Raw genomic sequence first — 57,671 nt, forward strand, 5'->3', positions numbered from 1 at the left:
ATCGTCATTTTCATGACTTATGGGACACCCCCATCTTGTTTTTTTCAGGAACAATGATAACAAGAGTTCACACATGCAAATACAATTATTCAAATAAAATATACATGTTCCGTATGCGGGAACATATTGGCATCGGATCTGGTCTGTTGGAATCTGCAGAAACCTTGATTTGACGGGCTTTATGACAATTGGCTTCCGATCTGCTAGGCTGCTTTATGATGGTTTCTGTTGATGTTTTACATCAATTTTACATCAACAACCAATCCTCATTATCACAAGTGAAGCAGATAGGCAACTGTTCAATCGACAATTTAATCCTCACGATGGAGTTTCACACGATGAATTTATGCGACTTTTGAAGGCACACAGAATTCCGGTCGCCGTTCCCCTTCCCCAATTGTCTGCTCATTGTGACCAATTGTATCCGGTGCGAGCGTGGTCAACCATTGGGCATTCCGGAAGGGCCCAAAATCACCGGTGATCTCACCACCGCGATAGCAGTACATCGGTTATCGATAATTAATCGTGAAATTCAAATCTGGTATCAGTTTCGATACAAGAGCATAAAAGAGCAGGTCGCCCTGAAGGATTATTAAGTTTGGGGTGACTTGCTCTTTTATTGTCGTTATACCGCTGTTTCAAAAATTTTCTTTTGAGCATTGAGATATCGTTGTAGATTAAGAATTGTGCCATCTGATTTTTGTGAATTAAGTTCATCTTCTGTAAGCTCGATAGAATTGTCTTTCGCCAGTTTTTCTGTATACTCAAAAATTCGATGTACAAGAACATCTAAATCCTCAGTTGAGAGCTGAATACTGATTTTCACATAGTCTTTATGTTCCTTCAATTTTTCTAAGCAAGTCATCATATCATTTATCAAATCTACACTAAGATTACCTTTACGGATTCCGTTTATATAGGTCTTCAATGATACTCTAAATTTTGTTATTACTTCTGGCTCGTGATTTTTTATTTTTTTGTAAATGCCATATCCTGTAGCGGCTATACCAGTGCTAATTCCTAAAATAATGAGAGCCTTTTTATTGTTTTTTGCGAACTGAATTGCTTTAACACCTAAGCCCTGAGCCTGTTGAGCAACATTCCTACGAACTGGCTTGAGATGCATTACTATTTGGCCCTTTTTTGGCCCTGTTGCATAACGGATAACACTTCCGATTCTTCTGTAGTCTCCTGCGAGAATTTTCGTCAAGATACATCTGGCAAATAATAAGCGTCTTGTACTATTCCCATCTCATACCCCTCCTCTCAACCCTTTCAGTCTATTTTACTCTATGTTTAATACTCTGTTGATTTATGTCCAGAATAAGGCCACACTTTCAAAAGGCGGCGAACATAATACTATCGTTCCTCCGATAACTTGATTCAATATTTCTCTTTTTGTTCAATGAGAAACAAGTTGCCGATTAAATGTCGGCAGCTGTCTTGCTGTTGGGCTATCATTCCTCGTTATAGGAGGTGTTCACACGGTTGGACCAATGATGCAACACAATGAAGAGTTCAAGAAGAGAGCCGTAAAGTACGTTCAAGTACGGTCATACAGATTGGTGAGGAGCTGGGAGTTTCCGCGATAAGCTGTATCGGTTAGTATCTTGCTTTGTTAAACATCACTGAAACAACTCCATTTGAATCCTCTCTCCACCAATCCTGTCCATTGATTCCGGAGCATGATCACGGAAGTAAGCTTGTTGAACCTGCTGCTGGGCATCGACGATTTGCTTGCCTCCTCCGCCAGCCGCTGCACGCAAGCGACAGCTATACACAATAGGAAAATAGTCCTGAAGGAATTTACCTTCCACATGCGCGGTTAAAGCGATCATTTGGAAACCTAATTGCTCGGCGATATAGAAAACAGGGCTGAGGACATGGTCACTCGATGCCTTGCCGAACGGATTGTCCAGAATGACCGCACGGTGACGCTTCATCTGACTATGAATATGCTGGCGCTTTTCGGCCACATAATTCAGAATCCCAAGGAACAAGGTCATGTTCTTGCTCCACTTCTCTCCGCCTGACCAGCGGTTAGATTCCTCCCATGAATAAGTAGCCCCCGTCACCTGTTGGTCGTTATTCACCTTACGGCAACTGATACGAATAGCCGCACCCTGCTGGAATACCTTCTGCAGCAATTGCTTAGCATCCAACCACTTCTCTAAATCCTTTCGAATGGCAGCCGATTGCTCAGTTCCATCCACATCCCGATACTTGACGTGCTCCAGCTGCGAGATGATCCATTCGATATAGCTGCGAATTCGCTCCTTGCCCTCCTGCTCCTCCCAATCTGGAACATGAAAAACATAAATCTCCTTATTACCGTTGTCGGTTCGAACCCGGGTCCTCTTGGGCAACTCACGAAGCTCTTGTGCAATCTGCCTTAAGTGGGCTTGCATATGCGTGATAAACTGCTGAAGCTTCTGATCCTCCGTCTGCATTCGCAGCTCAGCGATTTGATTGGCCTTCAGAATACTTGCTCCCATCATCGCCTCGAACTCCTGCAGTTCCGCATAATTGTCCTTTACTTCTACGCCGCGCTCGGCCATCTCCCGCAGCTTTACATCATGAACCTGCCGCTGACAAAATTCCCGGAATCGCTGACGCCTAGAAGCAACTTGCTCCCGCTCCTTCCTGATAGTATCCCGCTGCTGTTCCAAACGCCTAATCACGTCCTGACTACCGACCTCTAGACGGTATGCAATCTCTTGCATAGACTCCACATCCGAATCAGACAGCTTTAGAAGAGGATCATCCAGCTTATGCACCCGGACATAGCTGTTCCACAGTTGCATCACTCGGCGCATCTCGTTCAATCTTCGTTCCACAACATGATGAAGTCGATCAAGTTCTTTACGGACTTCATCCTGTTGCCTTCGTTCGTTGGCTTGCCTCTCGCGCACGCGGCTGAGCGGCTCCAAGAACAACACTAACCGCTCGTTATCAAATTCCTTCGCATACTGCTCCTGTTGGAGGCGGAGCTTAACCTCCTGTTCGGTAAATTCGCGTTCCTTCCGACTCCATACCTCACGGACAAACTGAACCTTCTTCTCCAGTGTACGAAGCTCTGCCAAAGCAGTCTTTAGCTTTGACTCTACATACAGCGGAAGCTCCAGTTCCGTATCTAGACCGTCATGTTCAGCCGTCAGGCGATCCATTTGCCGAGAAGCCTCCGTCTGTCTGTCCCGTTGATATCCGAGTGCTGTCTCCAGCTCAGACCGCTCCTTCATAATGTGGTGCCGCTGTAGATAAATTCCCTTACGTTCTTCTCGTAGCTGTACGAGCGATTCCTCCGTGAGTAACGGCAAACAATCCTGAACCGCTTGATACAACTCATCCGCTCGAAGTAGTTGTAGTTTCCCCTGAAAATCAGCACGGTGACCCTCTTGCAGCTTCTGCTTCTGTTTAAGTACCTCCAAACGCTCATTCCATCTGTTCAATAATCGTTCGGCTTTGTTAAGAGCCTCCCGAACTAACTGCAAATCCTCCACGATCCTCGCTAATTTCTCGGAAAGATGCATGTAGAGCTGCCCTTGCTCCAGCTGATACTCTACATGCTGCTGGCGTTGAGCAAGCAATTGTTGGGCCTCCCCCAGCCTATCCTTCTTTTTATCCAGCTGCTGAAACTCCTGCTCGATAGCTGTAAGCTTCTGCTCCAGGCTCTTAAGTACATCCAGTCGATCGGCATAGGCCTGTTCTCGCTCATGAACGACCGTCAAGGAATAGTCACGGAAGAATCCTTCCGCAAGCTTCTGTACATCTCGCCAAGCCTCAAGTTGACTTTCCTTCTCCCGTCTGTTCTCCTCGGCAGCCTTCGCCTCCCGGACGATCTCCTGCTTCCATTCCTTGAACCTGTCCATATTATGAAGGGTTGTCCAATGGGCCGGTTCCACCCAAGCTCCATCCACCTCCGTAACGACTCCGCTCACCGGACTGCCGCTCACTAATGCCTTCGCTTCCTGTGTCGACAGGATGCGGATCGGATATTGCAGTTGATCCGATGCCTCGGCAAGTTTGCGCACAAGAAGCGGCTTCTCCTGAGAAGTCGTCACAAGCGTCACAGCCCATAACAGCTTGTCATCGGACGAATCCGGGACGACTGAAACATATTGTATCCCAGTCTCCAGAAGCGAGAATTGGTTGCTCCATAGCTCGGCTAATCTAGCGACTTGAGGATCTGCGAAAAACTGCTCCTGCTCTTCATAATCATCCACGTACCGGAATGCCAGCCGTTCCTTGTGCAGCAGTAGCTGCTTCTGCTTCATTCTGAGCACTAACCCGTCCGCCAACTTCTCACGAATCGAATCCATCTTGTCATGTACAGAAGCCATCCGCTCCCAAGAGGGATGCAAATTCGTCAAAGCCATCTTTAACTTTTGATGCTCCTGCTCGTAGCGATCCCGCCAAGCTTGATGCTCAGTCAACTCCTGTTTGATTCTGAGTTGATCTGAGGACACAGCTTTTCTTTCTTGTTGCAGCTCACCTTTGTTACGATCTAGCTCCTGCAACGCCCTCGTTTGCTCCAACCCCTGCTGCTCAAATTGCTGCTGTTCAGAGAACCACACAGGCATCTGCCGCTCTACGGTTTGCGAGGACAGCTGGGACAAGATTCTTCGTGCAATCCCACTTTGCTGCTCTTGTATCATCTGAATCTGTGTGTCCAAGTCTCTAACCCGAAGCAACTGCACCTCTCGCTCCTTAACAGCGGCATCCCGTTCGCGAATACTGTCATTTCTCTGATCCGACAACGCATCGAGTCCTCTCTGCACCTCCTGCATAAGTTCAGACAGACGCTTTTCTTCCCGGTCAAAATATGCTTTGAGTTTACGACCGCTAAGCTCCCACGCCTGCTGAAGCTCCTCCTCATCTTGCGACTGGGCCACCTTAGCCAGCTCCTGCTGCAGATAAGCAATCCGCTGCTCCGCTTCCCGAAGCTTCTCACGTTGCTCCGCATATTCTAGAGAGCGGTAGTAACGTGCCGCGGCTAATTCTTGTTCCTCCAGTTGCTCTTTTTCAGCTCCAATTGACTGCAGTTCAGTCTCCAATACCCCTGCCTTCAGTCTCTCGTCTGCGATTGTAAGGGCTACCTCCCTTTTACGCCAATCCTTGAACTTCTGCTCCCATTCCTCCAACTGTGTTTGAAGCCGAGTCTGCTCTGCCTGCTGCTCCTGCTCTACGTTCATCGCCACATGGAGATATGCCTTGGCTTCCTTCCTCAGCGATTCGTACTGGAGCCGCTCTCGATGAAGCTTCTCGTATCCGGCTACATACTTGTGCAACTCCGCAAGAATACGCCGATTTTCCTCAATTTTTTCCTTCAGCTCTTTATACTGCTTGAAGCCCTCCCGCTGCACCTGGAACAAATCTGCAAAAGCACCCTGCTTGAAACCTTCCATCGATTCTTCTATCGTCGGTATAAGCAGCCGGTCTACCAATTGGGATGAAGTTTTACATTCATCGAAAAACGCCTCAACCCCACCTTCGCTGGAATTGACCTTTACAATCGCCTCCCATTCCGACTGGATGATATGAAAATGTTCTTCGATATATTGATGAAACCCGGAAATGGTATCAAAGGTTTTGGCCACTAGTGGATATTTCGACTGCATCGATTGATAATACTCCTGAATCTCGCCTTTCTCCGTTACCCTGAGCTTCCCGCCGCCCATCTCTTTCGTAAAAGGTAGAAGTCCCAGCCGATGGTCGTCATTTTCGGAATACTCATACACGTAACGCAACGAGTCCAGTCCGGTCGCGCTCATAAATAAACTCACGCATGTAACCGCGTATCTGCGCCGGGGTTTATCCGCCAATATCCACTCAATCGCCACATGGGCCGGACCATTCTCAAGTGAGAGCGTATCCTTCATTTTCCGTCCCGCTACCTCACTGTGAGGCAACACGGCCTGAATCGCGGTTTGAATGAATACCGTCTTCCCGCCCCCGTTCTCCAGAACAATCGCTCCGTTATGACCGTCAAAATAAAAAGTAGAATCATTGTAGCGCTTGGCTCCGCCCTCATAGACCACATTCGTAAATCGGATTTTCGATATGACAGGCATCGGATTAAGTCTCCTCCTTTCGTTTGGGCTCAAGACCATATAAAAATTCCAAAATGCCACGATTATATTCTCTTTCCATAAAATAGCGTTGCACGATCATTTTTGTTTTCTCAGTCAAATCCAATTCATCGGGTCCAACCTGCTTGACTAGCTCCTGATCGAGCATGAATCTCCGGACCATATCAAGAAAGCTTACCCGGCTGATGGTAGCACCGCTCTGCCGCTTGGCCGTCTCCTTAACATCATCCATCGCATCCCACTTTTCAATAATGTCTACCCAATGGTAGGAGTACTCTTGACTAAGTGCCTTTAATTCTTCTGCTGAATGCTCCTTTAGCCCGTTGATCCGTTGCTGAACCAAATCCATCCATTCTTCCATCTGAAGAAAATTCCTCGTCGCTTCCGTAGTCTGATAACTATCGTAAAACGCACCGATTAACACAATAATGGCCACATACATCAAGTACAAATCAGCATTCACCGCATTGCCGCGCAGATACATCCGCTTAAGTGATTCATTCGTAATATGGAAAGGAGACAGCCTAGCTAGCGGAACCAGCATCAAGCGGTCACCCGCTCCCATCACGACGCAGTCCACTTCAGCGGCAAACTGATCCAAAAGTCCGCGGACGTGGTCGTCCGCCTCCACCTGTAGCAGACTTTCCTTATCGGCAACTCCGCTTCTGGCCAACTGTGCGTAGATGCTGAAAGCCTTTATAACCTCATCACCGGTGTAATTCATCCTGATCCCCTCCCAACCGAATGATAAGTTCTTGAATGGAATACCGCTCATTGCCCCTAAGAATGCCCTCCGTCTCCTGAACCGTCAGCGTTCTCCCCTGCAGTTGAGATCGGATCGCCTCATAGAGACTTTGGTCTGATTCGTCGGCTTCCTCTTCAACCAAAACCGGTCGAATCGGGCTGCGTTGATGCAAAATAATCCAACAATCGTAGAAATCTCGTTCCTTCTTGAGATCAGCAGCTTCGTCCTGATCCAAATACGCTATAAATTCACTCAAACGGACCTCATCACGATTTAACTTCTCATAACAACGGAGAAGAGCTTCCACCAACTGGACAAAACGCTCTTTTCGCTTCCGCATGTAAGAAGAATCCTCCGCTTCCTCATCCAGAGCAAGAAGACTTTCCTCAATAACAGACCCATCATCTTGACCCGAAAGCTGTTGTTTGGCAAATACCGTAATAGGCGACCATATCCTGACTTGTTCCAGCTGCAGGAACGGGGCTACAACTCCCTTCATTGCCTCAAATGGCAAAGGAGTGCCGAATATGAATGATGCAATATCTTGCTCAAAGTTAAACGCATTCATCCCAGTATAATAGAGCGACTCCTTGGCTGCGCGAAGAGCGCTACTCTCCAGTTCCATACTTTGCTGCAACAGCCGTGTATGCTCGTTGTGGACTTTTTCTAATTCGTTACTGATGCGTACTATGAGCTCATAAGGCCGCCTGTTTTTCATAAGTTCCCGTTCGGCGTAAATACGATCCTTCGTTTCCTTTACAAAATCTCTGAGCTCGTTAAATTCTTCATTTTCACGTTTCAGCCTGAGGTAAATATCCTCTAACAGAGAGCGGTACCGTGCAAATGTTTCTTCAGAGACAATGCTTCGCTTAATTTCATGCTCCAAGGCGACAATCCTCTCCTGCAGCGTTTCCACATCAATCATCATCTCGTCAATTTGACGTAATGCTCCCTGGAATTCTCCTTTTTCTAACTGCTTGCGCAACAAAAGCTGATGGATAGACAACTGAAACTCCAAGTAAAACTCCTTAGTTGCAAATACAAGCTCCAAACCATCCTCGTCCAGTGCGTAATACTGGGTATTGGTCGCCACATCATACGAATCGGTACGCAGAATTGACGTATAATGAATCCCTTCTTGCCCCGTTCCCAAATGGAAAAAAGGAAACTCCCGCTTCCGTCCGGAGGACGGACGAAATACATGAATAATCCTTCGACCGATATCTTCCAGCTCCTCTTGGTCGAGATTGTACTTGTCCTCCAACACAGCGGTCAGAAAATCGACCAGATCCTTCACACTGGTCTTCCTACTTCGCATTAGCTTTTTCTCAAAGAAAAACAGCAGAGTCAACAGTCCCAGCTCCATCATCGCCACTTGTTTCCCGCCGTGGTCAGTTTTCCTTTGCCGGCTCAGCTCGAATAGCGGATCGAACAGTGCAAGCTTGCCCATTCGCTCTTGGAAGCCGGATAGTATGTCATTCAATTCGATTGGCATCCCTTTTGACTCCATATGGCTTCCCTCCCGATTCGAATCAATTCCTCACTTTTCAAAATTTCTTGCGGGATATAGCACCCATCGCTCAGCATGGCGATGATCTGATTTGATTCCTCATTGTTAAAACACCTTGTAAAGGCATGTAAAGCCTCTTCATTCAATCGGTGATTTTGCTTTCCTCTAGCTGGAGGCTTTTGCAAGCATGCCTGGTAAAAGGGCAGCGCCAGCTTTACCTCGAATTTCACATGAAGGTCGTACCAGATTAAAATTCCTTCCAAATCGAGATCTCCAAAATAGTAAAGTTCATGTTCCGCGCTTTGAACTGGGTACTGCAGACTGAGCATTCCAAGATTTCCTACAATTTTTCGGCCATAGCCTAAAATCAAGGAGGAGAAGTCCATCCCCGGAAGCTCAGGCACAAGCCCTTGGAATGTCGACTTGTTCTCCACGATGAGATGCAAGTGGTTCTTGCTGGCAAATCCGACGGAAGGATTGACCGCTAACATCAAGGGATCGCTAACAGGGACAATCTGGAGCTGCTCCCAGATGCCCAGACGCTCCAACAAGGCTTGTCCTCCGTGATCTGTAATCCACTTTTCGTTCCGGACAAGCTCATAGCTGCGTTCGGGTGCCGGTGCTTGCCGTGTTGGCCGTGATCCCCGCTTTAAATACGCGTCGATCTGTTTAATATAAGGCAGGTCCGCACGCCATTTGTCCGGACTGAGGCTATAATAGTCATCCAGACTAATGTCAGGGTGCAGTCTCGTGCTCCACTGATGTAGTTCTCGAACATACTCTCCTTGCAGCAGTCGCTTATGTATGCGGTAGTGGTAGGCCAAAGAAAGCGGTTTTCCGTTCCGGCCGTGTGACTTGACCGCTCCAAGACTCCCCTCATTTTCGAGCTCCAAAACGATCCCGGCGAATGTTTCATATTCAATCTGCTCGCCTTGGAACGCTCGCTCAAGGTCTGAGAGGCCAATCGTTATCTTGGGAAATGTGCATAAAAAGTCTATCAGTTTTTGTTTGTATCGCATCTCTGCCAGCCACCGTTTCAATAAACGTCATAGGATAAGGGTACTACATTTTCCCCTCCTTAGACTATGCATCCATCTTTACCATGATTATCCACTGGTGATGTGTTCTTTTTTAAGGATCAAGCAGGCCAATTCCTGATTTTGGCCCCGTAAATCAATAGTTAATTCACTAATATTCTCTCATACCGTAAAATTTCAATTAGCTTATTTACTAACTCAGAGCTGGAATTGCCCGGGTTAAATGAATAAGCCCCCATCTGATGACGTTGTCGATATTCATCTCCAAATAGATGTTGATTCTCTTGTCCTGGTGCAGGAGTAACAATATAAACTTCTTCTACTGGCCAACTGCCATCGGATCTACTAAGAATACCGTCCCTGTATTTATGCATCTCCCCAAGAGCCATCGGCAGATTATGATCGAGACGATATTTGGGATCAAAAATATACAATTTCCCATTAGCCTCCAATACAATATCCGGCTTCATACCATGGGTATAAGTATAGAAGTCAATAGTCGCACTGGTAAACCATCTCTGGTAGGCTAACGTTGCACCGCCAATTAGTTTGATTCGACTCTCTTTCCGCTCAGACAAATTGAGGACATGGCCATCCTGCTCCAAGGAAAATAACTCCGATGTATCCGATACAGCCCCGTTCTCCCTAAGAATCTTGGCCATTTGCATAAACACCCAAATTTCGTATAGATGGTAAGTATCCTTAAGCGGAATGGAGTTTTTAAATCCAATTGAATAATCATTGAACTGGTACAGCTGATGAAACCAGGAAAACCAGTTGCGATAGATCGGATGTTTGCGAAAAACTTGTGAGATGACAATAGGGCCAGTAAGTGGCTTTATTTGCTTCAGAAAAAATGAACGAAGCCAGTAATTGACCCTATCCAAATAATATTCCGCCTTCGATTGTATAGCGACTTTATCTATGGTTTGATATTTACGCAGCAAGTGTTGCAATTCCCGAAGCTGTCTTAGCATGACCTGATTTTCATACACATTAAATGTGTCTTCACGTACTGCCGTCCACAGCAAATCAGGCACCGGAATCTCCTGACTCATTCCATTACCTGCATGACGCTCGGACCAAGCAAGAAGTGACGGTGTAACATGCTGGATATTCTCTCTGCGGATCCATTGATCCGTTGCCTTTAATCTACGCAGCGGCTCCGATTGAATCTCTTGAAACAATCGTTGCAGTCGATGAAAAGAGCGATCTATATAATCCCATTGAGCAAGGGATAACTTTCTTGCAAAACCGCTGTTATCAAACTTTAGGTGTGCTCCACAATGTTGAAAACAGGCAGCTGCTTCAGTCAGAATATCTTTAACCATCTGCTCATAATCGTTCTCCGACAGCTTCCGTTGATCCGCATACAAGTATACTTGTACCGATGTATTCTCCTCATGCTGTATGGTGAATGTTACTGTACCTGACTGGAAAGGTGTCGTCCATTCACCTTCCCAACCGAAGTCGGTCCGTACCATCGACAATGGCATATTGTTTAGCAGCAGCCTAAACGATGCATGATACGATTGTCTCCAGCGATAGGTCCTCGCTTCCTCAAAACGCATATTTTCAATTGAAGTCCACCGCTGTGTATCCGGGCAGTAGAAATAGAGACTATCTCCAGAACTGGGCTGCGCCATATCGATCCAGTTCCCCCTTCATACGCCTCAAATGGCCATAGGATTGTGAATGGTTTCCAAACAATGAGCTTGTCCAATCAATTAGAGATTCGAGCAATGATTCAATACGCTCATCTCCTCGAATCTTAGGCAGCACTTTCTCCGCTATGACTCGATCAAAAGCATCATTCTTGTCCATTCGAATATCTTGATCCAGCTCTGCGTTTGCATAAAGCTTGCGCAGCATCTCATTCATCGTTCGATAGCCGAAATGAAGATCATATCGACTTAAGCTGAAATGGAGTTGTTCCAAATGTCCCCACTCCTCATGCAAGACAGCCTTATACTTGGACTCGACATTCTCCCAGAATTGATCCAAATCCACATCCGATAAAGTCATAACGAAAGCTCTGTCCAGTACCTTATCAGAAATACTATGGGTTGTTTCGTCTACATTGATCGTTCCTATGACATAGAGGTTGTGAGGGATATGCAGCTCCTGTGGAACATCTGTAATTTGGCTTTCTGTGTGCAGACGAATTGGTTGCCTTGATTCAATTGCACTTAGATAATCGCTTAGATAGTACTCAACACGAGCCAGGTTCATTTCATCTAGAACAACAAACATCGGCTTCCCTTCCTCGATCGCTTGGAGAACGGCATTTAGAAAAGGCGTGCGGACATATCTCTTCTCCAGAGCACTGTAATAGCCGAATAAAGAAGTAGAATCCGTCCAATCCGGTCGAACCGGAATAACCTTCAAGTATGGATTTAGTGCATCATATGTTTTTCCATAAACAGCATTGGCATAAAGCAGGCATAACCTTGTTTTACCTGTACCGGAAATACCGTTCAAAATGACAAAATGCTTATCCTCCAAACTGACCAAGTTCAGATGGAAATCCCGAATGATAGAATTGGAGTAAGTAAATGGGCTTTCGTGAACGTTGGAAAGGATTTTAGAAAGATTGAAATCGTGTTGGAAGACTTCATCTATTTGAAACTCTTCTGAGTCTTGTCCTTCATTCTCTGGCGCTGTGAAATCATCCGACTGATCTTTAGGCAGCGTTATTTGTTTAATGGTATCAGCGAAGAGCGCCGCAGCTGTTATCAGGCGCTTCTTTATTTCCGTTATTGGCTCAATAAATTGTTGCTGCTGATTGTCCCATGTACCAATCTTAAATGAAGTACCATCCATTTCAAAACCATGCTTGACCAGCTCAGCAACAGCTCTCTCACCATAATCCTTATTCTTGCTGGGTGACTGATTCTCACCACGAAACCTAAAACTTTTTAAAACCGTCCAGTTTACTTTACCGTCTCCATGCAAGTTTCTCATATTATAGTAGAGATATGATTTGCCGTTAATGAAAACACCAATGAATTCATGTGGATCCCGGGAATATTGATCAAGCATGCCATCCGTCACAAGCTGCCCTTTATTATAAATATTGAACTTTTGTCTACGATGATTAGTTTTTATGGTATTAACCTGATCGAACTTAACCAGATATTCTTTGTTGTGGAGTTTTAATGCGATATCTTCCTGAGTGTTAAAGTGTTCAAAAATCGATAATGACAGCGCTTGAGTTTCCGCATGATTACGAATGAATAACCGTATTGGTTCAAGCTCATTCCATGTCTTCCATATAAGATCAACTAAATCTTGTGCGGATGGTAACTCGTTAAAATCGATTACTGTCCCAAAATAGATCGACGGCTTTCTTTTATCACTAACAGCTTGGCTAATATAAGGAACTAACTCCTCTTTCCTTAAGGAAACCTCTTCTTTATCAATGGCATAAATAATAACCTCATCACTAAGGGAGTTCAGAATACTATTAAATGCCTCAGTATTTCGTAGATTCCGCACAGCTTCCCAGAATGGGTGGAACGGACTTGAAATAACAATTTTAAAGGTTCGGTCTAGTCCATTAAAAGCAAGCATTAAAGCGGAATAATCTGATTGGAAATATCTCTTATCAATCAATTCAACAAAGGCTTTCTTTCCGATATCAGAGTTAGCTTTGCTTTCGGCATATTTGGGATTACGTGCATCATGCATCGTTGTTCGTAGTGTAGATTCGTAAGTATGTACATAATAATCAATTAAATCCGGCGCTTGATTTGCATATTTGGTTTTAAAGGAATCAAGCAGTTGACGAAGTACCGGCTGGACTACATCAAGCACTCGTTCACAGCGCAACGAGGTTTCGGGAATTGATAAAGCTTCTTTAATTTGATCAATGTTCATGGGAGCCTCCTTGGGAAGTGATTTGTATATTTACCGCTAGTATAAATCATTCACTTGACATGAGAGTGTCAGGAAACGTTTGTTCCATAGAAAAATCCCCAATGTAGGGGATTCTTTATATTTCGTTAATTCTTTCTCGTCGAACATCCGTTCCATGACAATATGCCGTCATTTGACCATGTTATCTTAAGAACAAATCAAATGATTAAAAGGAGCGGTTTTCATGAATTATATCGTGTTTGATCTGGAATTTACGGTACTAAAGGATCGAAGTTCACTTGCGGATATTCTGGAAATCGGTGCAATAAAGATAAACGAAATTGAAGGTGAACTGGCTATGGTAGACTTATTTCATACTTATGTCCGTCCAAGCGAACACCCCATTATTACGCCACGTACAACAGCTTTCACAGGTATTACGCAAGCGCAAGTTGACGCAGCACCCAATTTTAGCGATGTGATTCAGTCCTTTATTGAATGGTTAGGCAACTCCTATTACCTCATTGCATGGGGGCCAGACGATAAACAAATGCTCGTAAAACAATGCAGAAAGCAGCACATTAACCCTGACTGGATAAAAAACTATAACGATATCCAGCTGCCATTTACATATGGGCAAGGCGGTAACAACGGCGGACGATTCGGACTAACCAAAGCGCTTCAGCTTAATCAAATTACGTTTATCGGTACCCATCACAATGCGCTCGACGACGCATTTAATACTGCCAAACTCTTTAAATCTATATTTGGGCAGCTTGTTCTGAAGGAAAATAACGCCGCAATTGAATCAGAAGCCGAGTCCAAGATTGTATATTCCACGGGTAGAGAAGTTAATAATCCTTTTGCAAAGCTTGCGGGCTTGCAAGTAAATGCTGTTATTTAATAACTCTATTAAGAAGGCACATAAATCCTCTTTAGCGGTATTAAGGCCTGCTTATCGACCGGCATTTTATCATACCATTCATTAATTAGTTCAACTAATCCTGTTAAGTCCAATAACTTAACACCATTGTGTTGGGCTGAGGCTTTAGCAGCTGCGGTAAAACCACCGGTCGATACAAATAAGCTGTTCGCACCATGTGGATTGGCGCCTAGAAGTTGCTGAACTTCTGGGCCCCCACTAGCCGAATGCCGATGTTTCACCTGTACTTTAATAATTGGTTTCTCAAATCCAAAAGCATCTTTATGTGCCAAGATATCAACTCCACCATCTGGCCCTTTTGGACTCACTGATACTTGGTATCCCATTGCTTGGAGTAGACCTGCAACTAAGTCTTGCATTTGCCATGGATCTAATCGGTCCACAAGATCTTCTACCATTGTTTTTGCCTGTTCAATGAATTCCAAATGGCCTATTTCATCTGTTTCTCCGATAGGTTCAACTTCTGTATGTTCCGAAGGTTCACTTAATAAACCTGTAAGTTCGGCACCCCAATCATCGACTCTAAATACGGTTAATATCCCTCCTAAGGAATTTTTAGCTCCTTGCGATAATAGGTCTCTAGAAATTCTTTTCTCTTCCCACTTTACCCCTATAACATTCGGATAATATGGATCGATCACATCTGGTTGATACTGATGAGCTTTAGAAACAGTCCCGATTAAGTATTCTCTGGATTCCCTTGAATAAGTAATGATTCGGTCGTTGACCTCGATCTCACGACAGAATCTCCAAACTTGTCCAGCCCATGAAAGACGAGTGCCTGGCTTCTCTTCCGAATATACAGAATGAGCCTTATTAACAAGCTTGTCTCTCGAAGCAGATTGTTGGGGATCACCAAGATCAGCCCACCCTATAGAAGCCGCCTTCTTTAACTGCCAATTTGGTATCAATTCATTATTATCCCCTGCTCGTACCATCCACCATTTACTCATATTATTCACCTCAAGATATTTGATTTCGTCTAAATGTGATTTGAGGAAGCGATACATCCTCTACTTCCCAATCGGCTAATAGCCACGCTTTTGCTTGTGAATGCGTCACATCGTTCGCCCACCATGCTCGGTGTTTGATTGAAGATGTAGGCAAAGAAAAGCCAACAATATTTTCAATCTGTTCACATGTCAATGTAATCACAGATTGACTTGCTTCATTGAGATAATGAAATAAAGGAGAATACTTTCCTATGGATAATGAGATATTATCTGTTTGAGTTAGAGCACGTTTAGCTGTTCTAGTTTCTTTTAAATTGTTCGTAGTCGAATTGTTTCCTTCAAGGGCCTGGACAAGCCATTGAAGCATATAACCAATGCCTTTACAGTCACGAAGAGGAAGATCTATAAGCTGCCCCTTATTAAATATTGCATCTACCCGGTCCACATAATGTTTTCCGCCAAGTACTGTAATTTCGTTAAACTCTAACAGACCTTTTTGAACGGCTTGCTGCTCCAATGCTTGAATCGGTATAGAGTCCAATGATGGTTTATTAAAGGAAACGTTATAAGGTCCTGGAACAATATCGTCTGGTAATAAAAATCCGTGCTTTGCTGATAAAATCACCCAATGATCAAAAAATACTCGTGCATAACGCTGGCAGGTAGAGGCAAATACCCCCGTATACACATCCTTCGCTATTTGTGGTCCTGCATTTGGATTCTTATCCCAGACTTTCGCTGAACCACAAGGGATTATACAAAGTTTCTTCACGATATCCATCAGCGTAACTCAACCAGTCTTTGCAAGTTATATTGATCAAGCGGTTCATTAAACAATTCATTAACTTGCCAAAGACCATTATCTTGAATCTTAGAATTAGGAGAGGACATTCCTAGCCAATGGTCTGACGGAATACACTCCTGACATGTCGCTACAGTAGATACGATTTTTGATTTTAGGTATTTCCGTTCTTCTTTGCTTGGTACTTCAAGTACACAAAATGAGAAATTATTTTGTATATACTCACTTACCTTCTTTTCTATCGTTTGCTGATAGACCGTATCAATTTGTGAACCATACTTGGCTTTATTTGCTAGTGAAGTACAATCAAGATCCCATACCTTAAGGTACCGGTCCATTGTTTGGTGCAGTAAGCATCTGCCAATATTTTTCCGGAGGATACTTCTATCCTTACTCGGGTTAACAAAATGCTGCTGCAAACGTGATCGAAGCTGATTCATGCCTGTATGCGATCCAACTTGTACAATTCGGTCAACATCATGTCCAATCTCATCCTTCTCGAATAAAAAATAAATTCCGTTCATAGGAATAAGCTTGTCGTCAAAAGGATATCGAAATCTAGGCATTTCGTTGACAAGCAGATGTAATTCGCTACATAAATAGCACATTGTTATCTATCAATCTCCGTTTCTTCAAAGGAATCGTAAGTTCTGCCCGAACAAGCATCTGCAGCCTTTCGGACAGTTGAAACGCTATTTGCTACATACCCGATCTTCCCATATTCTCCCCAAACGTCTATTAACTAATTATGCAGCACTCTTACGACACATGGACGTCAGGGAATGTTTGTTCGTCAATAAAAAGAGGCCTCAATGAGCCTCAAATAAACTTTTCATCATTCAAACAAACTACGTAAAGCTTCTTTTTCCAAATCCAACTTCCTACTTGATACTACGATAGAAGAAGCTAACTCCTGTTTATCTCTTATGATTCTACTAACAATTTGTTCCACAGTACCATTACGTAGTACACCTTCAAAATCCGTTACAATTGGATAGTACACTTGAACAGGCTTTTCTTGACCAATTCGATAGACACGGTCCGTGGCTTGATTCTCCACTGCTGGATTCCACCAACGAGTGTAATGGATAACGTTATTCGCTGATGTTATAGTAAGCCCCGTTCCAGCAGCCTTAGGAGATAGTATCATAACATCAAATCCCGCTCTCTGATTAAACTGATCTACAACATTCTGCCTGCGCTCCGTCATACCATTGATAATAAAAGGGTTGATTTCTAATTGCTCACGGAGCACTTTCTTCAATATTTCCTGCATATGCTGTAACTCAGTAAAGATCAAGACTTTCTCCCCTCTATTACTAATCTCCTTGACTAACTTTATCGTTTCCTCAAGTTTAGGGACGGACTTAATAGGTAGGTTTGAGAATCTTTCATCAACCAACGCTGGATGAGAACATAATGCTCTAAGCACTTGAATTGCCTGAAGTGCGCTCATTTTCTTGGTCTTTACTTGATTTACAACTTCAGCATATAATCGCTTCTGCTCATCACCTAAGGCCACAGGAAGGTCAATATTTCTTTTGTCAGGTATTTGACCCGCTAGTTCTTCATTCTTAGTCCTCCTTTTGTAGACCATTGAAATACGTGCTAACAGTTTCTGTTCAACAGCAGGATCTCGTTCTTCTGCCTCAAGCTTATTGATAAAATCACGTTTAAATTCACTTAAACTACCAAGTAGTCCCGGTTGAACATAATCCATAATGGACCACAGCTCACTTAATCCATTCTCTACTGGAGTACCTGTCAAGGCTAGGCGGAACTTGGCTTTCAATGCTTTAAGTACTTTGCTGGCAGCTGTCGTCGGATTTTTAATAGCTTGTGCTTCGTCACAGATTACAACTTGCCATTCCACTTGTCCAAAAGCCAGTTGATCCCGAACCAAGGTTTGATAGGTTGTTAATGTAATTCCATTAACACTTAAGAGTTCTGCAGATTTCAGCCTGGACACACCACTATGAACATAAAGAGAATCTCCTAATACTGCTGCAAATTTATTAATCTCTGATTGCCAATTTTCAATCAGTGTTTTAGGTAAGACAATGAGAGTGGGAGTTAGTTGGCCTATTTCTTGCAAATAAGATAATAAGGAAATAACTTGAATAGTTTTACCTAATCCCATATCATCTGCTAGTAATCCTCCCCATTTCTTGTAGTACAAAGATTTCATCCATACAAAACCATCTTCTTGGAAAGGCTTAAGAGAGGCATTAAATATCGTAGGAGGAACAGGTGAAAGTATACCTTGATCCATCATTTCACGATGAGCTTCAATTATAGGCTGATTAAATTCCAGATTTCCAATATTCTCAAAAATCTCAAGGACATAAGGTAATTTTGTCACATCAATCTGTGTATTTACTCCAAATGTTTGTTCAAGCCGCTCAGCAGCCTCGGTGAAGGAATCCATCTGATGAGGGTTTCTTATCCAGGTATCATTCCATTTAAAATATTCTTCCCCTGAAGCTGTTGAGCCTTGAAACGCTGAATGAAACTCTGAAGGGGAATATACCTCTTTTGTCTCACCTTCTTCATCCATAACAGCAATACCCGCTTCAATTTCGAACCAGCCTCTTCCTTTATCAGATGCATGAACAAATGGCTGTGCTCGATATACCCTTATCCCCAATGACTTCACTCGTTCTCCGAATAGTGAAAGATCTAGCCCCTCAACTTCTGGCAGATATGCTTCTGGATTCTCAACAAACCTTGGTATATCTTGTCCCGAGACTGGAGCTGTCTCATGGATCATTTCTGATTTTTTTAAAACCTCAGGATTCACAAACACTTTCCCATTAACAGGATCCGATGAATAAGCAATTGAATTCTCACTCATATGTTTCAATAGTGAAGGTGCTATGGGATCACTTGAAATATATAATGGCTCCAAATTAATTTGCTCACCGTCATAATTCAATTCAATATCAACATTATCAACAAACTTATACTCTTGCTGCTCCAAATAATCATCCATTACAATACCGAGCTTTTTAGCTTCCGATCGAACTTGAGCGACATATGCAAATATCCGATCACGATCAAGTGCATCGGGGGGCTGAGTAATCAGTTGCTCTAATCTATAGAGCTCATTAGGTAATAAGAGTAACGTCTGATCTGGAAGTCTAATCCATGGCCCCATCGATTGTGCTGTTCTCTCTATATTTCTCCAACTGCCATAATTTTTTTCAAGTATGAATCTAAAATGAGCTGTACCTACAGCTCCTTCATGTGCTAACCTTGCTTTAATTTCAGCTGCTGGATCTGGAATGGAAAGAAGAGAACGCACTTCTCCTGGAAGTTCTAATATCTTTTCATATGGTAATACATAACTCTCATTCACTTCTTCAAGCCATTCTTCGTACCACAACATCTCAATAGTCTCCAAAGCTTCTAAATCAGGCTGATTCCGAAGTTCAGACACAGACAAGCTTAAAGGAAGAGACACCTGTGAGTGCTCTCCTTTTAATAATTGAAAAACCATTCCATTTATATGTGGTGTTGTCTTCCAGCGAATAGGTACTAAGGGATCCGCGTTTTTCTTATTAAGAATACGATTCCATAGCTTCATAATAGTTACCCCTCTGTATATTCAAACAATCCATCTAAGTAATAATCCATATGACGCTTAAATTTCTCCATCCATGTATAAGAATAACCGTGATGACCCAATCGATTTATAAATAATAATTGACCATTATAATTTCTAGCTGTCTCTTTTAACATACCCTCTTTCCCAGTTTCACTTTTCCTTTTAAACTCGGCTGAGTACGTACGACTAAGGATTTTTTGATCAAATCCGACTCGATGATAGAAATATGCAGAACCAATGTTGCCAAATTCCACAACAACAAAGTCTTTGAAGTAGATAAAAGCAACTTTTGGATCATTTTTCTCTTTAAGTTGAACAACATTGTCAATTTGCAGTAAATATCTTTTCCAAAACTCAAATCGCTGGTTGGTATCTCCTTCAAAGAACTTTTTCAATTCAATTTCTAACAACCATCGATTAACTTCTAGCATAGATTCGTCATTTAAGAAGTGCCAATCTGCATTACGTTCTCGTGGGTCATGAAGTCTACGTATGGCTTGCTCCATAATAAATGTATGGTATTGCTCACGTTTTCTTGCCTCTAGATATATCTTCATTAATCCCTGGTAATCTTCCATTGAATACTTTTCTAGCTGTTGTGTAATAAACTGTTCGCCCTCACGTTTAATAACTATATCCTCATAAAGACCAGAACGAAGCATATCAAATAACAAGTAAGTTTCTAATGGAGCATCCAACTTTAACTTTAAATGCCTCCTTAAATCCGCTACCTTTGTAGAACCGCTAGTAAGTAATGGAACTATCCCCTTCGCAACACCATTACGATTAGTTAGTGCTTTTTTTATTGCCTCTTGTAATGCATTACCGGCATTTAGCAATAAAAACTCAAAAGAATCTACAGCGTAGATTCTTCTAAGCAAATCTTGTAGGAATGGATCTTCATAAAAATACTGGAATAATTCCCAAGCAAAAGTGCCCACCGTAACACTATATCTTTCAGTCAACATTAGATTAATTTTCCGCTTTGTTTCATTATTTTCCTCGGGATAAGGATAGGCATATAAAAGAATCATGACATCCGACTTTCTAAGTGATTGTGCTACCTTATAAATATCTTCTTCGGAAGTATTACGGACAAGTTCTAGAAGTTGAGGAAGTCTAATTCCCTTAAGTTGCATTGCTGTTAATTGATCAATGTCCTCATACCTTTTCTCAACTTCATGTCTAATTCTACGCAATTTACTAGGATTGAATGTAAAATGAAAAAAATAAGTGTTATTGTCCATCTGCTTGCATCAACCCCTGAAGTTTGTCTAACAATTGTTCATCTTTTAAACGGAATTTGAACTCAACTCGTCTTGATTTCTCCAAATTAATTTTCCCGTCTCTATCCAATATCGGCACACTAAATGACCTGCCATTAGCAGTTATGACTTTTTGCAATTCATCTTGGTGATCAAACTTAGGGAATGTTGGATCGAATACCTTCTGAACAACCGAAAGCGCACGATCCTGAGAAAGTTTAAGGTTGTATAGGTAACCCCCATCCGTATCGGTATGCCCTTCAACTATAATTTGTGCGATCTCATCTTTAAATTGATCAGATAACAATATGCTAATGTACTGTGGAATGAATTGAATTAAGTACTCCTCCCCATTAGAAGAGACAGTACTGCTCTTCTTATCGAAGAAAACTCCTCCTGAGAAACGTATTGCTCCAGTTTGCTGATCCACTTCCAAATTTAATTTGGAATCCTGGAATGCTTTAACCAATTCTTGAATAATACGAGATTTAACCCCTATAACTTCTTCAATTAACTGGTTTTTTTGCTTTATGACTTCTTCCTTTTGTTTAATATTTTGAGCCGCTTGATCCATAACCTGCTTCTGTTGCTCATACGCACTTTGCGTATCGTACATAGTAATCATGATAACTAGAGCAAAAATTATGAGGAGTGCTGACATCAAATCCGTATATGAAACCCAGGAACTTTCTTTTTCCTCTGAGTGGGCACTGGGAACATGTCTCTTGATGTTACGAAAACCTCTAGCCATGAAAAACCTTCCCTTCCCTACAGATTAGCTGCCTGCTTAGCTAGTTTATTCATTTCAATTACAGATTTTTTTAGATCCTGAATGACATCAGGGAGTTCTACCATCCCATCCCTCATGGCATCAACACCCTTCGCGAGTAAACCAACAGACTTGGTCAATTCTTCATCGAATTGTTCAAATGTTCGATTTAATCCTCTATGCATATCATCAGTAAATTGATTCATTGAAGTAGCAAGTTGAGTATTCATTTTCGTCATAATGTTACTGCTTGATTCCCAAATAGCTGTCATAGCTTTGTTTCGGTTGTCCATCTGTGCCACTTGATCTACAAGGGTGCCCTGTATACTTTCAGCAAGTTTATCCATTCGTTTTCTTTCTTCACCGCTTAGCTCCAATATTCCCCTCATATTCTCCTGAAGTTCAATGTAAGTGGAAGCATTCTTTTCAAATCTTTGTAACAATTGAGTAATTTCAGCACCTGACTTCTCTGAATGAATAGCATACTCAGATAAAGCAGTTACAAGTTGCTGTTGGCTTTCAGCCATATTAGTTATCTGACCCAGATTATGTTCCAACTGTTTCTGCACAGAATCTTGCAAAGCTGTTTGGGTAATTATGGACTCAACATTTTGTTGGAATCGACCAATATGGTCTTCAAAATGTGTATGGAATATCTCCCGTTCTTCTACCATACGGTCGAGCAGCTCCGAAATTGCTTTATCAATCTCACTATTCTTACTAGCTGTTTCATTGAGCTGTGCAACTGTCGATTCAATTACCTGTTGATACTCTGTTACTTGCACTGTATATGTATTAATTTGCTCGGTTAAATTAGTTGTTTTGTCAGCCATATGAGTTTGTTCTCTTGCAGACTCCTGCATGGAGCTAATAAGCCCACTCATATCATCATGGACTTGTTGTTGCCACTCAATTGTTTTGCGCAGTGCCTCTCCTAGATTCTTCATATGCTCACCAGTGATTTCATTTAACGAATTCATTACTTCTGAGGTTAATTGCCTCATTCCTTCAATTTGATTAACACTAGCCTTCTCAACCAACTCTCCAATTAATGACTGAGTTTGTACTAATGGTGGCAACAAGGAACCATTTATTGCTTCTCCAAAACCTGTCGTTACTTGGGGAATGATTTTTTCTGACATAAATGTTTGGAAGTCAAACATATGCTTTTCTTCATTTTCTACTAATTCTCCTATTAATGATTGGGTCTGTACTAATGAAGGTAAGATGGATTCATTGATTGATTTTCCATACCCATTCAATACTTGAGGGATCATTTCCTCTGAAAGATAATTTTGAAAGTCGAGCATCTGTTTCTCTTCCTTCTCCATTAATTCACCAATTAAAGATTGAGTTTTCACTAATGGAGGTAACAAGGAACCATTAATTGTTTCACCAAATCCCGCCATCATTTGTGGAATCATTTTCTCTGACATGAAGGCTTGGAAATCCTGCATATGTTTTTCCTGATTTTGAAGCATTCTATACAGTACGGTGCTTTCTTCTTGTGTAGGGAACGCATCATCCATACTTTCACGAATACGGTAATAGCTTTCCGTAAGCGAAGGTAAGAATTGTCTTTTATCTAGATACTGCCACAGACTAGACATGATGATACCAGCCATTGACGATAAGAACTTCACTTTCATCCCACTTAACAGCAGTCCGATTCCACTTCTCATTTCGTTCGCATTACCGCCTGGGTCTAGCTGAGAAACCCCGGAGAAGATCCCCAGGAATGTACCAAATATCCCTGCTGCTAGAAATAATCCAGGGATAAGTTCAGCAAGTTTCCTCTTACCATATTTGTGAATAAAGATCTCTTCGTGAAAATAATCAAATACGTCTGGAGTAAAGGTGACACCATTCCGTTGATACTCCATGAACTTTTTATAAAATGCTCTCCACGCCGGCTCGAAGCACTCTTGCGTGTAAGGAGAGGTTTGATTTTGCACCCACTGATTCATATGATTAAAACGTTCTGCTATGTTATCTATTTCATGAAGCTTCTGAATTTCCTGTTGAATTAATATCGACTCTTTATGAGCGTTACGATATCTCTTTAAATAAATCCTGTTAAAATACCATAAGCAAAAAAGCGCCATTGCTCCTATGTAGATAGAAAAAAAGTATCCTGTTGTAAAAAACGCAAAACTCATGCACGACTCATCTCCTAGTTGTTTTCGTATAACATGAGACTTTCGACGCATACACTTCCAAATCCTCTTTCTGTTGTAAGTTTGTTGGAAATAGAAAAGAGCCCAGCTATATATTATAGCTGGACTCTCTTTTCAATGCTTGAAAAGTTTCATCATCTCAGAACAACATCGTCTTCTTTTATTAGGAACGGAGCACTCTTGTTATCAAGTTTAAGAACAGTTTCATTTAAAAACCTACCATCCTTAGAGTATTTTAATTCAGCTAGTCTTTGTTGCCATTGGATACGAGAAACCCTACCATTAAATTCTAAGCGAAGTATGCAAGCTAACCAATCTGTTTCAGAAGAAATTTCATGGTTACTTCTCTTAACAACGATATAATTGTATGAACCTAATAACAAAAAGCTACCACTTTTCCTTAGACAGTCTGTGAGCAGATCTTCCGTCCAAGTAAGATGATTATTCAAAACCGGTAACTCTAGTCGATTCATTAATTGTGTTATTGTTGTATACGGAATTCCCACGCTATCCAATTGATTCAGTTCTGATAATACTGCGTCAACAAGATATCTCTCTTTTTCTTCATTCCAGCCAAAACAATTACGATGAATATATTCTCCAAACTGACCATCCTGATAGTAATAGATCACATTACTTGCAGATAATACTGAATCAAGTGTTTCCGCTCTAGCTCCGACTTCTTCCGTAACCCAATGATAGACCACTTCGCGCGCTACTTCACAATCCTGCTCCTCCAGGTACTGCTCAACAAGAGTTTGTAGTGTCAGTTCACCGGCAGGGTGACTAGCCGATAAAATAAGTGGATAACGAACCAAGCGGAACTTTGACTCTTCCAATCCTTTCAATAAATCGTATAGTAAATAGGAAGAAGCAATTCCGAGTGATTTGCATGCGTCTATCATAACATCAAACAGTCGATTAACATGAATTACACCTGTTTCAGTCAGCAGATCTTGAAGTTTTTCTATTAATGGAACCAAGTCATTGCTAGTATAGGGATAGAACTCTCTAAGACCTACTACTCCCAAGTCAGTACTTACGAAATCTGAGTCTGTTTGTATTGAAAACTCAAGCGTGAACCTTTTCCAACCTCTCTTACCGACAAATTCATCCCGAAGATGCTCTACTGTCAGAGGTTCATAGTGTTCCCGGATATATACTTTAATCTGTTCCGCATTACTAAGATAAAACGCATCTTCACTATGCCAAATATGTGGGAATTTATTAAGCGAAAGCTTGCTAGAACTTAATTTACGTAACATTGTATAAAGCGCATACTCAGTAGGAATACCACTTTCCTTCAGTTGCTTTTCGTAAAGCGGGAATAATCTATTAACAGAAATCGGACTTCGCTTTTCAAGTAATTCTAATGCTTTGTTCGCTACCTCAATAACAAGTTGTTCATCCACATGAACAAACTCATGGTGTATAAATGTTCCTCTTCCCCATAGATAGGCAATTTCTAGAAAATCATCTCTAACAAATACCGAAGCGAAGTCGCGTTCTTTGACGTATTCCCCTGGCTTAATGATATTAGCAAGAGACATTAATTCCTCTTCACGCTTATATATTTCTACACCTTCAGGAAATTGACGAAGAACCATTTCAACAACTTCCCACTTTTTTGAATTCTTCAAATAATAATTACCTTCACTCGTTGTTGACAAATCAGAGAAAATCATACTCCAGCTCAAATCCAAAGGCATACCACTATCTGCTAATTTCACTCTAAGAAACTCTCGTATTTCCCCTTCATCCCAAACCCGTCCACGTAATTGAATATTTAGATGTTGGTGTAGAGACTCTTCTATCATTTCGACTGCTTCTTGAGAAAGTGTTGTCCACCAACCATAACGCTCTAAATAGATAAGCCCTTCGAATTCTTCAACGACCTGCTCAATTAACCCATGTATAAAGTCATCGTTAATATTAATAGGGAAATAAAAGAAAGAATTACAAGACAAACAAGCTTCTTTTAATAATCGCTCTAGATCCAATATATCTGGATGAAACGAACGAAGCATTTTATTAATAATTTGGCGGACCCTTTCTCTAGTCAATTCGAATTTTTGACCAAGCCATTCGAGTGTTGCCTTCCTACCTTCTTTTTTCTCCAGCCAGCGACTATATAACATCTGAAGATTTCGATTGCTATTTATCTCGTCCTCAGTTAATTTGATAGATAATTTTTCTACCGTTTTACTTAGAGAGTAATCTATTCGCTCAGGCATAGACATTACTTCTAACTGCTCTCGCATTTTAGCCTCTGCTTGATATTCTTCTAATCTTTCAAATAATAGAGATACAAACTTTGCGATGGAGGTCTTCCCTACGCTTTCACCTTTGGTCAGTTGATCCAGCATAGTAGGAAGTAAACCTACCTTTGTTATACTCTGCTCATCTAGATAGCGTGTAATTCGCTTGACTGAAGGATACTCTGCAGCTGTAATAGGCATTTCAAGATCATTTTCACTAAGTTCTATGATCTTATCTTCCCAAATTAATTTCCTACTTTCATTTGCAACTTGATCGGTAATCTTTATCCTCGTGGTACTCAATGCAACCTCTTGTTCAATATCACCATGCTTTGAGATAAAGGTTTGCAATTGTTTCATCATTTTCTCAAGTGATCCTGGACCTGCCCCTTTAATCTTTGGAAGAATGCTAATAAGATCAGTTGGCAATTCACCCAGTACAGTAAAACCACACTTACTAATGATTCCGCTTAATAAAGATGAACAACCATATATAGGTAAATCCCTAATTGGAAACATCAATAATTGCGGCGGTATCACTATTTCAAATTCTTCTGATCGGATAACATGCGATGATACCTCATTTTGAGTAATAGGGGTTATCGTTTCATTATTATCTCTAAGAATATGTGGTTGTAATGCAGTTTGTACGACCTCATACCTATTACGTAGTAGCCATTGAAGAGAATATTCCGGTAAACCTACAAGCTGATCCGTCGTACGAATTCCAAACCTCTCTAACTGACGAACAATATCAATTGTTAGGATATTTTCAAGCATCAACTCTGGAGTCAACGAAGGAATAGACGTCCATAACTCAGGCCGCTCGAGCTTGATAAATCTGCTTAACTCACCTTGGAAATCAAAACCGTAAAACCATAATTGTACAAGTACATTATGCAATAGCTTCGGTTGATGTCGATATAATTCACGAAGCCGATCCTCAGACCAGTCATTAAAGTAAACAATACCCAGGCTCTCTGCAATATTACTCATGTTACATGGTTTGTAAGACGCAACTTTCCTCCACTGAAGATACGAGGGGATTTTAACCAATGCTTCTAGATCTAAATCATTTACTGATGTATCTTCACGATTTGTTTTTGAATCAGTTATCGTTGATTCCGTATCAGATTGCGACTGTGTCTTTGTTTTCTCTTCATGTTGATACTCACTAGATCCTACTGTAATTTCGACTTCCGCATTAACTACATCAGAGTCAAATGTTAAATAGCGCTTTTCTGTTGTATCCTTGCCTGTGAGAAACCAAGCTGGCTTACGCTTAGTTGACTGGCTGCCATTTCGGGCAAATCTAAAATAGAAACCTTGGTTTTTAAGTGCAAACAAGATATCCTTTAGTTCCCATCCACCAATAACCCATAACGCCCCACCATTTTCTCTCTTATCAATGATATCTAATGATTTTTTGATCATATAGTCCGCGATTTCAATTTCACTCTGATTCTCAATTACATCACCTGATTGAGATAAAACCTCTGTTTTAATATTGATGATTTCAGAATTACTTCTACTGATCGAAGGATCCGATGGTTCCGAACCTTTCTTGGACCATTCATCCATTTGTCCAGCGAACTTCACGAGTAACTCATTCATTTCACGAAAACGTTCATCAATAGAAGGAAGCAGCTTATCCTCGAGTTGATTCTTCAGAAGCTGCTCTAAGCGCTCGCTCAAATCTTCCTGAGAAAGCTCATTATTTTCTTCAACAGAGCCCGAGGTTAATGGCATAGGTAACTGATAATCTGGCACAACAAAGTCCAATGGGCCATATGCTTCTACATACCATGCTGAAATTGCATACAAATGTCGATGTGCAGATAAGGCGAGATCTGTTGGAACTTCTTTTGCATCGTGAGCTGCTGCATTTCCGTTCATTCTAAGCCATTCAAAACTCCCACGAACTTCATCAGAGATGATATCCTTACGGGCAAGCAGATGAAGCCGTTCAATTTGCTTAATCGCATAGACAGGCTCAACCTTCTCTGTCTGAGAAATCAAGGCTGCTAATTGCTCTCCGAATAGTCGAGCCTGAATTAATGTCGTTCTAGGACTTGACCATATCGCCCCCTCCGCCTGCTCTGCGAGCTGAGCCAAGTTCTTGTTAACGAGTTTTAGAAATTCAAATGATGACAACCTGGTTGCCCCCTATTACTAATTCAAATACTGCCAGCTTTCTTGTTTAACAGGCAATTTATTTAATAACTCTTTAAGTGACCGCCAGTTAGGTAAGAACTGATCCATGTAAGCAATAAAGTGGTCATTATGATTACGTTCCAATAAATGAACCATTTCGTGGACAACAATATACTCTAAACATTCAGGTGGTTTTTTAACCAACTCTAAATTAATCCATATCCTTCTGGCTTCTGGATTACATGTTCCCCATTTGGTTTTCATTTTTTTTACACCAAACTCTTCAACCGAGACTTGTAATATTTTCTCCCACTTCTCGATAAGCTCTGCTACTAATACTTTTAACTCAGCACGGTACCATGTCTCTAATATCCCTTGTAATTTCTCAGGTGCTGCATTTGAACGGGCATAGAGTATAATTCTACTATGCATTAATTCAACTCTTGATGCAGTATTGGTTTCACAAATCTGCAACAAATATCGTTTACCTCTAAAATAATGACTCTCACGATTCAAATATTCTCTTGGAGCTTCACGATCCTGATTTATAAACTTTTCTTTCTGCTTTCTAATCCAATCAAGCTTCGAAATTGCATAGACTCGTACTGTGTCGAGGTCCATTCGTAACGGTGCAGCAATACGAACCTTGCCATTTGGCGGATAAACACTTAGGTGTATATTTTTGATGTCTTTATGTACAACATCGATAATTAACTCTCCAAGTAGTAGCTGTTTCATTCTAATATTCGTCCTGATTTTTAATTATTGTGAAGATGCGTTCCACTTCTTCAATGTCTTTCAATACACCGTAAATCTCTCGTTTAATAACTTTCTCCTTAGCATCATTGCCGCGCCATCCATCAGGGCGATAACTCATAACAGCTTCATGTACGGCCAAGGCTAAATCTCTATTCTTCTCAAGATTATTATATAGTGCTATTTTCGCTTGCGTATTTAATGTAGGAGGCGTACTCTCCTTTTTACCATTCTCAACCCGTCTAGCCAGTTCTTCGATTTTCTTTAAATAGGCTTCGTAGCTCAAGGCATTTTCTTTACGTTCTTTAATAATTGCTACTAATAATACTGACATTTCTTCATAGAATGCTGGATCAATTAAATGTTCTTTTATGATTTTGCTTCTCACATTGTTCTCAATTGTTTCGGCAACTGCTTCTTTATTGCCTTTTATATTATCTGGCAAACCATCAAGTGCATCCGAAATTCCTGTCTTCACAATGAGCTCAACAAGAGATAAGTCTGCAAATGGAGATATATTCCGAGGCTCATCGGCCTGAATATAATGATCTATTAGAAAACGCATATCTGCTTCATAAGGCTTCAGATCTAACGTTTCCCCACTAGCCTTTCTTATTTCTTCTCTAAGCTTTACGTAATGATCAAGCCGACTACTAATATTTTCAATTTCATGATTAGAGTACCCTGCAGCTTCCAGTTCATCGGCAATTCCGGCATAGGCACGAATAAGCGCTACTATTCCTTTATATAAGGCAGTTCGAGCCGTTTCTCTAGACTTAAGATCCTCTGGAATCTCCGTATTACCGCAAAAGTACTGAATGTATTCGAGCGTACCTTTAGGCAATTTTACCGGCTCACATAGGAGTTCCAAATACTCTATAGCTTGATCAAGTCGCTCACGACCTTTTTTGAGCCTATCTTGAAGTAGAATCTCACAATCGCCCTTTTCAAAATCTTCATTATCTAATTCAGACGTATAGACGGACACAGCATCTTCGACTTTTTTAAATAAGTCTTTATAATCCACAATATATCCAAACTGTTTGTCTTCTGTATCAAGCCTATTTACCCTACAAATTGCTTGGAATAACCCGTGATCTTGCATATTCTTGTCAATATAAATATAAGAGCAGCTTGGCGCATCAAAACCAGTTAATAACTTATCAACGACGATTAAAAGTCGCATATTGGCTGGTTCCTTCATAAACTTATCTTTAACTGCATCTTCATAGGATTCTGTTTTTGATTTGCCTGGTTTAATAACAACATCCTTTAGCAATTCAGTATAAACGTTATAGATAAATTGTTTATCCGTTTCTGTATTGGCCCCTGTATCCTCTGAAGTAATATCCCGAATATTGGGGTTATAAGAAGTCACAACAGCACATTTTCCTCTAAATTCTGTTTTCTGGAATAGTTCATAATACCGACATGCTTCATAAATACTAGAGGCAACAAGTATAGCATTTCCTGAATTAGAACTTATCCTAGGTTTAGTACTAAAGTCAAAAATAATATCATTGACAATCTGATCCATACGCGAGTGTGAGCTTAATACATTTTGCATAGTGCCCCATTTTTTCCGAAGCTCTGCTTTCTGAAAATCATTCAACCCTCTAGTCTTACTCTCAAACCATGCATCTATTCTTTGAGGAGAAGTTATTCTCTGGTCAATATCGCGTGCCTCATAAATTAAATCGAGTACAACCTCATCTTCAACTGCTTCATTAAACTTATAAGTATGAATATATTTCCCAAACACCTCAAGACTGGTCTTCTTATCTTTCTTTAAGAGAGGTGTACCTGTAAAACCAATAAAGACAGCGTTCGGCAGCATTGCCTTCATAACCCTATGGAGTTTACCGCTCTGAGTACGATGACACTCATCTATGAACAAAAATAGTTCACCGACTGCCTGAGTAGGTTGACTTTCAAGCTCTTTAATAAATGCCTCGAAATTCTCAACGTCTTTCTTCCCAAACTTGTGTACGAGGGAACACAACAAACGGGGAGTGGCTTGTCCAAGTTGAGTCATCAGATCCTTACCACTGGATGTCCGCTTAATGGGTTCTCCTGCATCGTTAAATACCCGCTCAATTTGTTTGTCCAGTTCGTCACGGTCAGTAATGATAGCAACTCGAGCATTAGGATTATTCTCTAGTATCCACTTGGCAAGAAGTACCATAACAATACTCTTGCCACTTCCTTGTGTATGCCAAATAATCCCGCCTTCACGTCTACGAATATGCTCCTGCGCTGCTTTAATTCCGAAATATTGATGGACCCGTGGCAGCTTTTTTACTCCCCCATCAAAAAGAACAAAGTCGTACATAAGCTCGATTATCCTCTTCTTATCGAATATCTTCATGAGGTATTTATCGAGCTGCAAACGACTATTATCTTCTATATCTTCTTTCCACTGCAGAAAAAATTTTTCTGCTGTACCAATGGTGCCATATCGCAGCCCCTCTGTGTCATTCCCTGCACAAACAAATTGAACAGTCGAGAAAAACGATCCAATAAAATCTTTATTTTGGTTACCAATACTTTGACGAATTCCGTCTCCAATGGATACAGTGCTGCGCTTCAATTCTAAAACTCCGATAGCTATACCATTGATATAGAGCACAATGTCCGGACGTTTCTCTCTGTTCCCTAAGACCGTTACTTCTTCGGCAAAAGAAAAGTTGTTCTTCTCTGGGTGCTTCCAATCAATAAAATGTACCGTTTCATAGTTATCACCGACATCGGCTTTCACCTGAATACCATACCGCAAAAGTCCATATACCTTCTTGTTGTTGGTATACAGACTTTCGTTGTAATTGTTCGCTGTTACTCTAAGATTATGCAGGGCTTTTGAGATAAGTGTTTGGCTATATCCTCTTTTCATGAGGTAGGAAGTCACCAAAGCTTCTTCAATGTTACTATTACCAACTCGATCTGCCCAATTTCCTAGATAGTTATAATTTAGCTCATCACGAAATAATTGTACGATACGATTTTGGGTAATTCGTTCACTTTGCCCCACTTGACTCATATAAGCCTGACCCTCCCGGTCAACAGGTTTTGCATCATGCCTTGTTTAATTTGTTTGTATTTGGCTAATTTAGATTCAAGAGAAGCAATCTCTGCATCAATATCAGATAAGATAGATGCAATATGAATTTGTTCTTCAATTGTCGGTGGTACTTGGAATTGAAAATGAACAAAATCTTTTTGGTAAAGGTGGTTTATTGTTGAGCCAGCACTAAGTTGAGAAAGAAACTTTGTAAACGAATCTGATAATAATAAGTAATAAAAAAACTCTGCATGGAACTGGTCCGACATAGGTCTTATTACAAATATTCCACTATTTAAAGTTGCTGGTTTTGGCAATTTATTAATAAAAGCTACTTTCCCTATAGTTCCATCCTTTGTTACAAGAATATCATTTTCTTTGACTTGAATATTTCTATCTTGTTTATAACGATGATGCTCAACATAAAAACAACTATCCCATTCAATATAACCATTTTTAAAATCAGTTCCAGTGATTAAGTAATACTCACCAGATTCTTTATATTCCGAAGTAGTAAGTCCTTGCCAACCTATTCTAGCTTTTAAATCAGCAATATCCCCTAGCTTTTTTAACGTCCATCCATCTTTTGGCTCAAGAAGTTTCTGTAAAGTTCCTTGCTTGATTGCCCGTTTTTTTAGTATTAACTTTCCTAAAGAACTTATCATCTCATCAGTATCTGATAAGGTATTAGCAATAGCACTTTGCTCATTAATTTCTGATGGAAATGGAATTAAGACTTGTTCCACACCACTTGTGGTAAGGTTAGTAAACACTCCGCCATGTGTTGCAGCACTATTAAATGTTTCTTTTAAACTTGTTAATTGATGATAAAGATAATCATCATAGATATTTTCACTAATATTGACTAATGCTAAGAATCCGTCATGAATGCATGCATCAACCCCCAAGAAAGAAGGTACCCCCACTGTACCCGAGCACACAATTGTGAGTGTACCTTTCTTACAGGGACGGCTCCTTAATGCCCCCTCTTCTGTTAAAAAGTCAACCTTAGGAAATACTACTTTACCATCTCTACTAACATCCTCAACCATAAGTCTTGGAATATTTCCTCCATAATATCTTTTATCGCCTTTTGGTCTAGGACTTGCACCTCGGATCACATCACCAATATTTCCAAGCTTATGAACTTCCCAATCTTCAGGTAGCACTCCAATCGCTGTATCTTTATATCTTGATTTCACTTCCATACATAACCCATCCTCTCAAGATGAGCATTTACTTTCATTTCTAGCTCATGAAATAAATTCGTCTGAACCTGCAAAGGTGTACCATACCGTTCTACTAGTTCCTTAATCCTTTGTGTTAACCGCATACTGATATTATTCATTTCAGAGTTAATATCTCTTTCAATGGCAGCCATCCATTTGTCATCCACAACAAGTTGTTTGATTTCATCTACAGTTAATGTCGGATACTTGTCATATAACTTGTCATCTAGATTAGAAGTAAGTTCCTTTATCTCTTTATTCATTTCAGCCTGTCTCTCAACCAATTTCAAATAGTACTTTAATACTTTAATTTCATCAACAGCCTCTTTATCCTTTTGTAATTCTTTTAAACGCGCATGAACGTTCCCTTTATTTACCTTTTCTAATTCACTGAAATATCCATCATCTCCACTATGCTCTTCTTCTAGCTCTGCCAACTGTCCTGCAATAATCTCAATCTCATCTTCAAGGGCTGTGATCGCTGTTTTTTCTTCATAAAAATAGCGGTCTATAACCAGTTCTTTCGGAATAAGATCACAGGTCCAACCTTTATCCACCATTTTCTTTTGTTTGTTCTCCACTACGATTCTATAGGTTTCAGCTTTCCAACCGTCTGCAGATATTAAGTAACAATCATCCTGCATTACATCATCCCAGAAATCCATTAAGTACTGATATATATTATAATTGGAAACAAGTTTCTTATCTTTATAAGCTGTCAATAAACTCTCAGAAAGTTCAAAGATGACTTCTTTAGGATCAAGTCCTACATTTAGTCCCTTTAGTTTATCAATACTTTTCTTCTTCCATGTAGTAAATATCTCATTCATTTTTACTTTAAATTCTCTAAATTCCTGATATTCAAAAATGGTTTGCTTTAATAATTCTTTATCAACGTTTAAAATAGAGTATCTTTCCCTTGAACTTGTACTAAATAATTTTTGTCTAAGGGTTGGATAAACTTCCCAATAGTCGCGTAACGCATCTAAATCTCTATTTGGAATACCTCCTAATAGATGAGCCTCGATGTCCTGTATATCTTCTGCTTCCTGACTATTAATATAGCGAGGAATATTCAAATTAAATTCATTTTCCTCAATCTCGGTAAAAGAGACCATGCGAGAATACTTTTCTATCTCACTTTGATTGTTGAAGGTATCGACAATCTTATGAATATCCATGCTGCGTAAGCGGTTTTTGTTACCGTCTTTGATAAATCCTTTACTGGCATCAATCATGAAGATGCCTTTCCGGCTTCCAGCATGCTCCTTATCCAGAACAATAATACATGCAGGTATACCCGTGCCATAAAAAAGGTTCGCAGGTAATCCAATAATCCCCTTAATATATCCTTTACGGATTAGATTCTTTCTAATTTCCGCTTCAGCATTACCTCTAAACAACACACCATGAGGTAAGATACACGCACCCTTTCCTGTACTCTTCAAGGAGCGGATAATGTGCAGTAAATAAGCGAAATCACCATTTTTAGCTGGTGGGATGCCATAATCTTGAAATCGTGCGTATGGATCCTTCTCTATATTCACACCATTACCCCAACGTTTATCACTGAATGGAGGGTTTGCTACGACGTAATCAAAAGTCTTAAGTGAGTTATGTTCATTTACAAAAAGCGGATTTGCAAGGGTGTTACCCTGCTTAATCTCCGCAGTAGGATTATTATGAAGAATCATATTCATTCTAGCCAAACCCGATGTTGCTGAGTCTTTTTCTTGACCGTACAGGGTAATATCTTTTTTCGCTTCATCTGCCACTTTCAGAAGTAACGACCCAGATCCACACGTCGGGTCATATACCGTTGTCGATGCACTAGTATTAGAACTGTTAATACCAATAATTTTAGCCATAATACGACTAACTTCTGCAGGAGTATAAAACTGCCCTTTACTTTTTCCACTTTCAGTAGCAAAGTGGCGCATTAGATACTCATATGCATCGCCTAAAATATCATCACCATCTGCGCGATTTTTACTGAAGTCCAGGTCTTTATTCTCAAAGATAGCAATAAGATTGGTAAGACGATCGACCATCTCCTTACCACTACCAAGCTTATTCGCATCATTAAAGTCCGGCATATCAGATAACTTGTTAGCTTCCGCAATTGGTCCAATAATTTTCTTATTGATATCATCACCGATGGTTGTCTTTCCTTTTAGGGCAACCATGTCTTTGAAACTCGCGCCCCCAGGTACGGTAATTGGAGCAAAAGGTTCGTTCGCATATTTATCGCTAATATACTTTATGAATAACATAACCAATACATAATCCTTATATTGGCTAGCATCCATTCCACCTCTTAATTCGTCACAGCTTGACCAAAGCGAGCTATATAGTTGTGATTTTTTAATTGCCACTTTTCAATATTCCTCCAATTTCATGTTAAGTATAGTTGATTGATAAAAGTATTATCGACTGCTGCAAACCAGATCTTAATTATTATACCACCAGAGCTGATTATGCTCTAATGGCAACTTAATTCATTTCTTTGTGTGCAAATTTATCACAATACTTATTCATCCTCTTCGTTAATTTCGTCATGCTCCGAGGCAAATATAACGGTTCTTGTATTACTAGGTGTTACTAGAACTGGCCACCAGAATTCATGACCACTCCATCCTTTTTCTACATCTCCATTTTGCTTTAGCAGTACTAAAGTAGGAATCTCTTGTGCTAGATCTCTAGCGCTCCCTTTTTCCTGATAAGAATCCGGAGAGTTCTCAAATCTACCGTCTTTCTTTAAGCGAGTAGCTTCACGGTTTTTACGGACAAGCACCCAAGTCTTCCCTTTGAGATCTTTATTCGCCGTCTGATTACTTAAATATTCTAAACTGGCAAGGAAAGCACGATCATCCCAATCATGTCCTTCTTGAAAAGAATCATGTATTGCTTGAATAATTATTGCCGCGTCTTTATTATCCATTAGAAACGGTTGAGTATCGTCAGATGTATAACTAGATATCAACTTGTCAACCTGCGTTACTAATTTTTGAATATGGGTCTTGCTTTTCACTTTAAAACCAACCGGTAACAAACGTGCAGATGGTTTTAATGTTGTCGTACTGGATAGTAAAATTTTATTTGGTGAACATGGGATAATCTTATTTGCAGTATCTTTTTGAATAAATATCACACCTTGATCATGGCTGCCTTTCTCAAAAGCTTCTCTTAGAGCCGTGTCAAACTCGTGAATACGCTTCATAACAGCATATATTGCGGATGTTGTATAGAAACGAGTGACTGTAAGGTCCTCAATTGGTCTTGCACCGTACATTCGAGAGTGCTGTAACACTGTATCTTGTTGAAAAGTCTTAGGCTTTCTACCATAATAGAACCCTATTAGATTTCCAATGGTTATGCCTCTATCGAGAATTTGACCACCAATAAAAATATTCAATGGAGTTCTCAATTTTAACTGTCCATTGTCATCTAATAATTCGTTTACATCCTTCTCGGAATTTACAATAGTAACCATAATGTGGCCTTTTTGTAAGGACTTCTGAACTTCTAGTTTGACAGAATCAAATGGAGGAATAGCCGTTGAATGTAGGGACATTGATTGTATCAGATTATCGTAGGCTTGAATCAATAGCTCATTAAACACTGAACTATCATTAGCACTGGCTTCGGCTAGTTGCTCCTTAATGGAGAAAATTACTTCTTCTTGCCATCCATGAGATGCTTTATTCTGCTCAGTGTGAATGATAAAGCTGTACTTTTGTTCTTGCAGTTCCATCTCACGATCTTGCAGCCTACGCATACATCCACCTACTACAAAGTTTACAATTGCGCTTCTTAATGATTTCACTCTGTGGCTAGTCAAGCACTCTTCTTTACGAAACGATCTTCGATCCGATTTCTTTAGAATTGATAATTCATCCTCTTGTACTTCTTCATAAAGATGATAAGCAATTGAACCTTCATTCTCGCTTTCATCAAAATAGTACTCTCCCCCAATATACTTATCATGTACTGGAACGAGGGTAGTGAAAGAGGGCTTAATAGGTTTAAATTCCAAATTCCTAGTGGGCATGCTAACATCATCCGGCTGCAGGTAAAGTGAGTAAGGAGTAGCGGTTACTTGCAGGAAACTGCTGCTAGTGACATTTTTGCGGAACTCATCAATTGAACCCGCTATTTTTTTAATATTCAGTCCCTCATTCTTGGATTTGGAGAAACCAATACTAGCAAAGTCCGCTTCATCATCTACAATAAGAATTCTTTTATCTTTTAACTCTGGGTAAGTATTAAAGAAAGCCTCATGCAATCTGGCCATGTTCTTAATTTCTTTCTTAACAACAAGCACCATTTTTTGATCTAACTCGTACCCTGTTAGATTCTTAGGAAAAACCATGATATCAAATATTTGTATCTGATCAGAGTTACGAAGAGCATCATACTCTTTCTTTAAGCGTTCTAAAGTTTGTTGTGCGAGTGCTTTTGTTCCCTTCGTTAGCACAATGACAATATCATACGAATTATCAAATGCCAGAGCCATCGTTCCTAGAAATGTACGAGTTTTTCCTGATTGAATCTTACCTAAAAGCATTCCAGGACGATCAACTGTTGTGGTTTTTTCAATCAAATTTTCAACAGTTTTCTTAATACAGGTTTGCATTTCTACATCGTAATTGTTCTTTTTGAGTAATGATGTATAAAAATCCCCTTGAAGATTCAATGTATGTAACAATAAAACCACTCCTTAAACTTAGAATATGAGTAATTGGTCAATATAATAAATCACATCAAAGTGCGTATTTATAAATAAGTTTAACGAGTAATTAACCATATATCCCCCGCCACTTCTCCAACCTCTCCCGCATAGCATCCCGATAGCTCTTCGGCTCCAGAATCTCCGCATCCGGCCCGTAGGAGCTGATCCACATGAGGAACTCACGGTCGTGGTTCAGTGTCACTTCAAACAGCAAGCTGCCGTCTTTATCCAGTTTCATGCGAGGTTCGACGAACCATTCTTCTTCTTGTATGTATCTCGCCACGTTCGGGGAGAAGCGCACCTTAAACTTAATCTGCTCCTGCCCGCGTTCAATCGAGAAGGTATTCTTCATATATTGGCGCACATTGAAGCTTCCTTTATCGAAATGAAGATCAGTGCCCTCTATGCTTAAGAACCTGCTGACCCGGAAGGTGCGGATTTCTCCAGCTTGGTGGCAATACCCGATAAGATAGAACCGTTGCTCCCTTGGAACCAGGAAATATGGGTCAATAATCCGCTCCGTCTGTTTGTTGCGGCCTTGAGAATGATAGACTGCCTTAAGCGAGGTCTGCGATAAGATCGCTTGTATAACGGGATATAAGAAGTTTGGCCCTTGCTCGCGGCCAACTGGCGTTCCCATCTGGATGACGTCCGCTACTTGTTGAACGACGTCCGCATGGCGCGCTTTTTCTTTATGGTGGGTTGCCATGACCTTCTCATAAGCGGAGTCGAATCCTGGTGGAAGCAGTGGCTTCACTTGGTCGATCACAGAGGGAAGCATCGAGAAGACAAGCGCTTCCTGCTCCGTGAAGTTGAGGGGATACATCGAGAAGCTTCCTACGAAGGAATATCCTTTGCCGTGGCCTAGATTGGTAAACGGAACGAAGGTGCTTAACAGTTCCAGATCCCGATATATGGTGCGTTCTGTCGTCTCACAGCGCTCTGCAAGCTCGCGGCCGATAATACCCGGTTTACCCTGAATCAGCATAATAATACGAAGTAATCGAATTAATCTTTCCGTCATGTCAGCACCCCATAGTTGTATTGGTCAATTATACCTTTCTAGGTCCAATTAACTAATCCCTTCTTTTAGATGTCAAATGTTGAAAATTAACAATTTTGTTTAGTTCTAAGGTTTAGTTCAGAGAATACCTAACTCTTCCGCTTCATCGTTCTATATTTCTGGCTATGCAGCGCTTTACGTGATTCGGAGGTCATAGGCGCTTCCCCGAAGCTCTCTAACTGTTCGTAGAGCAGCAAGGACTCGGTACGGAGATCTGCGTCGTCAGTCAGGACAGCCATGCGAAGCAGATCATCAGCTTGAGCTTGCAGCATGGTAATTCCTGCATCATTGCGGCCTTGATCGAAAGCCTCCATTGCCTTCTCGATGGTCAGAGCGGTCTCCGTAATTTTCATCTGCTTTTCTACAATCGTGTCCATCGGCATGGCGAGCAGTTCCAGATCTTTCGTAAATGATGCAGAAATGTCGAGTTGTACCTTGCAAGGTTTTACGCTATCGGTCACATCCATATATTCCAGCTCCAGCTGCAGAATAGGATGAATGCCTTCCGTTTGCGGAAAGAAAGTCATCTCAATGAGAAGCGACTTCACTTCCTGGTCATAAATATCTCCGAGATTGTACATGTTGCCATTCTTCTGATCGACTGGCTTGTACCCGTATACATTTTGCAGCTCTGCTGCTTCAGTTGATTGCAGCTTTAAACGCATGTTTTGCCCCAGAACAGACAGCACGCCTTGAAGTTCCTTAGCGAAAATGCTCGGGATATCATCAGGTTTTTCAATATAATAAAAGTTACCTCCGCCTCCGTCAGCGATTCCTTCCATTAATTCTTCATCAAATTGATGACCAACACCTAACGCCGATATGCCGATCCCCATGCTTTGGTATTCTCTTGCAATGCGGGACAATTTACCTCGATCTGTAATCCCTTCATTGGCGTAGCCGTCGGACAAGAGCAGCACTCGGTTTACCATGCCTTCCTGCTTCGCCTCCGCAACATATTGAGCTCCCAGAATAAGGCCGCCGCTTAGGTTAGTGCTTCCTCCCGGCTCTATAGCTGCTATTTTGCTTTTCATTCCGTCTTTATAGATAACTTTCTCCGGTGAAAATACCGTTTCAACCTCATCATCAAATGCCACCATACTTAGCAGATCTCCCTCGGCCATCTGATCGGTCACGTATTGGCAAGCTTTCAGACTATACGCAAGAGGCTGGCCCGACATGGATCCGCTTCGATCAAGAATAAGGCCTACATTGATTGGAGCTCTTTCGCATTGAATAGCCGCCGCACCTTTTAACTCTAACAGCAAGTAAGTCTTCTCTGCCCCACCGCAAGGATAATATTCACGGTTCCAACGATGTGCGATTGTTACAGCTTCTGTCATTTCTATACCACTCCCTCAACTTGATATAGCCAGCATAACAAACGGCTGTGACAGAAGAATGTCACCAAACATTTGTTCCAATAAACACCAAAATAAAAAGGGGACCACATGGCCCCCTTCGGTCTACAGCTTTACATATTTCTGATGTTGGAGAAAATACAACCCCATCTCCTTCACCGGATACCCGAATGTCTTATTCCATTCCTCAGCATAAACCTGCACCTGCGGTTTATAGAATCGGACAAAGTCCGCTTCCTGCTCGGATTCGAATACATCGGTCTTAAAATCGACAATGACCCAGCCATCTTCTTCTTCAAACAAGAAATCGATGACGCCTCTTACATACAGCTGTTCGCCTAGACTCCCATTTGCTTCATCCAGTTGTTTTGAAAGGTACAAGGTCACTTCATGCAGCCTCTGCTTAGCATTTAAGCTTCGCTTCCACAGATCGCCCTCCGTAACTTGCCGGATCATAGCTGACGCAATCGGAATCCAATCCAACGCAACTCCTTCTTGCTCTGCCAAGTACGCAATATATGGCTCTAGCTCGGAGGCTTCAATAGCTCCTGTTCCGATCATCTCCAGACAACGGTGAACAAGACTGCCAAAAGCCTGCCCCCTCCCTTCAGATGACCATTCCGGCGCAGACCCAGCACTCTTGGTCAGAGCCGTTACCGAGACTCGCTTGTAAGATTCTTGACCAATTGCATCTCGACGATTAGATAAGTCCTGCTCCAATTCTTCTAATCGCGGCTCTCCTGTATAGATGGGTCTTGGTGAAGGATTCTGTTTCATAACCATCAACTCTGGAACATGTTCATCTTTACTGTCCACCAACGGGCTCCAAGGACATAAATCGGGTTGACTAGGATATAGGCTAACAACTAGCAGCTGCTTGGCACGTGTAGCGGCAACATATAGTAATCGGTCCCTCTCGGCGTTCATGAATAGCCGTTCTCGCTCACTCATTGCGGTCCATCCCGGAGGCTGTGCAATGATTTCTTCTTGGAACTGATATTGCTTCCTTGTGATCGTAAAATAACCTTCTGCTGGCGAACTCATGCGGTTAATATATTGCTTGGCATCATGATCCGATTCTCCGCATGGACAAGCCAGAAATACAACTGGAGCCTCCAGTCCCTTGGCCTTATGCAGGTTCATAATTCGGACAGCGCCGCTGCTGCCTGCGATCAAGCTCATGGTCTCAGGACCTTTGCCTTGTACCAATTGACGAAGCCGCTCACTTAAGGCAGCCCAACTTCCAACAACATCCGGCTGAGTCTGCAAAAGGTGAACCAGTCTTAGTATAGAGCCTGCTCGGGTAGCTCCCGCTTCTTGTACTGCCGCATAGGTTAGCAGACCACAATCCTCCAAAATCATTATCAATGCAGCCATCGCGGGATATTGTTTCGTCCATTCCTTGTATTGTCTCAACTTTAGCAAGGCTTCTGCCACTGGCTTTTCTTCTAGTGAACAATTATTAAGCTCAGGAACGAGATAATATGAGAACTTATAACCTGCCTGCCGGTAAGCAAATAAGGCGCTGTCACTGATTCCAAAGAGCATACCTCGAAGTACGGCAAGCAAAGCTACGTTATCCGTTGAGTCCTGAAGTACAGCCGTCAGTTCAGCAATAACAAGCATTTCGTAATACAAAGCGGCACTTCCGGCGGTATCTGCCGGTATACCGTATCGATCCAATTCTTCTTCATACAGATGCAGGAATTCTTTGGTCTTCGTTAAGATAAGAAAATCTCCCGGCACCGCATGACGGTAAATAAACTGTCCTGTGCGAGTGTCTTTTTCTTGAATACGGAGATTGCCATTACTGCATGCCCACGAGATGTAGGCTGCAATCTGCTCCGCATCTGCTTCTGCTGTCTTCTGTTTGCCTCCAGATATTTTCGGGTAAGTCAAAGTTCGAACGCCATACAGGGAAGCCTCTTCTTGAGGATCAACTGTCTGTGTGTCCATATGTACAAATCCCGCCTGTACCTCTGTTGCGGAAACCGGAAATTTGTCCAGAAAGGTATCATTAACGAATTGGCCAATAACATCGACTGAGCGAAAATTACTGGAGAGAGTCAGCAGCTCCCCGCATGCTGCCACCTTGTCTTTCACTTCGTTATAGATGGAAATATCTGCTCTTCTGAAACGATAGATGGATTGCTTGGGATCACCTACGATAAAGAGGGACCCGGGACGAGGCTGCACTTTTTTCCAATCCTGAATATCCGCCTCCATCTCATCTGCCGCCAGCAGAAACATCATTTCTGCTTGAATAGGATCCGTATCCTGAAATTCATCGATAAGGAGACGCCGGTACCGCTTGGCAAAATATGTCCGTACCTCCGCATGTTCTCGAAGCATAGCCGTTGCTTTTTCCAAAAAATCCTGAAAGCTAACAAGTCCGGCACTTTGTCTTCTTTGTTTACAATACTGTACAGCAGGCAGGATGAAGGAAATGAATTTCGGATACAGATACTCCCGCCAATCTTCGAGAAAAGGAAACAAGACTTGAATCTGCCACTCTTGAAATCGTTCGTTAAGTTCCTTGGCTTTTTTCTTGTCCGTCCAACGATTCTGAGTAACGGAAAGCTTGCGTTCGAAACGTTTGGCCATGCGGAGCAAAGCAAACTCGTCTTCTTCAAAGTTCATATACCGTTCATTCCGCTTAGTATGTCGAACGACCTTCTGGAGAGCATCCCATCCTTTCTCCGGTTCCGTTGTCGGGATATAAGGATAGGCTGCATCCACAAGTGGAAATAGAGATAATCGAATACGGTCGAAGTCAGGCCGCTGAACAGACGGGTCAATTCCGATATGCACATCTGAATATTTGGATACATCTTCATAAGCGCTGCGTAAAGTAACCACATCAACGCCCAAATTCAAGAGTTCTTCCAGCTGACTCTCTTGACCGGTTACCCTTAGGTGCAACAGATATTCTTCCCAGCATAGCCCCCGAAACTCTTCCTCTAATGGTTCATCCAACTCGACAAAATCGGGATCTAACCCGGATTCAATCGGACGCTCACGCAGCAGCATACCGCAGAAAGAATGAATGGTCCCGATAAAGCATTCATTGACATGGCGTAGCGCATGATGAATTCGTTCTTGTTCCTCGCCTAAGGAGCCTTTCCTGCCCTCCCGTTCAAGCGCAAGACGGAACCGTTCACGAAGCTCATCCGCTGCCTTATTCGTAAAGGTAATAGCGGCAATCTCACTCATTACCGCTTTTCCTGATCGGATCAGCTGTAACATACGGCCAACCAGACTCGTTGTTTTACCTGAACCAGCACCGGCTTCAACCAGGAATGTTGTATCCAGATCCAATTGTATTCTCTCGCGCGCTACATAATCACTTGGTCTACTCAATGCTCTCCACCTCCAGGAGCGACTGCAGAATGGAAGTATTCTCCTCGAAGGTACGCTTCTCTTCCATCCATTCCGCATGCGGCCCGCATACCCGGTTATAATGACACCACTTGCATTTGGATTTATCTTGGGTTGGCACATACACGCCGCTCCGCATGGAGTCTAGCAGCAGACCAACAATATAAGCAAGTTCCTTGCGGCGATTCTGGATTTTGACAACTTGCTCGCCTTGTCCTCTGACCGTCGGGAATAGATAGGCTGATTCCGTCACCACGGCCTGTTCATCAAAACCGGACTGCCGCATCCACTCTTCCGCAGCTACTGCATACAGCGCGTGCTGCAGCTGTGTCCCCTCATTGAAATAGCTGGACTCGCTGTATTTGTTCGGGTTACCTGTCTTGTAATCGATAATTCGATACCTATGAGGGCCAACTTGATCGATTCGATCCACAAAACCTTTCATACGAATGTGTAATTCATCTTCCAGCTTGATCAGTAATGGCTCGCCATGAATGGCAAGTTCCTGTTCAAACAAGATAGGTCGATCCGAGCACCCAAGTTCACGTTTATAGTACACTTCAATATCCTCATGCAGCTCACGGCACTCTTTCTCAAATAGAAAAGGCGAGTGAAAAGGAACCGTATCTGCAAATTTCGTAATGACTTCATTCGTAATCTTATATAACTTATCCCGGTCATGAAGAATCTGACCTTCCCTATCTCTATCGGCCTCATAGAGATATCGGTAATAGACTTCATGCAGCAGCGTCCCCCGCTGATCGGGTCTAAGCCAAGCAGATGGATCGTGTTCATTGGCTTCTTTCGGCCACAGTCCAAGCTCATAACTGAAATAGTACTGCATCGGACATCTAGCATAATGCTCCAAGCGGCTTGCACTAATTGCAGGGGATTCGCTCGAACGGTCAGTATTTAGATCTACACGGGATATCCAGCCATCATATTGGCTTAATCGTTTCGCCCGCCTTGCCAAGCTAGCGCGCCGGCCATGTGAAAGCATCGTTTTTACCCGCTCGACAGCCTCTAAACCATTGATCCATCCAGCCGTACCATTACGTCCAGCAAGTTCCTGGCTCCAGCGGTCACCTTGATCCAGAGCGTCGTTTGCGTTTGAGCACCAATAGCCGATTGGTTCACCTAGGTCAGCATGGAGAGCAGTAAAATCCGCCTCCTCATTCCCTGTCTTTATCCGATACGTTTGAAGCATTTCGAAAGCAGGGTGAATCATCTCTTTATCTAACGGATCATAGCAGGAGCAGCTCATCGTTACCTGTCCGCGGAACTTTCCGATTGTTGCATCACATTGAAGACGTGATTGCTGCATGCGATCAACAGATAGTTGTAATGCTGGACTGATTCGAACTCGTTCCTCATCCAGAAGAACGGGATCCTGTCTGGTTCCTGATGACCAGCTTCGTTCATCCATACCAACGATATAGGTATTTTCCCTTCCGGAATATCCTCCACTGGACAAGGAAGAAATGTGAAGCTTCCCTGGTTCAGGAATGGATGTAACATAAGTTCGGATGTTGCTGATGACTTCTTTGGCATAACGAAGGGCCAGATCTTTCTGGATATAAACTTCATCGCCTCCCGTTAAGGATTCTGCTATTTGTCGTAATTGCTTAGCGACCTTCACGTCTTCCTCACTATTGGCAGAACCAAAATGTTCAACGAATGAAGCGGCCGCTCGAATGATTGATCCAACTGTCCATCTCTCAGAAGCAGAGTCAGGCAAGAAACTCCATATCGATTGGAAAACCTGTCTTACGCTTTCTGTTAAATGTTGTACAGCTTCGTCTGACCCTTGTTGCGGAAGTAATAACCTGTCGTATCGTTCACGCCCACTTCCAATTCCGAGACGCTCTAAATAGCTGGCCCATCTGCTGTTATTTCCCGCTTCATCATATTTTCTAAATGAAATCGTACCTTCTAGGAGCATCATTAGGATAGGTTGAATTGGAAAATCATTGTCCACCCAGTTCATAAACTGCATAGCCGCTCGCCCCGCCGAACATATCTCAAGTGGAAGTCCTTCTGCAAAGGTACAAGGCAAACCATGTGCATAGCTTAACGTATAAAAAATGCCGGCATATTGCTCGTAATCGGATACCACCACTTCCACTTGATCTAATCTGATCTGCCTGGACATGACTCTTCTGAAGACTTCCCTGGCCTCAGCTATTGCTCCGGAAACATGAAACATTTCCACCCGCTCCGCAGGAAAACCCGACTCCTTGGTGTAGAACGGTTTACCAATGTCAGGCACCTCCACATAAGCTCCTGCCAGCTTCTCAAGCATTTTTTTGGAGATGAGATCAGGCAAGGCGTGCGGGAAGACCAAATAGTGGACATGCTCCCTTGACGGTTGAACAAAGGCATTTAATCCAGCAAAGTCCACCAACTGCTGATCGCAAAGGGTTTCTTCATATCTGCGATACAGCTCTTTCAGATAGATTCCTTTACGAGTATCTAGGAACGAATCGATTTGTAAGGTATGTGAGCCGACGCCTGCCATTCGAAGCTCTGAAATTGCTTGATGCATCAGCCTCACAACACCGGGCTGAATGAGATCAAGTGGGATATAGCTATCTGTTTCATTCGCTAGCTCATGCATAAGAGAGTGAATAAGCCAGTATGTGCGACTGCTGTCTGCATATTGAACTTTTTCTCGATGAAGCTGGTAGGCCGTATGTTCAAGAATTAACGATTCAATGGTATGAACAATGACGTTTACCAACGGCTGCCCCGATCTAACAATCCGTTCTAACATCTGATGTCCTTGTGCAAAGGATGGAACAAGAAGTATTTTCTTCTGTAAGGGGTACTTCACAAGATATTGCCTCAGCCATTCCATTTCTTCAGCTGTATGCATCCATTCCTCGAAAGCTAGCATTGTCACTCTTCAAAGTACCCCTTTCGATCCGTAGGTGAATGTTTAAACACTCCATACCGATTAAACTGACTGTTTGAGTTTTGTCCAAATGTTTTGTCTGGTTTTCTGTTTCTTGTTATTAGAAGCCTGCCATATCGAGTCCGGCTTCTTTACTTGAATTGTATACGGTCTATTATTGCTTTGAAGATGATTGTAATGGTCATGACGGAGCATCCACTGCCTGCATGCTGTACAATGCCATGCCGTACATGGGATATAGTCGGAATGATTGTTTTTCGTTATTTTCAGATCCACTTGACATTTCACGAGAACAACGGCGCATTTCCTGCACATCTCTTCATGATCAGCAAGAACGAGATCAATGAAATCAAGCTTAATTTTATTTGGAGTTTGTCTATTAACGGACGGGGCAGATGCTGCTGCTCGACTTAAGGCAGGCAGTTTAGGAGCTGCAGAAGATACTTGAGACTGTATAATCCAGCTTCGATTATTGGAATCCATTATTTTCTGAAAAGCTGACAGCACGTATCCCTTGTCGCACTTATTACAGTACAACACGTCAGTCATAAGAAATGTGGAATGCTTTCTCGTCTGATTGGCTGCATAGGAAACCTCTAACTTGCGTGCTGTTACATTACTGTTGCAAGATCTGCATTTCAATATGATTTGCTCGATGAGCTCAACACTTCTAAGTCGGTTAATACTCACTGCAGCCACCCCTCCTCTAATTGCTTCACTCCTCAACTTTCGACATTCTCCCTGCAATCCCTTTTTAAGGAAGTACCTAATACCTAGATCTGTGGTCTCAGTATATTTATCCACGTAACTCCATCATAAAGCACCGTTGATGGCAACAGATTGTCAGCGAATGAATGTTCTGGAACGTCCAAAGCAAAAACACCTTCAAAAGTTATCCTCCGTATTCTTACGCTGAGGCCTCCTCTTGAAGGTATTTTAATTTACAACTAAGCGATACAATTCCCTAGTAAATAAAAGAACAGCCCTACTCACAGGCTGTTCTTACTAAGGATTCAATTTCTGTACAATACATTCAATCCACGAAGGTATAGATTCTAATCGATAAGTTACTGTACCATGATCTGCCCCTAATATAATCCTGCCTTCTGATTGACTATTATCAATCACGATCAAGTGATCAATTAGTTGAAGCTGAGAGAGCAAGTTTTGGATAGAGGTATCATGGCGCCTTTTAATATCTTCGGAGGGAATGTGATGTCCACCATTTTTAACACGGACAGCTACCCTCTCGATATTCAAATGATAATCGCCTAGACCAACATAAAACATGGTAACTTCGAATCCGTTCATTTTGGCATCTCGCATGAGCCGAATGACATTCCCGCCAGCCAACGTTGTTTCTATTGAAAAATCCCTACCATTACGAATACATTCCCTAGCTAATTTAATGGCTTCTTTCCCTGCAGTCACTTTACGACTCTCCGGATGTACCGAATCAATGCCCCTTGCCAGTGCATCGGGATCAATATTAACGCTTATTCCAAGACGGTCAACAATAAGATTTCGTATGGTGCTTTTCCCGCTTCCATTGTTCCCCGCAAAAACGTACATCATCGGTGATAGTTCATGCATGAGGGGAATCCTGTCCGGTCACAGGGATAACATGACCGTCATTATATTCCTTCACAATCTGGCCTTCTAACGTTTTATAGACAATGTATGTTTCGTTTGCCTTGGCATCCAGCTTAGCACGATCACCAGTGAGCTTGATAAGTTTTTGCAGGTCTTTGATTTGATTCATACGTTTCACCGCCCTCGTTAAACAACTACGACATTTGATTCTTATTATAACACAATAAAGCATACGCCGAATAAACAACCCTCCTGGTCAGCTTTTGACCAAGCGGGAACTTATCTATGTTTTAAATAATACACAGTTTTTTGAACAACTTGTTGACCAAACGGATTTATTAGCTTTGGCACCGAATAGATCCTCTCATTATTCCTGGTAGTTAAAAATATGTCGTTTAGACTAAACTGAGAAATACCTATACCCACAAAGGCTCTACTAATCCATACAGAAGATAATTGAGAACCAGTTGGGTACGTAAAACGAAATCCGACTCATCATGATCGACGATTTCTTTAAGGTTTATCGTTTATCAACTCTTTTTTTAAAAGATTATATAGAGGAATCGACCTTATCTTATATGTTCCGTAAATCAAAAGGTTTTATGATACTTAGCATTTCTCTCCTGTTGAAGAAAGCTCAGGAATGTTTCTTCATCCATGGGATTTGAAATACGATAGTGATCCGACGTCCAATTTTTTGCGGGATGTTCAGACAAAATCCAATCAGGTGGCACCCTCATTAATACCGCAAAGAAACTAATCAACCTAACATCAATTTCAAATTCCTCATCGGTAGAAATGATACTACGTATTTATACCTGCTTTCTTTTTTAATAGCTTCTTGCAATAGGAATATAACACCATGTAAAACCAAATAAAAGCCATACCAATTAAGGTATGAATTATCAACTGTAAATTTTAGATTAATTCACTAACTCAAACTTCTCCAATCGTCTCTCGCTTCAAATTCAGAGTATCAATTGAAGCATAACACTCAATGATTCTCCCCTATTGTAATCTAAGGGCTCCATGTGCATAAAAAATCACGTCTTCTCCTTTCCTGTTCGTTTCTGAACGCTCTGGACAGCTTACAGCAAGAGGAATACAAGTGATGCTTGATAAATACGCAGCACTTGCAAATATGGAGAATATAACGCCACACAGATTTCGTCATTCATTCTGTAAAAACCTAGCCAACTCTGGAGCACCAATTGAAATAGTAAGACGATTAGCAAGACATGAAAATATCCAAACAACAGCAATCTATATTGACCCGAGCCATCAAGAACAGATTAATGCGTTAAGAAAAATGTAAAGCCATTACCTTAATTAAATTACAATAAGTCAGTTTTACTGCATTGGTACAATATCGCATTACACCATACGACATCTCCTTCACTATTTTACCTACCCTTTATTTGGAAGTTCTAATATAATAGACTTGCTACTATTTCACTATTTTAATGGGGGCTATGTCGTATTATGTCCAAAGTTAATGCAAACGTTATTATGAAAACTTTAGATTGGTCATATGAAAAAGCTGTTAACGGTTTTACAGGATTTGATTCAGCAGAAGAGTTAGCTCAAAATTACCTAAAGAATTCAAAGGATATTAATGAAGCGGTTGATTCATTAATCCGTTGGCAGGTATCAAAATCTGCAACATCTGGTTTTATAACCGGTATTGGTGGAGCGATTACAATGCCTGTTGCTATTCCAGCTAATATTGCGAGCGTCATGTTAGTACAGGTTCGAATGATTGCAGCTATTGCGCACATGGGTGGTTTTGATCTACGAGATGACCAAGTAAAATCATTTGTTTATATTTGTCTATGTGGAAATGGTGCGAAGGATATATTGAAAGAGGTAGGAATTGTAATCGGAACCAAGCTTACACAATCAGCTATTCGAAAGCTATCTTCAGCAGTCATTACTAAAATAAATCAAACCGTTGGATTCAGACTTTTGACCAAATTTGGACAAAAAGGTGTTATAAACCTAGGTAAAGCAGTTCCCCTTGTTGGAGGTATTGTTGGAGCAACCTTTGATGGAACGGCTACAAGAACAATTGGGAAGGTCGCTAAACAAGCATTTATTATTCAATAGAATAAAATCTATAATTCTCTTTTTTAAAGCCCAGAAAGTGGGCTTTTTTATTGAAGTAATACTTAAAGCATCAATGGGAATCTCTAAAAAACCAATATTTCGTCATCTGATCTCATTTTAAATCATTCTATCGTACGAATGCTATAAAACCTTATGTTTCCTTGCTTCAACACATATTATCTTGTATTTTCGCATTATCTAAGATTTTGAAATAAAGAACGACAAAACCTTTGCTACAGTTAGAAATACTTGATATTACATTATCGGAATCGGACAATATTAATATCTTCGGTCGCAACATGGCTATACAACTTGTCCATGCACGAAACCGAAACGAGCGCAGCGAATAGAGGTTCAAGACTACGCTCTGTACCTTCGCTTCGGTGGCTACCGCACACTTTGCTGACGCAAAGTGTGCGGTGCCTTAGACACTCGCTTATGCTCGAGATTTAAGGCGTGCTGAGACGAGAGGAATTTATAAAGTGTCCTATTTTTTCTCTAATATATATAAATTAGGTCACTTACGATTGATTATCAATCGGCAACTTATTTATTAAGGAAATGGTTTTCCACCCTTTTTCATTTACTGCAATCAATACGCCCTGGTCATAAAACACACTTCATCATCAGTATTAAAATGTTCAAAGAACGATTTCTGCTCGTCAGAGATAACGCCATTATGCATATACGCACTAATATCTGCTTTAGCAGGTAAAGGGAATGGGTTAATATTATCTGCGTTCTAATACCTTGAATGTCCTTTGCAATCGTCTCTTGAACCGCCTTCCCTTGCTTCAGCAGATGTATTGATAATACGCCAACGAAGGAACAACCTTTTCTTGCAGTTATGTTTGTTCAATACATCTTTAAATTCGTATCCGCTATAAAGAGTCCTTGTAATTGCATTTGTCCCATCAAGAATTAAAATATTACCAAGCTTTGCATAATTAATCCTTGCTGAGCAAAGTATGTTTGCCTTATTTGCCCTCCTATCTATAGAAGCTGCACCTTTATTATTAAAGATGTTGATGAACCTCCTCATTTTTACATAAGCATCTTGATTCTGATTAAACGATGCAACTGTCAATTTCGTTAATATTTCTTTAAATTGAATACAATCAAATTCATTCTTAATGAATCGCTCTAAAGGCTCAGTTGCAGTGCCTGTATTAAATTTCAATTCTTTTGTCACTAATTGCATAATCATATTCCGACCAAACAGACACGCACGCCGTCTATTGTTTAATATGCCATAAAATCGCTCTACTTCTGCAATAAGATTGATTAAGCATAGTATATAAAATCCAATCTCCCGAACAACAGGGTGAAAGTATTATGATGTAAGAAATTACCTGCAGCATTCTCTCAAAACAAAAAACTCGCTCAACGATTGAGCGAGTTTTTTCACATCTATTAATGCGCGGCCGCAGGCCGCTCCTTCGCCTTATCCGACTCGATCGCGTTGCGAGTCGCAGCCTCTTTATCCTGGCTGAGCTCCTCGATCGTCTTCGTCTTCAGGCGCGCAGCGCCCTGATAATTCTCCCGCGTTGGCAACAAATCTCCACTTGCCAACCGCTCCTCCGCTGCCGCGATAGCATCCTTATACTGCGGCAGCCACTTCGCCTGCGCGACGAGCATCTCATCGGCCATCTGCCAGATCTCCTTCGGATTACACACCGCGCCGGTGAGCGGGTCCATCATCATCGCTTGGCGCAGCAGCTTGTCGTCGCCGTGGACGGCGGCTTCTACGGCCATGCGTTGGACGGAGATGCTGACGTTGCAGACGGCTGCTGGGCCGAGAGGCAGGTCGCCGACAACCGGCATGTTGATGCCGTTGCGGTCGACATAACCCGGCGCTTCGATAATGGCATCGTCCGGCAGGTTGGTGATGACGCCGTTGTTCACGACGTTGAAGTGACCGCGGTACACTCGGCCTGTCTCGAGACCTTCAATAATGTAAGAGCCATGCTCTTCGCCGCGGTTCTCGGCCGTGTACTTGAACGGCTCTGCCTTCATCCAGTTCGGGAAGTCGGTCTCGAACCAGTTGCGGCCTTCGGTGCAGACGCGGAGGTAGCCGCCGGTCTCGCCGTTGATCCATACGCCAAGATCGATCCAGTCCTTGATCTCATCGGCGCGTTTGCGGTACCAAGGCACGTATTCGCTTAAGTGGCCATTCGATTCAGTGGAGTAGTAGCCGAAGCGGCGCAGCATGTCGATGCGGACCTTTTCGGTCTGAGCGAATTCCGGCACCGCTTCGAATGCTTCCAAGAGATCCCCCGTACGGTCAACGCCATCCGTCTTCACGGAGATGTACCAAGTCTGATGGTTAATGCCCGCACAGATAATGTCGACGTCCTTCTTCTCCCGGCCCAGCGCACGCGCGATTTGGTGGTGTCCGCCTTGTACGCCATGGCAGAGGCCGATGGTACGTACACCACCGTACTTGTTGCAAGCCCAAGTCAGCATCGCCATCGGGTTCGCGTAGTTGAGCAGCAGCGCATTAGGTTCCGCTACCTCGCGGATGTCCTTGCAGATGTTCAGCATTTCGGCAATGCCGCGCTGGCCGTACATGATGCCGCCCGCACATAGGGTATCGCCGACGCATTGGTCGATGCCGTATTTGAGCGGAATGTCGATATCGTATTGGAACGCTTCAAGTCCGCCAATCCGTACCACGCAGAACACGTAACGCGCATCCTTAAGCGCCTCTTTGCGGTTGGTTGTTGCTTGGATCTCAATGGACAAGCCATTTTCGTTGATGTCTCTTTGGACGAGCTGGGTTACCATGTCGAGATTATGTTCGTTAATGTCTGTAAAAGCAACCTGGATATCCTTGAACTCCGGCACGGCGAGCAAGTCTCTCATCAACCCGCGAGTGAACCCGATACTTCCCGCACCTACGAATGCCACTTTAAAACTCATAAAAAACGCCTCCTCTTCGCCTATAAGGGTGTTGTCTTTCGTTACCCTTATTCTAACAGGCGGAAAAAGAAGGCGTTTCCACATTCGCAACAGCTTGCGTTAGATGTTGTCAACTATTTCAACTTCATAATCGGTCCAGCTGGTAATCGTATTCTTGGATTTACGGTATTCCGCAGGCGAGATGCCCGTCATTTTCTTGAACAGCATGCTGAAATATTGGCGGCTGTTCAGCCCGATATGATCCGCCACTTCAATGATGGGTACATCGGTCCGGGCAAGCAGCATTTTGGCTTTATCCATACGCAAGTCCACCAGATATTCATTGATGGTCTTGTTCATATTCGATTTGAAAATACGCTGGAGATAGACGGGGTGCAGATTAACGGCGGCCGCAATATCCTTGGCTTGGATCGCCGTATCGTAATATTGATGAATGTATTCCGTTGCTTGACGCACGTAATGATGGATTTGGCGCTCCGTGCTATTTTTCGCCTCAACGGCAACCAGCCTTCCAACGCGGACGAGCAGCTGGGACATCAGAAGATTGGTCATCATCTCGCGCCCCTGCTCCTTGCCTTCCCCGCCTAGATCCAGCTCAAACACGAGATTCCGCAGGTTCACTTGAATATCTTCATAGTCTCTCAGCACGATGGTATCGAGCCGCTGCTCCAGCAGCTTGGAGAACATCGGATTATGATTGGCCAGCTGGTTCATCGAGGGATAGATGCCGTCGCAGGGCTGGAACCCAAACTCTACGTTCAGCATCCGGCACGGACTGCCGCTCTCCACAATCAGCCTATGCGGCACGCCGGCGTTCAGCATAATAAGATCGCCTTTGCGCATCGCGATAACGTCCTTATTCGTCTCCACCGTGCAGTTTCCGGAAATGACGTACATGAACTCCGTCCAGTCGTGCTGGTGGAAGCCCATGTGGAAATCCTCCCACTGCTTGTAGTAATACGCCATGATCTTGGGCCGGAACTCCCCGTCTCTCCACTTTGCATCGTAAAAGCTGTTCGCATTCATGCTTTCCCCACCTTTGCAGCCGGTATAGCCTCTAAGGTCAGCATATACCTGCCGGCAAGGAAGGTCAACGCTTCCCTCTCTCCTCGTTCCATTGCTCCGGATAGATCACGAAATACCTGGTCCCCGGCTTCACCGTATAATGCTCGGTTGTAATGCCGTACAGCTTCAAGCGTTCCTTCAATCTTCGATAGTAGCTGTCGAGTCTGCCTCTATCCTTCTTGTTGCCCGGCTCGAGCTCCTGCTTGTATCTGGCCATGAAGATCATCTCGGAGGTACAGGACAAGCCTTCGGTAATCATTCGGAATAACACGCACACATCTGCGGCAGACAGCTCCATAGCCTCGCCCCTCGCCAGCCATTCCCCTTTGCAGAGGTCCAGATAAATATCGTAATGCAGCGGACGATGCTGATCATACACCTGCTGGAGCTGCTGAGCCGTCCCAGCCTCTTTCCAGCCCTCCGCATCCGAATGGATGTAGGCCAGCACCTTTTTCCGCCTTGCCTCTATCGTTACTATCGCGCATCTCTCTTCCGTCATATTCACGTTGCTGCTTCCTCCTAGCCCTTCCCTAACTGAATCATTTTCCGATGCAAATACCCCGCTAACGATAAGCGAGGTACTTTACAAAAATTTAACCGTTATTTCGCGAAAAAGGTTGCAGCCTTATCCCGGTGCTCGGCCGTAATATGCGAACTGATGGCCTTATAGGCAACGAAAATCGCCGTAGCATCATCCCCGTAACCGATAACCGGGAAAATATCCGGTACAAGGTCGATCGGCAGAATCCAGTAGGCTAGCGCGCTGATTGCGGTAACCTTTACTTTTACCGGGGTATTGGGGTCCATCGCGCAATAGTACATCGCCACCGCTTCATGGGAGAAAGGCACCTTGCCCGCGTATTTTCTCACCTTGGACCAGAAGCCTTTGTTTACGTATTTCACTTGCTCCTCGTAATCGCCAATCTTGGCGGACCAGGAGTCGGTATCGACCTCTTCCTCCTGCCTTACCGAAGGAGGCGATTCTACGCTGCTTGCAATCTCTTCATCCGACAAGTCGGCCGGAATAACCTCCTCTTGAATGAAGCTTTCGTGGCATGCTTCGCATTTGGCCTGCCTCAGCTTCAAAGCGTCAACCTGATTTTTGTGACCGCAACTTGGACATTCAACCGTAATTTCCGACATAGAGAGCCGCCCTCCTATTTGAAAATAGTTCTATATTCGCTTCCCGATATACAGCTGGATTGGACGTAAGCCGGGCTTGTACAAGCCCTCTTATATCATTAAACAGAAAAACCAATCTTTAGACAATTAACTTTGGTTTATTTTTGCATAAAAAATCCAGCCTTTGGGTCACAATAGCTGTTGGGTGCTAAGCGGTGCCCGACTACCAACACGAATAAAGGAGAGGTATACGTATGGCAAAGCCGGACAATCGCGCGGACAATGCAGAACATCTGCAGGAGCATATCGCTAACACGCAGCAAAATATCCAGGAGACTGAACAGTATTTAAACGAGTTCAGCTCGGAGATCAGCGGCACGGAGCAAAACCAGCTCGAGGAAAAGAACGAACGCCGCAGAGAAAGCGTTGCGGAATTCGAAGAAGAGCTCGCAGACGAAGAGGGCTAACAGTTAGGCCACAGAAGACTTCCGCGTTCGGCGGAAGTCTTCTTTTTCATGTTCGCAACCTATGCTATACTGTCGCTAATTAGCTGCGAATCACGCATTCGACAAAGGAGCAGGCCCTAATGAACTTCGATCAATGGATCGCACCCGAACAATATAACATCAGCTCTGAGATTGAGCGCCACAAGTCGGACAAGCTTGCGCTCCGCTTGCTGGACGATCAGGGCCATACCACGTCAATTACATATAACGACCTGCTGAAGCAGGTGAACCAGCTGGCGGGCGGCTTGAACGAGCTTGGCCTGGCAAAAGGCGACCGCGTCCTCGTCATGGTTCCAAGAACCATCGAAGCGTATATGATCTACGTAGCCTGCTTGAAGCTTGGCCTTGTCATTATTCCATCCTCCGAAATGCTCCGGGCGAAGGATCTGTCCTACCGTCTCCAGCATTCCGAAGCGCGTGCGGTTATCGCGTGGGCCGAAGGTGCCGCTGAAGTAGACAACATTACGGAAGAGCTGCCGGCGCTGCAGTTCCGGATTGACGCAAGCGGCGGCGGACAAACCGATGGCTGGATCACCCTAGGCTCTTTAATGGAAGGACAGCCGGAAGAACGCGAAGCCGAAGCTACCCACCGCGATGATATGGCGATTCTCGCTTATACGTCGGGGACAACCGGCAATCCGAAAGGCGTCGTTCACAGCCACGGCTGGGGCTACGCGCATCTGCGCATCACCGCTGCTTGGCTAGGCATCCAAAGCTCCGATCTGGTCTGGGCAACCGCTGCGCCAGGCTGGCAGAAATGGATCTGGACGCCTTTCTTATCCGTGCTGGGCAGCGGCGCAACCGGCTTGATCTATAACGGATCGTTCAGCGCGGAGCGTTACTTGCGGATCATTCAGGAAAACCAGGTTCAGGTGATGTGCTGCACGCCAACCGAATACCGCATTATGGCGAAGACGGATGGCTTATCCGGTTACGACCTGTCGTCGATCCGCAGCGCGGTATCGGCCGGCGAGCCGCTTAACCAAGCCGTAATCAAGCAGTTCGAAGAGCTGTTCGGCTTCATCATCCGCGACGGCTACGGCCAGACGGAAAATACGCTTCTAATCGGCAATCTAAAGGATTCCCCGATCAAGATAGGCTCCATGGGCAAGTCTATCGTTCCGGGTCTCGTCGAGATTATTGATGACGAAGGCCGTCCGCAGCCGATGGGGGAGGTCGGCAGTATTGCCGTTCATACCGACATGCCTGCCCTGTTCAAGTCGTATTACAAGGATCCCGAACGTAAAGGCGCCAACATCGTTGGTTCGTATTTCATCACCGGCGACCGCGCGAGCAAGGATGAGGAAGGTTATCTATGGTTCGAAGGCCGCGGGGACGATATCATTATCAGCTCCGGCTATACGATTGGTCCGTTTGAGGTCGAGGAAGCCTTGCTCCGCCACCCTTCCGTTAAGGAATGCGCGGCTGTCGCAAGTCCGGATGAAATCCGCGGCCATGTCGTAAAAGCGTTTATCGTCCTGAGGGACGGCGTCTCCGGCTCCCCCGAGCTGGTCAAAGAGCTGCAGGATCACGTCAAATCCGTAACGGCTCCTTACAAATATCCGCGTAAAATCGAATTCATTAACGAGCTGCCGAAAACCAACTCCGGCAAAATCCGCCGAATCGAGCTTCGCCAGCGCGAAGCGTTTCTGAATTCTTAAGCAAAATAACAGCCGCTATTCAAGCCGAGCTTCTACTA

At 42.6% G+C, this 57,671-nt stretch carries 35 protein-coding genes and 2 pseudogenes; 5 read left to right on the forward strand and 32 right to left on the reverse strand.

All coding sequences use genetic code 11. The annotated features are described in order from the left end of the window. Positions 1-625: 625 nt before the first annotated feature. The 7 genes and pseudogenes from CFI03_RS06835 to CFI03_RS31410 form a co-directional block, all read right to left on the reverse strand. A complete protein-coding gene (locus CFI03_RS06835; protein WP_248756917.1) occupies positions 626-1,210 on the reverse strand; it encodes a hypothetical protein in 585 nt (194 codons plus the stop codon). Positions 1,211-1,625: 415 nt separating this feature from the next. Further along, entirely contained in the window at positions 1,626-6,071 is a 4,446-nt protein-coding gene (locus CFI03_RS06840) for a chromosome segregation ATPase (protein ID WP_248756918.1), read from the reverse strand. Between the two features lie 4 nt (positions 6,072-6,075). Then, positions 6,076-6,813: a DUF6063 family protein gene (locus CFI03_RS06845; protein ID WP_248756920.1), complete on the reverse strand. Its 738-nt coding sequence runs from the start codon at positions 6,811-6,813 to the stop codon at positions 6,076-6,078. Then, positions 6,797-8,344 (reverse strand): replicative DNA helicase, encoded by a 1,548-nt coding sequence (locus CFI03_RS06850; RefSeq protein WP_248756922.1) that lies wholly within the window; start codon positions 8,342-8,344, stop codon positions 6,797-6,799. Before CFI03_RS06850 ends, CFI03_RS06845 begins: the two co-directional genes overlap by 17 nt. Beyond that, complete coding sequence (locus tag CFI03_RS06855; RefSeq protein ID WP_248756923.1) at positions 8,314-9,363, reverse strand: Wadjet anti-phage system protein JetD domain-containing protein; 1,050 nt, start codon at positions 9,361-9,363, stop codon at positions 8,314-8,316. Before CFI03_RS06855 ends, CFI03_RS06850 begins: the two co-directional genes overlap by 31 nt. A 161-nt stretch (positions 9,364-9,524) precedes the next feature. Beyond that, complete coding sequence (locus CFI03_RS06860; protein WP_248756924.1) at positions 9,525-11,027, reverse strand: DUF2357 domain-containing protein; 1,503 nt, start codon at positions 11,025-11,027, stop codon at positions 9,525-9,527. 381 nt (positions 11,028-11,408) lie between these two features. Then, positions 11,409-11,637, reverse strand: a pseudogene (locus CFI03_RS31410) (MrcB family domain-containing protein); the annotation flags it as partial. A gap of 1,846 nt (positions 11,638-13,483) precedes the next feature. On the opposite strand from CFI03_RS31410, the gene CFI03_RS06870 reads away from it, so the two are divergent. Further along, positions 13,484-14,143, forward strand: coding sequence for a 3'-5' exonuclease (locus tag CFI03_RS06870; protein ID WP_248756927.1), 660 nt, complete (start codon positions 13,484-13,486; stop codon positions 14,141-14,143). An 8-nt stretch (positions 14,144-14,151) separates the two neighbouring features. Here CFI03_RS06870 and CFI03_RS06875 read toward each other — a convergent pair whose 3' ends face one another. From CFI03_RS06875 to CFI03_RS06965, 20 genes and pseudogenes are all read right to left on the reverse strand, one after another. Further along, positions 14,152-15,135, reverse strand: a complete 984-nt coding sequence (locus CFI03_RS06875; protein ID WP_248756928.1) for a restriction endonuclease — start codon at positions 15,133-15,135, stop codon at positions 14,152-14,154. A 10-nt stretch (positions 15,136-15,145) separates the two neighbouring features. Beyond that, complete coding sequence (locus CFI03_RS31415) at positions 15,146-15,400, reverse strand: DUF7662 domain-containing protein (protein ID WP_481857657.1); 255 nt, start codon at positions 15,398-15,400, stop codon at positions 15,146-15,148. 72 nt (positions 15,401-15,472) lie between these two features. Beyond that, positions 15,473-15,907, reverse strand: a pseudogene (locus CFI03_RS06880) (DUF6884 domain-containing protein); the annotation flags it as partial. Between the two features lie 8 nt (positions 15,908-15,915). Beyond that, positions 15,916-16,545 carry a GIY-YIG domain-containing protein gene (locus CFI03_RS06885; protein WP_481857656.1) on the reverse strand — a complete coding sequence of 210 codons (630 nt, stop codon included), beginning with the start codon at positions 16,543-16,545 and terminating at the stop codon, positions 15,916-15,918. Between the two features lie 227 nt (positions 16,546-16,772). Further along, complete coding sequence (locus tag CFI03_RS06890) at positions 16,773-19,523, reverse strand: DEAD/DEAH box helicase (protein WP_248756930.1); 2,751 nt, start codon at positions 19,521-19,523, stop codon at positions 16,773-16,775. A 5-nt stretch (positions 19,524-19,528) separates the two neighbouring features. Next, complete coding sequence (locus CFI03_RS06895; RefSeq protein ID WP_248756931.1) at positions 19,529-20,791, reverse strand: hypothetical protein; 1,263 nt, start codon at positions 20,789-20,791, stop codon at positions 19,529-19,531. Continuing rightward, positions 20,781-21,560, reverse strand: coding sequence for an OmpA family protein (locus tag CFI03_RS06900; RefSeq protein ID WP_248756932.1), 780 nt, complete (start codon positions 21,558-21,560; stop codon positions 20,781-20,783). Before CFI03_RS06900 ends, CFI03_RS06895 begins: the two co-directional genes overlap by 11 nt. Positions 21,561-21,577: 17 nt before the next feature. Next, entirely contained in the window at positions 21,578-23,737 is a 2,160-nt protein-coding gene (locus CFI03_RS06905) for a coiled-coil domain-containing protein (protein WP_248756933.1), read from the reverse strand. Positions 23,738-23,889: 152 nt separating this feature from the next. Then, on the reverse strand, positions 23,890-28,167 hold the full coding sequence (locus CFI03_RS06910; protein WP_248756934.1) for a sigma-70 family RNA polymerase sigma factor: 4,278 nt from the start codon (positions 28,165-28,167) through the stop codon (positions 23,890-23,892). Between the two features lie 18 nt (positions 28,168-28,185). Further along, positions 28,186-28,905 (reverse strand): M48 family metallopeptidase, encoded by a 720-nt coding sequence (locus tag CFI03_RS06915; RefSeq protein ID WP_248756935.1) that lies wholly within the window; start codon positions 28,903-28,905, stop codon positions 28,186-28,188. 1 nt (position 28,906) lies between these two features. Next, a complete protein-coding gene (locus tag CFI03_RS06920; RefSeq protein ID WP_248756937.1) occupies positions 28,907-31,960 on the reverse strand; it encodes a type I restriction endonuclease subunit R in 3,054 nt (1,017 codons plus the stop codon). Further along, entirely contained in the window at positions 31,957-33,189 is a 1,233-nt protein-coding gene (locus CFI03_RS06925; protein WP_248756938.1) for a restriction endonuclease subunit S, read from the reverse strand. Before CFI03_RS06925 ends, CFI03_RS06920 begins: the two co-directional genes overlap by 4 nt. Beyond that, positions 33,180-35,585, reverse strand: a complete 2,406-nt coding sequence (locus CFI03_RS06930; RefSeq protein WP_248756939.1) for a type I restriction-modification system subunit M — start codon at positions 35,583-35,585, stop codon at positions 33,180-33,182. Before CFI03_RS06930 ends, CFI03_RS06925 begins: the two co-directional genes overlap by 10 nt. Positions 35,586-35,740: 155 nt before the next feature. After that, entirely contained in the window at positions 35,741-37,918 is a 2,178-nt protein-coding gene (locus CFI03_RS06935; protein ID WP_283094444.1) for a Z1 domain-containing protein, read from the reverse strand. A 91-nt stretch (positions 37,919-38,009) separates the two neighbouring features. After that, entirely contained in the window at positions 38,010-38,966 is a 957-nt protein-coding gene (locus tag CFI03_RS06940) for a helix-turn-helix transcriptional regulator (RefSeq protein ID WP_248756941.1), read from the reverse strand. A 128-nt stretch (positions 38,967-39,094) separates the two neighbouring features. Further along, complete coding sequence (locus CFI03_RS06945; protein WP_248756942.1) at positions 39,095-40,348, reverse strand: vWA domain-containing protein; 1,254 nt, start codon at positions 40,346-40,348, stop codon at positions 39,095-39,097. 123 nt (positions 40,349-40,471) lie between these two features. Beyond that, positions 40,472-43,726 carry a UvrD-helicase domain-containing protein gene (locus tag CFI03_RS06950; protein ID WP_248756943.1) on the reverse strand — a complete coding sequence of 1,085 codons (3,255 nt, stop codon included), beginning with the start codon at positions 43,724-43,726 and terminating at the stop codon, positions 40,472-40,474. After that, on the reverse strand, positions 43,719-46,640 hold the full coding sequence (locus CFI03_RS06955; protein ID WP_248756966.1) for a PD-(D/E)XK nuclease family protein: 2,922 nt from the start codon (positions 46,638-46,640) through the stop codon (positions 43,719-43,721). Before CFI03_RS06955 ends, CFI03_RS06950 begins: the two co-directional genes overlap by 8 nt. Before the next feature lie 1,023 nt (positions 46,641-47,663). After that, positions 47,664-48,251, reverse strand: a complete 588-nt coding sequence (locus CFI03_RS06960; RefSeq protein WP_248756944.1) for an ATPase — start codon at positions 48,249-48,251, stop codon at positions 47,664-47,666. Then, the gene (locus CFI03_RS06965; protein ID WP_248756945.1) at positions 48,244-48,420 is read right to left on the reverse strand and encodes a hypothetical protein; all 177 of its coding nucleotides are present in this window, start codon (positions 48,418-48,420) and stop codon (positions 48,244-48,246) included. Before CFI03_RS06965 ends, CFI03_RS06960 begins: the two co-directional genes overlap by 8 nt. Positions 48,421-49,311: 891 nt before the next feature. Between CFI03_RS06965 and CFI03_RS06970 the strand changes: the two genes are divergently transcribed. Both CFI03_RS06970 and CFI03_RS06975 read left to right on the forward strand, forming a co-directional pair. After that, on the forward strand, positions 49,312-49,566 hold the full coding sequence (locus tag CFI03_RS06970; RefSeq protein WP_283094445.1) for a tyrosine-type recombinase/integrase: 255 nt from the start codon (positions 49,312-49,314) through the stop codon (positions 49,564-49,566). A 167-nt stretch (positions 49,567-49,733) separates the two neighbouring features. Continuing rightward, complete coding sequence (locus tag CFI03_RS06975; RefSeq protein WP_248756947.1) at positions 49,734-50,357, forward strand: EcsC family protein; 624 nt, start codon at positions 49,734-49,736, stop codon at positions 50,355-50,357. Between the two features lie 742 nt (positions 50,358-51,099). Here CFI03_RS06975 and CFI03_RS06980 read toward each other — a convergent pair. The 5 genes from CFI03_RS06980 to CFI03_RS07000 form a co-directional block, all read right to left on the reverse strand. Further along, the gene (locus tag CFI03_RS06980) at positions 51,100-51,558 is read right to left on the reverse strand and encodes a hypothetical protein (RefSeq protein WP_248756949.1); all 459 of its coding nucleotides are present in this window, start codon (positions 51,556-51,558) and stop codon (positions 51,100-51,102) included. Between the two features lie 212 nt (positions 51,559-51,770). Then, positions 51,771-53,279, reverse strand: a complete 1,509-nt coding sequence (melA, locus tag CFI03_RS06985; RefSeq protein ID WP_248756950.1) for an alpha-glucosidase/alpha-galactosidase — start codon at positions 53,277-53,279, stop codon at positions 51,771-51,773. A 99-nt stretch (positions 53,280-53,378) separates the two neighbouring features. Beyond that, positions 53,379-54,305, reverse strand: coding sequence for an AraC family transcriptional regulator (locus tag CFI03_RS06990; protein ID WP_248756951.1), 927 nt, complete (start codon positions 54,303-54,305; stop codon positions 53,379-53,381). Between the two features lie 64 nt (positions 54,306-54,369). Then, positions 54,370-54,849 carry a hypothetical protein gene (locus CFI03_RS06995; RefSeq protein ID WP_248756952.1) on the reverse strand — a complete coding sequence of 160 codons (480 nt, stop codon included), beginning with the start codon at positions 54,847-54,849 and terminating at the stop codon, positions 54,370-54,372. 95 nt (positions 54,850-54,944) lie between these two features. Then, positions 54,945-55,487 carry a YkvA family protein gene (locus CFI03_RS07000; RefSeq protein WP_248756954.1) on the reverse strand — a complete coding sequence of 181 codons (543 nt, stop codon included), beginning with the start codon at positions 55,485-55,487 and terminating at the stop codon, positions 54,945-54,947. A gap of 233 nt (positions 55,488-55,720) precedes the next feature. Here CFI03_RS07000 and tlp point away from each other — a divergent pair, with 233 nt between their 5' ends. After that, positions 55,721-55,933 carry a small acid-soluble spore protein Tlp gene (gene tlp / locus CFI03_RS07005; protein WP_127492923.1) on the forward strand — a complete coding sequence of 71 codons (213 nt, stop codon included), beginning with the start codon at positions 55,721-55,723 and terminating at the stop codon, positions 55,931-55,933. A gap of 119 nt (positions 55,934-56,052) precedes the next feature. Continuing rightward, entirely contained in the window at positions 56,053-57,633 is a 1,581-nt protein-coding gene (locus CFI03_RS07010) for an acetate--CoA ligase (protein WP_248756955.1), read from the forward strand. Positions 57,634-57,671: the final 38 nt, after the last annotated feature.

Source organism: Paenibacillus sp. ATY16, from assembly GCF_003399985.2.
Lineage (GTDB): Bacteria > Bacillota > Bacilli > Paenibacillales > Paenibacillaceae > Pristimantibacillus > Pristimantibacillus glycanilyticus.

What these genes read in the sequence shown, in the direction of transcription:
- CFI03_RS06870 (WP_248756927.1), top strand. Translation starts at nt 13,484, where the DNA reads ATGAATTATATCGTGTTTGATCTGGAATTTACGGTACTAAAGGATCGA.
- CFI03_RS07000 (WP_248756954.1), bottom strand. Translation starts at nt 55,487, where the DNA reads ATGTCGGAAATTACGGTTGAATGTCCAAGTTGCGGTCACAAAAATCAG.
- CFI03_RS06840 (WP_248756918.1), bottom strand. Translation starts at nt 6,071, where the DNA reads ATGCCTGTCATATCGAAAATCCGATTTACGAATGTGGTCTATGAGGGC.
- tlp (WP_127492923.1), top strand. Translation starts at nt 55,721, where the DNA reads ATGGCAAAGCCGGACAATCGCGCGGACAATGCAGAACATCTGCAGGAG.
- CFI03_RS06955 (WP_248756966.1), bottom strand. Translation starts at nt 46,640, where the DNA reads ATGCTAGCTTTCGAGGAATGGATGCATACAGCTGAAGAAATGGAATGG.
- CFI03_RS06900 (WP_248756932.1), bottom strand. Translation starts at nt 21,560, where the DNA reads ATGGCTAGAGGTTTTCGTAACATCAAGAGACATGTTCCCAGTGCCCAC.
- CFI03_RS06850 (WP_248756922.1), bottom strand. Translation starts at nt 8,344, where the DNA reads ATGGAGTCAAAAGGGATGCCAATCGAATTGAATGACATACTATCCGGC.
- CFI03_RS06940 (WP_248756941.1), bottom strand. Translation starts at nt 38,966, where the DNA reads ATGACGGAAAGATTAATTCGATTACTTCGTATTATTATGCTGATTCAG.
- CFI03_RS07010 (WP_248756955.1), top strand. Translation starts at nt 56,053, where the DNA reads ATGAACTTCGATCAATGGATCGCACCCGAACAATATAACATCAGCTCT.
- CFI03_RS06915 (WP_248756935.1), bottom strand. Translation starts at nt 28,905, where the DNA reads ATGAAACAGCTACTACTTGGAGAGTTAATTATCGATGTTGTACATAAA.
- CFI03_RS06975 (WP_248756947.1), top strand. Translation starts at nt 49,734, where the DNA reads ATGTCCAAAGTTAATGCAAACGTTATTATGAAAACTTTAGATTGGTCA.
- CFI03_RS06845 (WP_248756920.1), bottom strand. Translation starts at nt 6,813, where the DNA reads ATGAATTACACCGGTGATGAGGTTATAAAGGCTTTCAGCATCTACGCA.
- CFI03_RS06945 (WP_248756942.1), bottom strand. Translation starts at nt 40,348, where the DNA reads ATGACAGAAGCTGTAACAATCGCACATCGTTGGAACCGTGAATATTAT.
- CFI03_RS06925 (WP_248756938.1), bottom strand. Translation starts at nt 33,189, where the DNA reads ATGGAAGTGAAATCAAGATATAAAGATACAGCGATTGGAGTGCTACCT.
- CFI03_RS06875 (WP_248756928.1), bottom strand. Translation starts at nt 15,135, where the DNA reads ATGAGTAAATGGTGGATGGTACGAGCAGGGGATAATAATGAATTGATA.
- CFI03_RS06885 (WP_481857656.1), bottom strand. Translation starts at nt 16,545, where the DNA reads ATGTGCTATTTATGTAGCGAATTACATCTGCTTGTCAACGAAATGCCT.
- CFI03_RS06960 (WP_248756944.1), bottom strand. Translation starts at nt 48,251, where the DNA reads ATGCATGAACTATCACCGATGATGTACGTTTTTGCGGGGAACAATGGA.
- CFI03_RS06895 (WP_248756931.1), bottom strand. Translation starts at nt 20,791, where the DNA reads ATGGACAATAACACTTATTTTTTTCATTTTACATTCAATCCTAGTAAA.
- CFI03_RS06855 (WP_248756923.1), bottom strand. Translation starts at nt 9,363, where the DNA reads ATGCGATACAAACAAAAACTGATAGACTTTTTATGCACATTTCCCAAG.
- CFI03_RS06890 (WP_248756930.1), bottom strand. Translation starts at nt 19,523, where the DNA reads ATGAAGCTATGGAATCGTATTCTTAATAAGAAAAACGCGGATCCCTTA.
- CFI03_RS06905 (WP_248756933.1), bottom strand. Translation starts at nt 23,737, where the DNA reads ATGAGTTTTGCGTTTTTTACAACAGGATACTTTTTTTCTATCTACATA.
- CFI03_RS06860 (WP_248756924.1), bottom strand. Translation starts at nt 11,027, where the DNA reads ATGGCGCAGCCCAGTTCTGGAGATAGTCTCTATTTCTACTGCCCGGAT.
- CFI03_RS06990 (WP_248756951.1), bottom strand. Translation starts at nt 54,305, where the DNA reads ATGAATGCGAACAGCTTTTACGATGCAAAGTGGAGAGACGGGGAGTTC.
- CFI03_RS06920 (WP_248756937.1), bottom strand. Translation starts at nt 31,960, where the DNA reads ATGAGTCAAGTGGGGCAAAGTGAACGAATTACCCAAAATCGTATCGTA.
- CFI03_RS06965 (WP_248756945.1), bottom strand. Translation starts at nt 48,420, where the DNA reads ATGAATCAAATCAAAGACCTGCAAAAACTTATCAAGCTCACTGGTGAT.
- CFI03_RS06980 (WP_248756949.1), bottom strand. Translation starts at nt 51,558, where the DNA reads ATGCAATTAGTGACAAAAGAATTGAAATTTAATACAGGCACTGCAACT.
- melA (WP_248756950.1), bottom strand. Translation starts at nt 53,279, where the DNA reads ATGAGTTTTAAAGTGGCATTCGTAGGTGCGGGAAGTATCGGGTTCACT.